Consider the following 57671-nt stretch of genomic DNA (forward strand, 5'->3'; position numbering starts at 1 on the left):
GGTGAATAATCTACTGGATATGGCACGAATTCAGTCCGGCGGCTTTAATTTGAAGAAAGAGTGGTTAACGCTGGAAGAAGTGGTCGGCAGCGCGCTGCAAATGCTGGAACCGGGTTTATCGTCGACCATCAATCTTTCTCTGCCAGAACCGCTGACCTTAATCCACGTTGACGGGCCACTCTTTGAACGGGTGCTGATTAATCTGCTGGAGAACGCGGTGAAATACGCGGGTGCGCAGGCCGAAATTGGTATCGATGCCCACGTTGAGGGCGAAAATCTACAACTGGATGTCTGGGATAATGGCCCCGGTCTTCCGCCAGGCCAGGAGCAGACGATATTTGATAAGTTTGCTCGCGGGAATAAAGAGTCGGCGGTGCCGGGTGTAGGGCTTGGGCTGGCAATTTGTCGGGCGATTGTGGATGTACACGGCGGCACCATTACCGCGTTCAACCGACCGGAAGGTGGTGCCTGTTTTCGTGTTACACTTCCCCAGCAAACTGCCCCTGAACTTGAAGAATTTCATGAGGATATGTGACAAACGTTCTGATTGTTGAAGATGAACAGGCTATTCGTCGCTTTCTGCGCACAGCGCTGGAGGGCGACGGGATGCGCGTCTTTGAGGCCGAAACGCTGCAACGCGGCTTGCTGGAAGCGGCAACCCGTAAGCCAGATTTGATTATTCTCGATCTCGGCCTGCCCGATGGCGATGGAATTGAGTTTATCCGCGACCTGCGCCAGTGGAGCGCAGTGCCGGTGATTGTGCTTTCCGCACGTAGCGAAGAGAGCGACAAAATCGCCGCGCTGGATGCCGGAGCGGATGATTACCTGAGTAAGCCATTTGGTATTGGCGAATTGCAGGCACGTCTGCGCGTCGCTTTACGCCGCCACTCCGCCACCACCGCGCCCGATCCGCTGGTGAAATTTTCCGATGTTACCGTCGATTTAGCGGCTCGTGTGATCCATCGCGGTGACGAAGAGGTGCATCTCACCCCGATTGAGTTTCGCCTGCTGGCGGTGCTGCTCAACAATGCCGGAAAAGTGCTCACCCAGCGCCAGCTCCTTAACCAGGTGTGGGGGCCAAACGCGGTCGAACACAGTCATTATTTGCGTATTTATATGGGGCATCTGCGACAAAAACTGGAGCAAGATCCCGCCCGGCCTCGCCATTTCATTACTGAAACCGGTATTGGGTATCGGTTTATGCTTTAGGGTCTGAATTGCCGGATGCGGCGTGAACGCCTTATTCGGCCTACAAAATCGCGTAAATTCAATATATTGCACCATCCTCGCAGGCCTGATAAGCGTAGCGCATCAGGCAGTCATAAGTAAAAAAGGGCGATCTTCCGACCGCCCCTTTTTTATTTAATGTGTTTACGCGTTTTTCAGAACTTCGCTAACAATCTCAACCGCTTCTTTCTCAATCTGCTTGCGATGTTCTTCCCCAAGGAAGCTTTCACAATAGATCTTATAGGCGTCTTCCGTGCCTGACGGACGCGCGGCGAACCAGCCGTTGTCAGTCATCACTTTCAGACCGCCGATAGAAGCACCGTTGCCAGGCGCAGCGGTCAGGCGCGCGGTGATCGGGTCACCTGCCAGGGTGCTGGCGCTCACCATTTCCGGAGACAGTTTAGACAGCGCCGCTTTTTGTGCGGAAGTCGCGGCTGCCTGCAAACGGTTGTAGCTCGGCGCACCAAAGCGTTTTGCCAGTTCGTTGTAGTGTTCCTGCGGATTCTTACCGGTGACAGCGGTGATTTCCGCCGCCAGCAGACACATGATGATGCCGTCTTTGTCGGTGGACCACGGCGTGCCGTCGAAACGCAGGAAGGAAGCCCCTGCGCTCTCTTCGCCGCCAAAGCCGAAGCTGCCGTCGAACAGACCATCAACAAACCATTTGAAACCTACCGGGACTTCTACCAGCTTACGGCCCAAGTCATTGACCACACGGTCGATCATCGCAGATGAAACCAGCGTTTTACCGACAGCAACATCTTTGCCCCACTGCGGACGATGCTGGAACAGGTAGTTGATCGCCACCGCCAGGTAGTGGTTCGGATTCATCAAACCTGCCGGAGTGACGATACCGTGACGGTCATAATCCGGGTCGTTAGCAAACGCCAGATCGAACTTATCACGCAGTGCCAGCAGGCCCGCCATCGCACACTCGGAGGAGCAGTCCATACGGATCGCACCGTCTTTATCGAGGTGCATAAAGCGGAAGGTTTGATCGACCTGATCGTTAACGATGGTCAGGTTGAGGTTGTAATACTCGCCAATGCGCTTCCAGTATTCGATACCGGAACCGCCCAGCGGATCAACGCCCAGCGTCAGGCCCGCTTTCTGAATCGCCGCCATATCAACGATATCGGCCAGACCTTCCACAAACGGCTGCACCAGATCCTGCTCTTTCACATGACCGGATGCCATCGCTTCGTCGAGGGAGATACGCTTCACACCTTTCAGGCCATCGGCCATCAGTGCGTTGGCCCTGTCTTCCACCACTTTGGTGACGTTAGTATCAGCCGGGCCACCATTTGGCGGATTGTACTTGATACCACCATCTTCCGGCGGGTTATGGGACGGTGTAATCACGATACCGTCTGCCAGCGGGCCACCTTTTTTATTGTGAACCAGGATGGCATTGGAAACGGCAGGCGTCGGAGTGAAGCCATTGTTTTCCTGCACAATAACATCTACGCCGTTCGCTGCCAGCACTTCCAGTACGGAAATGAACGCAGGCTCGGACAGGGCGTGAGTATCTTTACCCACATAGCAAGGGCCAGTGATGCCGTTTTTCGCACGTTCTTCAGCAATTGCCTGAGCGATCGCCAGAATGTGCGGCTCGTTAAAGCTGTGGCGCGCTGCACTGCCACGGTGACCGGAAGTACCGAATTTCACCGCGTGCTCCGCATTCCCTGCTTCTGGTTTCAGTACATAATATTGCGCCGTCAGTTGGGCGACGTTAATCAAATCACTCTGTTGTGCAGGTTGGCCTGCACGATTGTGGATTGCCATTGCTTTGTCCTTTGTCTGCAACGTTTTAGATAGTTCCGCAAACCTTCTCAATCAATTCCGCCGGGAATTGCATCGACTGCATGATGTGTTCGATCATGCTGCATTTACGGCCGGTGTTGGTGTTGGTGATCACCCAATACGGCGTGCCAGGCACATGTTTCGGCTTGGTCTGATTACCATTTTTCAGCAGCGTTTGTTCATCTGCCGCAAAGTAAACGCGTGTACGACCGTGCAACGATTCCGTTGCCTCGGCAAACGCCTGGGCGTCAAGAGAATATAGTGTAGACAACAGCAGCATGAAGCGATTGACCGCTCGCTTTTGCTCTGCGTATTCGTCCGAAAGCAGAAGTTCACGCATTGCGCGAACCTTGTCTTTAATCGTTTTGACCGGCTTCGCTTCGACGATAGCAGGTGACGCAACGCGAACCTCTTTCGTCACCGGAGCAGCAGGCTGTGATGCGGCGGAAAATTTCAACATACGCCGTAAAATGTCGGATGCGCTCTCGCCGATATGCTTAGTGTGGCTGGCAATATAGCTGTAGAGTTCATCATCAACTTCAATCGTTTTCATCTTAATCCAGTGCAGTGTCTTAGCTGAATACAAGTCGCCAGGAGTATATGAATAAATCCCGGCAGCGGATAGCGTCAAGCCTGGCTTGCAGAAAAACTCGGAATAAACCTTATTTGTTGCAGCCCTGTGGCACAATGGTCAACATAATACCCTAACCCGACAACGCGAAAAAAAGAACTTTGCCATGAAATTGAATATCCGCGCGCAAACTGCACAAAACCAGCACAATAATTCTCCCATCGTTCTTGTCCATGGTCTGTTTGGCAGCCTCGACAACCTTGGCGTACTGGCTCGCGATCTGGTAAACGATCACAATATCATCCAGGTTGATATGCGTAACCACGGTCTTTCACCGAGAGATCCGGTGATGAATTACCCGTCGATGGCGCAGGATCTTGTTGATACTCTGGATGCACTGCAGATCGATAAAGCAACATTTATCGGTCACTCCATGGGCGGTAAAGCGGTAATGGCACTTACTGCACTGGCCCCCGATCGCATCGATAAACTGGTGGCGATTGACATCGCGCCGGTCGACTATCACGTACGCCGTCATGATGAGATTTTCGCGGCTATCAACGCCGTCAGTGAATCAGACGCACAAACACGCCAGCAAGCAGCAGCAATAATGCGCCAGCATCTTAATGAAGAAGGGGTGATTCAGTTTCTGCTGAAATCTTTTGTTGACGGGGAGTGGCGCTTTAACGTGCCGGTATTGTGGGATCAGTATCCGCATATTGTGGGTTGGGAGAAAATCCCGGCATGGGATCACCCTGCCCTGTTTATCCCTGGCGGCAATTCTCCGTATGTTAGCGAGCAGTACCGTGATGATTTACTGGCACAATTTCCACAGGCACGGGCGCATGTGATTGCAGGCGCAGGTCACTGGGTCCATGCTGAAAAACCGGATGCGGTATTACGCGCTATCCATCGCTATCTCAATGATTAACGCAACTGATTAAAAACCCAGCGTCCGCGTCGCTTTCCGCGCGTGGGCGTTGGCGTGACTCATCGCGCTGATGTATTATGGCGCGCTATCCATCCGGGCAGAGGCCTGGCTGATTGTTTCCCCCGAAGTCACCAAGATCATGGCCAAAGAACAAACGGACCGTACGACATTAGATCTGTTCGCGCACGAGCGTCGACCGGGACGACCGAAAACTAATCCGCTTTCGCGCGATGAACAGCTGCGTATTAATAAACGCAACCAGCTAAAACGCGACAAAGTACGTGGCCTTAAGCGTGTCGAACTGAAGCTGAACGCGGAAGCTGTCGAGGCACTGAACGAGCTGGCAGAATCGCGCAATATGAGCCGTAGCGAACTGATCGAAGAGATGTTAATGCAGCAACTGGCGGCGCTGCGTAGTCAGGGCATCGTTTAAATTTCCACTTTCATGTAGCACAGTGTGCAGTCCTGCTCGTTTGCTGATTCCGCAAGACTGCCTGTTCTGCTATGATTGCCTTTATCCGTGGGCAATTTTCCACCCCCATTTCAATAAGTTTCAAGAGGTTATTTCACTCATGGCTATCACTGGCATCTTTTTCGGCAGCGACACCGGTAATACCGAAAATATCGCAAAAATGATTCAAAAACAGCTTGGTAAAGACGTTGCCGATGTCCATGACATTGCAAAAAGCAGCAAAGAAGATCTGGAAGCTTATGACATTCTGCTGCTGGGCATCCCAACCTGGTATTACGGCGAAGCGCAGTGTGACTGGGATGACTTCTTCCCGACTCTCGAAGAGATTGATTTTAATGGTAAACTGGTTGCGCTGTTTGGTTGTGGCGACCAGGAAGATTACGCTGAATACTTCTGCGATGCATTGGGCACCATCCGCGACATCATTGAACCGCGCGGTGCAACCATCGTTGGTCACTGGCCAACCGCGGGCTACCACTTCGAAGCGTCAAAAGGTCTGGCTGATGATGACCACTTTGTCGGTCTGGCTATCGACGAAGACCGTCAGCCGGAACTGACCGCTGAACGTGTAGAAAAATGGGTTAAACAGATTTCTGAAGAGTTGCATCTCGACGAAATTCTCAATGCCTGATGTGATGCGGCGTAGACTCATGTCTACGCCGTATTAATAGATAATGCCAATCAAAATAATTGCTACAAATTTGTAACTTTTGCTGTTGTACCTGTACAATGTCCCGGTGTTCAAGTGGCCTTGCCGTTGTAAATGTAAGCAGTGCCACGTTTTTATTAACAATATTTGCCAGGGACTTGTGGTTTTCATTTAGGCGTGGCAATTCTATAATGATACGCATTATCTCAAGAGCAAATTCTGTCACTTCTCCTAATGAAGTGAACCGCTTAGTAACAGGACAGATTCCGCATGACTGATAACAATACCGCCCTAAAGAAAGCTGGCCTGAAAGTAACGCTTCCTCGTTTAAAAATCCTGGAAGTTCTTCAGGAGCCGGACAACCATCACGTCAGTGCGGAAGATTTATACAAACGTCTGATCGATATGGGTGAAGAAATTGGTCTGGCTACGGTATATCGCGTACTGAACCAGTTTGACGACGCTGGTATCGTCACCCGCCACAATTTTGAAGGCGGTAAATCCGTATTTGAACTGACACAGCAACATCACCACGATCACCTGATCTGCCTCGACTGCGGCAAGGTTATCGAATTTAGTGATGATTCCATCGAAGCGCGTCAGCGTGAAATTGCCGCAAAACATGGCATTCGCCTGACTAACCACAGTCTCTATCTTTACGGTCACTGTGCCGAAGGCGATTGCCGCGAAGATGAGCACGCGCACGAAGGCAAATAAGCCAGCCGGAACGAGAAAAGCCAACCTGCGGGTTGGCTTTTTTATACACGGGAAATAAGAAAAGCGAGAGTTACAGCTCTCACTTATTTGTTATTACTGCGAATTTCCTGCCAGACCTTATCACAGTCGGCTTTTACCGCCTGATCATTTCCGGTTTGCGTTGCGCGCAGACACTGCTGATAATCCAGTACGCGGACACTTTCCTGATCGGCAAACTGCTGATGTTGTTTCTCTTTCTTCAGCACGTTTAACACGCTCTGGCAGGCTTCAATTTTTTCTGGCGAACCTTGTGCGGTGTTGATACAGGCGCTGTATGCCTCTTTCAGACGACTGTCTTCCTGTGGCGCGGTTGATTGCGCACAAGCTACCAGCCCCGATGCCATCATGGCGATGAGAATCAGTTTTTTCATAGCAAATTCCTCAAACGTGCGGCAGGCACAAAACCTGCCGCGTCGGGCATCAGAAGATGGTGAATGGTGCAATTACCATAAATTTCACGTCGCGCTCATCCTGGAAGATGTTACCGTAACCGCCGCCCCAGCTTGGGATGTCGGAGTGGTTGTCGTATTCGGTGAAGTGCAGTTTGAACATCGTGCCTTTGGCGCGGCCATCCTGAATGGTGTACACCGCATCCAGGCTGTAGGCAGACTCTTCAATAGTCCGGTTTTTGTCGTAGTACGCATCCGGATTGCTCTGCCAGGTAGCGGGTTTAGCATCCCATGCGTAAACGTAGGAAGCGCCGATGGCGAAGCCTGGAAGATTCCAGTTTTTCAGGTCATACATCGCACCGAAGAAGACCGCTTTTTCGCCGTTGGCGTTGAAGTCGGAACGGTTATCCCACCAGATATCCAGGCGACCGTTCGAGGAAGCGTAGGTTGGAGTCATACGTTGCAGGAAGTATCCCTGCTGACCGTCAGCCTTAACCCAGGTGCCTTCGAGGCGCAAATCCACTACGTCAGCCGCCCGGTAACCAAAGGTCAACGCTTGCAGCCAGGCGGTGCCGTCATAAAGATCGTTGACGCTGCGATCGTCAACTTTATCGCGCGTACCGTAGAACTGGTAGCTGGTGGTTAACGGGCTACCGGCGATATCAAATTTGTAGCTGGCTTTGGCAAAATATTGATCGATATACCCTTCTGCCTGACCAAATGCCGCTTCCAGTACAAAGTTATTTTTGAAGTCGTACTTCGCACCAATAGAATGCAGATAATCAACTTTGGTGGTTTTATCGTTCTGATAAAACTCATCCATTTCCAGATGCCACGGTGCTTTGTATTCGTTGGTCCACATGTAGGAGAAACTCAACGCACCAGCATCGCCGTAATCAAAATTCGCCCCGGCTTCCGCACCCTGATAAGTACCCGGCATAAAGCTCCAGTGCGGCGCTAACAGCGTCTGACCAGTTGGCTGAATGTAACCTGCCCTCGCCCACACCGGACCGTATTTAAATTTGGCCGCTGCTTTATACAGGCTTATACCGCTTTTATCGCCGGACCAGTCTTCGTCATAGGCTTTATTACTTTTTGAAAACGCGATTTCGTTCGGGTGAGAGCTGTCACCGTTTTCCGCCATTTCAATCGCCGTAAACGCAGCAATATCAAGGCCGAACATATCAGCAGCATAACCAGACTGAAAATCGAGGTTGGCGTTCCAGGTGGAGTGAGAAAGGTTGGTTTTGTATTTGTCGCCGTCGGTAACATCTTTACGGTCGCGTTCACGCTGCCAGTAATAGATACCGCCGGTTAAGGTTGAATCGTCGATGAATCCTTCGGCGCGAGCCTCCGGCATTGCCATAAAGCCCGACATTGCTGTAACACCGGCGATAGCCAGCGCCAGCGTACTACGTTTGCCACTAAACGTACGCATGGGTTAATCCTCTTTGACGTATAAATTGCTGCACCAAATGTGAACAGCGAAAAAAAATAAAAATTAAAAAAGTAGCGTTGAGAAAAGTCTCGCTGACTACAGGAACAGACTATTTTTCGCGACGCGAATTATCAATCTCTTTCTGTAACCAGAATGTAAGAACATGAGCAACCGCACATATTTTGATGATTTTTGTTACAAGGCTTAAGTTTGCAGTTGAAAGGCTTGCAGAAGAATAAAAGCGTGAATTTCCAGCATGATGAAAACGGTTACATTTTATTTAATTATGGTTTGTGATTTTAAATTTGTTTTATGGATAAATTGCGAAGCGGAATTAATTCGCGAAGAAAAGCAGAAAAAAACGCCGCAGAGCGCGGCGTTTTGGATTGTTTGCATGTTTCATGCCGGATGCGGCGTAAACGCCTCACCCGGCCTGGTAGAACTTAAAATTACTCGCCTACTTTCGCCCAGGTATCACGCAGCCCAACGGTGCGGTTAAATACCGGTTTTTCCGCCGTAGAATGGCGGCTGTCGAGGCAGAAATAACCTTCACGCTCAAACTGGAATGCTTTACCCGCTACCGCGTCTTTCAAAGACGGTTCAGCAAAGCCCTGTTTGATCACCAGCGATTCCGGGTTAATCACCGACAGGAAATCATCCGCAGCACCTGGGTTAGGCACGCTGAACAGACGATCGTACAGGCGGATTTCAACCGGCAGCGCATGTGCCGCGCTCACCCAGTGAATAACACCTTTGACTTTACGACCATCTGCCGGATCTTTGCTTAAGGTGTCGGCGTCATAAGTACAGAAGATGGTGGTGATATTGCCTTCGGCATCTTTCTCGACGCGTTCAGCCTTAATGACGTAAGCATTACGCAGACGCACTTCTTTACCCAGCACCAGACGTTTGTACTGCTTGTTAGCTTCTTCGCGGAAATCGGCGCGATCGATCCAAATCTCACCGCTAAATGGCACCTGGCGGCTGCCCATTTCCGGTTTGTTCGGATGGTTCGGCATAGTGACCATTTCGCCTTCGCCCTGATAGTTTTCGATAACCAGTTTCACCGGATCGATAACCGCCATTGCGCGCGGCGCATTTTCGTTGAGATCTTCACGGATGCAGGATTCCAGCGACGCCATCTCAATGGTGTTGTCCTGCTTGGTCACGCCGATGCGTTTGCAGAACTCACGAATAGAAGCCGCAGTGTAACCACGACGACGCAGACCGGAAATGGTCGGCATACGCGGGTCATCCCAGCCTTCAACGTGCTTGTCGGTCACCAGCAGGTTCAGCTTACGCTTGGACATCACGGTGTATTCCAGATTCAGGCGCGAGAATTCGTACTGGCGCGGGTGAACAGGAATGGTGATGTTGTCCAGCACCCAGTCGTACAGGCGACGGTTGTCCTGGAACTCAAGCGTACACAGAGAGTGCGTAATACCTTCCAGCGCATCGCTGATGCAATGGGTGAAGTCGTACATCGGGTAGATGCACCACTTGTTGCCAGTCTGGTGGTGTTCAGCAAATTTAATGCGGTACAGCACCGGATCGCGCATTACGATAAATGGCGACGTCATGTCGATTTTCGCACGCAGGCAGGCTTTACCTTCTTCAAAACCACCGGTACGCATTTTTTCGAACAGCGCCAGGTTCTCTTCAACGCTGCGGTCGCGGTACGGGCTGTTTTTACCCGGCTGCGTCAGGGTGCCGCGGTATTCGCGGATCTGTTCCGGTGTCAGTTCATCAACGTACGCCAGGCCTTTATTGATCAGTTCGATCGCATAGGCGTGGAGCTGATCAAAATAATCTGAGGAGTAACGGACGTTACCAGACCAGTGAAAACCTAACCACTCAACGTCGTTTTTGATCGACTCAACATACTCGATATCTTCTTTTACCGGGTTAGTGTCGTCGAAACGCAGGTTGCACTGGCCTTTATAGTCCTGGGCGATCCCGAAGTTCAGGCAGATAGATTTCGCATGGCCAATATGCAGATAGCCATTCGGCTCCGGCGGGAAACGGGTGTGTACTGTGGTGTGCTTACCACTGGCCAGATCTTCATCGATGATCTGACGAATAAAGTTAGTCGGGCGGGCTTCTGCCTCACTCATCGTGGATTCCTCAAAGCGTAAACAACGTATAACGGCGTATGATCTTATAAGCGGGACAGGCTGACAACTGTTAGTTAGTGAAAATCGAAAATCTCACTGAGATTATGGGGATGACTGATGAAAAAAAAAGCGGCAGAGAAGATCTCCACCGCTTGTCATTGCTGGATGCGACGCTCAAGCGTCGCATCAGGCATAAAGCAGATTACTTTTTGATTTCATACAGCGGTGTTTGACCCGCCACAACATGGCCCTGAGCTTTAATGATCAAGCCACTGAAATCGTCGATATTGCTGCAAACCACCGGGCTAATCATCGAACGGGCGTTAGCGTTCAGGTAATCCAGATCCATTTCCAGAATCGGTTGCCCTGCGCTTACCTGCGCGCCCTCTTCCACCAGACGTTTAAAGCCTTTACCTTCCAGCGCTACGGTGTCGATACCCATATGGACGACGATCTCCGCGCCTTTTTCGGTTTCCAGACAGAACGCGTGGTTGGTGTTGAAGATTTTCACGATTGTCCCTGCGGCTGGTGATACGACGATTTTATCTGTCGGTTTCACCGCCACACCGTCACCCACCGCTTTGCTGGCGAATGCTTCGTCAGGAACCTGATCCAGTGCCACAACATCACCGGTAATCGGCGATACCAGCTCCGCGATAGACACCGCGTTTGGTACAGCCTGCGGTTTTGCTACAGAAGCGGCAGTTGCCGGAGTTGCTTCAGCTGACGCAGCGGCTACCGGACCACGGGCAACAACTTTCTTCATTGCATCGCCAATGGATTCCGCTTTCGCGCCAACAATCACCTGAATAGTCTGTTTGTTCAGTTTCACTACCCCAGAAGCACCCAGACGTTTACACATCGCATCGTTGACGCGAGCTGAGTCAACCACGGTCAGGCGCAGACGAGTAATACAGGCGTCAATTGCTTTCAGGTTGTCAGTACCGCCCACCGCAGCAATATAGTTGGTCGCCAGTTGAGTCAGACCTTCTTCTGTGTTGCTGTTGGCTTCTTCAGTAACGATCTCGTCTTCTTTATCTTCACGGCCCGGCGTTTTCAGGTTGAACATACGGATAACCAAACTGAACACCACGAAGTAGATAGCGAAGAAGACAACACCCATAACCAGCAGCATCCAGACGTTCTGGCTGGCGGCCGGCAGGTTATACATCAACGCGTAGTCGATAGCCCCCGCAGAGAAGGAGAAGCCCGCGTGGATACCCAGCAGCGTTGCCACAAACAGGCTGATACCGGTCAGCAGTGCGTGCAGGAGGTACAGCAGCGGCGCAAGGAACATGAACAGGAATTCCAGCGGCTCAGTCACACCGGTCAGGAACGCAGTAACAGCAACAGAAAGCAGCATCCCGCCAACCATCGGACGACGCTCTTTCGGTGCTGCGAAGTACATCGCCAGCGCCGCACCCGGCAGACCGAACATCATGATCGGGAAGAAGCCGGACATGAACATCCCCGCGGTGCCGTCACCAGCGTAGAAACGGTTGATGTCGCCGTGGAAAACCGTACCCGCCGCGTTGGTGAATTCACCAATCTGGAACCAGGCGATGGTGTTCAGCACCTGATGCAGACCGGTTGGGATCAGCAGACGGTTGATGAAACCAAAGATACCGGAACCCAGCGCGCCCGCAGAAACGATCCACTCGCCGCCTGCATGGATAGCGTGCTGTACCGGCGGCCAGACGTAACCAAAAATGGCCGCCAGCACCAGGCAGAAGAAGCCGGTGGCAATCGGCACAAAGCGTTTGCCGCCGAAGAAGCTCAGGAAGTCAGGCAGTTTAATATCGGACCAACGGTTATAGGCTGCGCCACCAACCAGACCGGTAATGATACCCGCCAGTACACCCATGTTAATTTCTGGGTTGATGGTCACCATCGCTTTGGTTAACACAAAGTAACCTACCGCACCCGCCAGCGCCGCCGCACCTGCGCTGTCTTTCGACCAGCTGGATGCCACACCGATGGCGAAGATTAATGCGAGGTTATCAAAAATCGCACCGCCCGCCTGGGCAATAAACGCAACGTTAAGTAAATCTGGCTGACCGAATCGCAGCAACAGCGCCGCCACCGGCAGCACCGCGATAGGGAGCTGTAACGCCCTACCGAGTCGCTGGAAAAAACCTAAAATATTCATCTTATTCCCCCTACGAGAACCCTATTTGGCTCGTTTAAAGCCGTATTTTTATTTTGCTGCAAATTGTACTGCCGATGTTCTGTAATCAGATTGTTAGATCATCTGCTACAGAGTGTGTGAAAATTTAATTCGTATCGCAAATTAAACGCGTGTCTTTTGTGAGTTTTGTCACCAAATATCGTTATCATCACTCCCTTTTACTGGCTAAACCAGAAAACTTATTTTATCATTCAAAAAATCAGGTCGGATTGACGCCTGTCTGCGCAAATCCAGGTTACGCTTAAAGATGCCTAATCCGCCAACGGCTTACATTTTACTTATTGAGGTGAATAATGAGACTGATCCCCCTGACTACCGCTGAACAGGTCGGCAAATGGGCTGCTCGCCATATCGTCAATCGTATCAATGCGTTCAAACCGACTGCTGATCGTCCGTTTGTTCTGGGCCTGCCGACTGGCGGCACGCCGATGACCACCTATAAAGCGTTAGTCGAAATGCATAAAGCAGGCCAGGTCAGCTTTAAGCACGTTGTCACCTTCAACATGGACGAATATGTCGGTCTGCCGAAAGAGCATCCGGAAAGCTACTACAGCTTTATGCACCGTAATTTCTTCGATCACGTTGATATTCCAGCAGAAAACATCAACCTTCTCAACGGCAACGCCCCGGATATCGACGCCGAGTGCCGCCAGTATGAAGAAAAAATCCGTTCTTACGGAAAAATTCATCTGTTTATGGGCGGTGTAGGAAACGACGGTCATATTGCATTTAACGAACCGGCGTCCTCTCTGGCTTCTCGTACTCGTATCAAAACCTTGACTCATGACACTCGCGTCGCAAACTCTCGTTTCTTTGATAACGATGTCAATCAGGTGCCAAAATATGCCCTGACTGTCGGTGTTGGTACATTGCTGGATGCCGAAGAAGTGATGATTCTGGTGCTGGGTAGCCAGAAAGCACTGGCACTGCAGGCCGCAGTTGAAGGTTGCGTGAACCACATGTGGACCATCAGCTGTCTGCAACTGCATCCAAAAGCGATCATGGTGTGCGATGAACCTTCCACCATGGAGCTGAAAGTTAAGACTTTAAGATATTTCAATGAATTAGAAGCAGAAAATATCAAAGGTCTGTAATAGTTATCCCTGCCCTGACACCTTGCTCAGGGCAATATTTTTTAAAATCGGGGGTCAGAATGTATGCATTAACCCAGGGCCGGATCTTTACCGGCCACGAATTTCTTAATGACCACGCGGTTGTTATCGCTGATGGCCTGATTAAAAGCGTCTGTCCGGTAGCGGAACTGCCGCCAGAGATCGAACAACGTTCACTGAACGGGGCCATTCTCTCCCCCGGTTTTATCGATGTGCAGTTAAACGGCTGCGGCGGCGTGCAGTTTAACGATACTGCTGAAGCAGTCAGCGTAGAAACGCTGGAAATCATGCAGAAAGCCAATGAGAAATCAGGCTGTACTAACTATTTGCCGACGCTTATCACCACCAGCGACGAGCTGATGAAACAGGGCGTGCGCGTTATGCGCGAGTACCTGGCAAAACATCCGAATCAGGCGTTAGGTCTGCATCTGGAAGGCCCGTGGCTGAATCTGGTAAAAAAAGGCACCCATAATCCGAATTTTGTGCGTAAGCCTGATGCCGCGCTGGTCGATTTCCTGTGCGAAAATGCCGATGTCATTACCAAAGTGACCCTGGCACCGGAAATGGTTCCTGCAGAAGTCATCAGCAAACTGGCAAATGCCGGGATTGTGGTTTCTGCCGGTCACTCCAACGCGACGTTGAAAGAAGCGAAAGCCGGTTTCCGCGCGGGGATTACCTTTGCCACCCATCTGTACAACGCAATGCCGTATATTACCGGTCGTGAGCCGGGCCTGGCGGGCGCGATCCTCGACGAAGCTGACATTTATTGCGGTATTATCGCTGATGGCCTGCATGTTGATTACGCCAACATTCGCAACGCTAAACGTCTGAAAGGCGACAAACTGTGTCTGGTTACTGACGCCACCGCGCCAGCAGGTGCCAACATTGAACAGTTCATTTTTGCGGGTAAAACAATATACTACCGTAACGGACTTTGTGTGGATGAGAACGGTACGTTAAGCGGTTCATCCTTAACCATGATTGAAGGCGTGCGTAATCTGGTCGAACATTGCGGTATCGCACTGGATGAAGTGCTACGTATGGCGACGCTCTATCCGGCGCGTGCGATTGGCGTTGAGAAACGTCTCGGCACACTCGCCGCAGGTAAAGTAGCCAACCTGACTGCATTCACACCTGATTTTAAAATCACCAGGACCATCGTTAACGGTAACGAGGTCGTAACTCAATAAGAGAAAGTATGACACCAGGCGGACAAGCTCAGATAGGTAATGTTGATCTCGTAAAACAGCTTAACAGCGCGGCGGTTTATCGCCTGATTGACCAGTATGGGCCAATCTCGCGGATTCAGATTGCCGAGCAAAGCCAGCTTGCCCCCGCCAGCGTAACCAAAATTACGCGTCAGCTTATCGAACGCGGGCTGATCAAAGAAGTTGATCAGCAGGCCTCCACCGGGGGCCGCCGCGCTATCTCTATCGTCACCGAAACCCGCAATTTCCACGCAATCGGCGTACGGCTTGGTCGTCACGACGCCACCATCACTCTGTTTGATCTCAGTAGCAAAGTGCTGGCGGAAGAACATTACCCGCTGCCGGAACGTACCCAGCAGACGCTGGAACATGCCCTGCTGAATGCCATTGCTCAGTTTATTGATAGCTACCAGCGCAAGCTGCGCGAGCTGATCGCCATTTCCGTGATCCTGCCGGGGCTTGTTGACCCGGACAGCGGCAAAATTCATTACATGCCGCATATTCAGGTGGAAAACTGGGGGCTTGTAGAAGCACTGGAAGAGCGTTTTAAAGTGACCTGTTTTGTCGGCCACGATATCCGCAGTCTGGCGCTGGCGGAGCACTACTTCGGTGCAAGTCAGGATTGCGAAGACTCCATTTTAGTGCGTGTCCATCGCGGAACCGGGGCCGGGATTATCTCTAACGGGCGCATTTTTATTGGCCGCAACGGCAACGTCGGTGAAATTGGCCATATCCAGGTCGAACCTCTGGGTGAACGCTGCCACTGTGGCAACTTTGGCTGCCTGGAAACTATCGCCGCCAACGCTGCCATTGAACAACGGGTGTTGAATCTGTTAAAGCAGGGCTACCAGAGCCGTGTGCCACTGGACGACTGCACCATCAAAACTATCTGCAAAGCCGCGAACAAAGGCGATAGCCTGGCGTCGGAAGTGATTGAGTATGTCGGTCGTCATCTGGGCAAAACCATCGCCATTGCGATCAACTTATTTAATCCGCAAAAAATTGTTATTGCCGGTGAGATCACCGAAGCCGATAAAGTGCTGCTCCCTGCTATTGAAAGCTGCATTAATACCCAGGCGCTGAAGGCGTTTCGTACTAATCTGCCGGTGGTACGTTCTGAGCTGGATCACCGCTCGGCAATCGGCGCTTTTGCGCTGGTAAAACGCGCCATGCTCAACGGTATTTTGCTCCAGCATTTGCTGGAAAATTAATGTGCTTTTATAGTGGCGCTTATTGTTGTCAATATTCTGGGTAGTCCATGACCATTAAAAATGTAATTTGCGATATCGACGGCGTGCTGATGCACGATAACGTCGCCGTACCGGGTGCAGCGGAATTTTTGCACGGGATTATGGATAAAGGCCTGCCGCTGGTGTTGCTGACCAACTATCCTTCGCAGACCGGGCAAGATCTGGCGAACCGCTTTGCCACTGCCGGTGTCGATGTACCTGACAGCGTGTTTTATACCTCTGCGATGGCGACCGCCGATTTCCTGCGTCGCCAGGAAGGCAAGAAAGCGTATGTGGTGGGCGAAGGCGCACTGATTCATGAACTGTACAAAGCCGGTTTCACTATTACCGATGTGAACCCTGATTTTGTGATTGTTGGCGAAACGCGTTCCTACAACTGGGACATGATGCATAAAGCAGCCTATTTCGTCGCTAACGGTGCACGTTTTATCGCCACCAACCCGGACACCCACGGGCGCGGTTTTTATCCCGCGTGTGGCGCGTTGTGTGCAGGCATCGAAAAAATCTCCGGGCGTAAACCGTTCTATGTTGGTAAACCGAGTCCGTGGATCATCCGCGCGGCATTAAACAAAATGCAGGCGCATTCGGAAGAAACGGTGATTGTCGGCGATAACCTGCGTACCGATATTCTGGCGGGCTTCCAGGCGGGTCTGGAGACGATTCTGGTGCTTTCTGGTGTTTCATCGCTCGACGATATCGACAGTATGCCGTTCCGCCCAAGCTGGATTTACCCGTCGGTCGCTGAAATCGACGTTATCTGAATAGCAACCACGCCTCAGGGCGTGGTTTCTTATTTTTAGCCATCATTAAAATCATCCTATTCAATAAAACCAGCCAAAAATTATCGATCCATCAATAAATACGTCACCACACCCTCCCCTTTTTCACAAATCAGCAATCACTATTACGTTTTTTATTTTTCCACTGCCAAATAGCTTGCGCACGGTGCTGCTTTGCGGCATTTTTTTAAACAAGCAAACACAACAAGCAACAAATACCAGGTTAACGGAGAAGGTTATGTGTTCAATTTTTGGCGTATTCGATATCAAAACAGACGCAGTTGAGCTGCGCAAGAAAGCACTCGAGCTGTCACGCCTGATGCGTCATCGTGGCCCGGACTGGTCCGGTATTTATGCCAGCGATAACGCCATTCTCGCCCACGAACGTCTGTCCATTGTTGACGTTAACGCGGGGGCGCAACCTCTCTACAACCAACAAAAAACCCACGTGCTGGCAGTAAACGGTGAAATCTACAACCACCAGGCATTGCGCGCTGAATATGGCGATCGTTACCAGTTCCAGACCGGGTCTGACTGTGAAGTGATCCTCGCGCTGTATCAAGAAAAAGGGCCGGAATTTCTCGACGACTTGCAGGGCATGTTTGCTTTTGCCCTGTACGACAGCGAAAAAGATGCATACCTGATTGGCCGCGACCATCTGGGGATCATCCCACTGTATATGGGCTATGACGAACATGGTCAGCTGTATGTGGCCTCAGAAATGAAAGCCCTGGTGCCGGTATGCCGCACGATTAAAGAGTTCCCGGCGGGGAGCTATTTGTGGAGTCAGGACGGCGAAATCCGTTCTTATTATCACCGCGACTGGTTCGACTACGATGCAGTGAAAGATAACGTAACCGACAAAAACGAGCTGCGTCAGGCACTGGAAGATTCCGTTAAAAGCCATCTGATGTCTGACGTTCCTTACGGTGTGCTGCTATCTGGTGGCCTGGATTCCTCAATCATTTCCGCGATCACCAAGAAATACGCCGCCCGTCGCGTGGAAGATCAGGAACGTTCTGAAGCCTGGTGGCCGCAGTTACACTCCTTTGCTGTAGGTCTGCCGGGTTCACCGGATCTGAAAGCAGCCCAGGAAGTGGCAAACCATCTGGGCACTGTGCATCACGAAATTCACTTCACTGTACAGGAAGGTCTGGACGCCATCCGCGACGTGATTTACCACATCGAAACCTATGATGTGACCACTATTCGCGCTTCAACACCGATGTATTTAATGTCGCGTAAGATCAAGGCGATGGGCATTAAAATGGTGCTGTCCGGTGAAGGTTCTGATGAAGTGTTTGGCGGTTATCTTTACTTCCACAAAGCACCGAATGCCAAAGAACTGCATGAAGAGACGGTGCGTAAACTGCTGGCCCTGCATATGTATGACTGCGCGCGTGCCAACAAAGCGATGTCAGCCTGGGGCGTGGAAGCACGCGTTCCGTTCCTCGATAAGAAATTCCTTGATGTGGCGATGCGTATTAACCCACAGGATAAAATGTGCGGTAACGGCAAGATGGAAAAACACATCCTGCGTGAATGTTTTGAGTCATACCTGCCTGCAAGTGTTGCCTGGCGGCAGAAAGAGCAGTTCTCCGATGGCGTCGGTTACAGTTGGATCGACACCCTGAAAGAAGTGGCAGCGCTGCAGGTTACCGATCAACAACTGGAAACCGCCCGCTTCCGCTTCCCATACAACACGCCAACCTCTAAAGAAGCGTACTTGTATCGGGAGATCTTTGAAGAACTGTTCCCGCTTCCGAGCGCCGCTGAGTGCGTGCCTGGCGGTCCTTCCGTCGCGTGTTCTTCAGCTAAAGCGATTGAGTGGGATGAGGCGTTCAAAAAAATGGACGATCCATCTGGTCGTGCGGTTGGTGTTCACCAGTCGGCGTATAAGTAAGAAATGCGAAACAGCCCCGGTAAAATCCGGGGCTGTTTCAGTTATTGAGGTGCTTGTTGATTCTGATATGCAGTAAGGAAATGTTCCGGGTTTGCCACATCACTGTTTGACAATTCATCACTGTAGGCCAGTACTTCATAGATTAATTTCCCACCACTATTGTTGAATTCCGAATTTCATCCTGTATGACAAAAGAATGGCTGTAGGGTGGGGAAAAAACACAAAGTAAACAATAATTGACGAATATAGCGCCACGCTGTTCGCAACCTAACCAAACAGTCACTTTCGAGCAATTTTCCTTGAAAAAGAGGTTGACGCTGCAAGGCTCTATACGCATAATGCGCCCCGCAACGCCGATAAGGTATCGCGAAAAAAAAGATGGCTACGTAGCTCAGTTGGTTAGAGCACATCACTCATAATGATGGGGTCACAGGTTCGAATCCCGTCGTAGCCACCATCTTTTTTTGCGGGAGTGGCGAAATTGGTAGACGCACCAGATTTAGGTTCTGGCGCCGCAAGGTGTGCGAGTTCAAGTCTCGCCTCCCGCACCATTCACCAGAAAGCGTTGTACGGATGGGGTATCGCCAAGCGGTAAGGCACCGGTTTTTGATACCGGCATTCCCTGGTTCGAATCCAGGTACCCCAGCCATCTTCTTCGAGTAAGCGGTTCACCGCCCGGTTATTGGGGTATCGCCAAGCGGTAAGGCACCGGTTTTTGATACCGGCATTCCCTGGTTCGAATCCAGGTACCCCAGCCATCGAAGAAACAATCTGGCTACGTAGCTCAGTTGGTTAGAGCACATCACTCATAATGATGGGGTCACAGGTTCGAATCCCGTCGTAGCCACCAAATTCTGAATGTGTCGAATATGTTCGGCAAATTCAAAAACCAATTTGTTGGGGTATCGCCAAGCGGTAAGGCACCGGATTCTGATTCCGGCATTCCGAGGTTCGAATCCTCGTACCCCAGCCAATTTATTCAAGACGCTTACATCGTAAGTGCACCCAGTTGGGGTATCGCCAAGCGGTAAGGCACCGGATTCTGATTCCGGCATTCCGAGGTTCGAATCCTCGTACCCCAGCCACATTAAAAAAGCTCGCTTCGGCGAGCTTTTTGCTTTTCTGCGTATATTCAATGTCGAATGCGATGTTGACACGTCTTATCCTTCAAAGTCGGATGCGACGCTGACGCGTCTTATCCGACCTACAGTTGGCATGCATCCGGCAATGTTGTAAGGCTACAACCCTAACGCATATTTCAGCGCCTGACGTTTCAACACGCCAGCACGCTCCGCCGCCATCAAACCAAGATTACGCACAAAACGCAGTGGCGGGAGATTATTGCTGAATCCGGCATAAAACAGATCCATACCGCTCTGCATAATGAAGTTATCCACCATGCGCCGCATCTGGTAACGCTTGAGGATCGGATAACTGGCCCACGCTTCGCCATAGCTGCGAGCGTTGACCAGAACGTCAATCAGGGCATCGACATCACGATAACCAAGATTCACTCCCTGCCCCGCCAGCGGATGGATGGTATGCGCGGCATCGCCCACCAGAGCAAGCCCTGGTTGCACATACTGCAACGCATGGCGACGTATCAGCGGAAACGCACCAGCGGCAAGCGGTGTCACGTAACCCAGACGCGACGGGAAATGCTTCGCGATTTCTGCCTGTAGCTGCGCCATATTCATATTCTGCAACTGGCGAATGCGCGCCGGAGAGTCATACCACACCAGCGATGCCCAGTTATCAAACAACGGCAGAAACGCACGCGGTCCGTCCGGGGTAAATTGCTGCCAGGTGCTGTCGCCGGGATCGTTCTCACACTGTACGCTAATCAACATACACGACTGTGCATACTGCCAGGCATGAACGCCAATTCCCGCCATCTGCCGCACCTGCGAATTTGCGCCGTCGGCACCAATCACCAGCTTCGCGCGGATCGTTTCACCGCCCTTCAGTTCCAGCTCCTGAAGATCATTATGGCGATGCAGCGCAATCAGCGAGCCTGGCACACGTAACGTTACTTTCGGATGCGCTTCCAGCGCCTGCCACAGCGCCTGTTGCAGGACAGTGTTTTCCACCATGTAGCCAAGCAACGGTAGCTTAAGTTCAGCGGCGTCAAACACCACATGCGCCGTTTCCCACTCCCACGTTTCCAGTCTGCGGTAAGGATGGCAACGCATAGCCTGTACTGCATCCCAGACCCCTAACCCTTTAAGCAATGATACCGAAGCCGCACTAATCGCCGAGATCCGCACGTCCGGCTGGCTGTCAGCGACAAACGGTGCAGGTTGGGCATGTTCGATAACCATTACCGAAAATCCGTGCTGAGCCAGTCCCAGCGCCAGTGCGCCGCCGACCATTCCTCCGCCGACAATGGCAATTTCCGTTGGTTGATTTGTCATGGTCAATCATCCTGTTAGCAATATGCTTTAAGTTTACAGGATTTTTACCCCCAAGGGCTGATAACGCTCATACTGGTCACAACGGCAGCAAAGCATTACACTATGCGCCCTGCATTCCTGGCTACTATTTCGCAAGAGCAAGTCGATGACCAAAAAACTCCATATTAAAACCTGGGGCTGTCAGATGAACGAGTACGATTCATCAAAGATGGCCGATCTGCTGGATGCCACCCACGGCTATCAACTGACCGACGTGGCGGAAGAAGCGGATGTGCTGCTGCTGAACACCTGCTCAATCCGCGAGAAGGCTCAGGAAAAAGTCTTCCATCAGTTGGGTCGCTGGAAACTGTTAAAAGAGAAGAATCCAGACCTGATTATCGGTGTCGGCGGCTGCGTGGCATCGCAAGAAGGCGAGCACATTCGCCAGCGCGCCCACTATGTCGATATTATTTTTGGGCCGCAAACGCTGCACCGTCTGCCGGAGATGATCAACTCCGTGCGCGGCGACCGCAGCCCGGTTGTAGATATCAGCTTCCCGGAAATCGAGAAGTTTGACCGTCTGCCGGAACCGCGCGCCGAAGGGCCGACCGCGTTTGTCTCCATCATGGAAGGCTGCAATAAATATTGCACCTACTGCGTGGTGCCTTACACCCGTGGTGAAGAGGTAAGCCGTCCGTCCGACGATATTCTGTTTGAAATTGCCCAGCTTGCGGCTCAGGGCGTGCGTGAAGTCAACCTACTCGGTCAGAACGTGAACGCCTGGCGTGGTGAAAACTACGACGGCACCACCGGATCGTTTGCCGATCTGTTGCGTCTGGTTGCTGCGATCGACGGGATCGATCGTATTCGCTTTACCACCAGCCATCCGATCGAATTCACCGACGATATCATCGAAGTGTATCGCGACACCCCGGAGCTGGTGAGTTTCCTGCATCTGCCGGTACAGAGCGGTTCCGATCGCATTCTGAACCTGATGGGCCGTACCCATACGGCGCTGGAGTATAAAGCGATCATCCGTAAACTGCGTGCGGCGCGTCCGGATATTCAGATCAGTTCTGACTTCATTGTTGGCTTCCCTGGCGAAACCACCGAAGACTTCGAGAAAACGATGAAGCTGATTGCCGACGTCAATTTCGACATGAGCTACAGCTTTATCTTCTCTGCACGTCCGGGTACACCAGCCGCCGATATGGTTGATGATGTTCCGGAAGAAGAGAAGAAGCAGCGTCTGTATATTCTGCAAGAACGTATCAATCAGCAAGCGATGGCATGGAGCCGCCGGATGCTCGGCACCACCCAGCGTATTCTTGTAGAAGGTACATCGCGTAAGAGCATCATGGAGCTTTCCGGTCGCACTGAAAATAACCGCGTGGTCAACTTTGAAGGCACGCCAGATATGATCGGTAAATTCGTCGATGTAGAAATTACCGACGTCTACCCGAACTCTCTGCGCGGTAAAGTGGTGCGTACTGAAGATGAAATGGGTCTGCGCGTGGCAGAAACACCCGAATCGGTGATTGCCCGTACCCGCAAAGAAAACGACCTTGGCGTGGGTTATTATCAGCCGTAATTCTCAGGCCTGCCGTTCCGGTGGGCCTTGTTTTTTCTCTCTTTATCCCCATCTTTATCGCAATGCTTGCGCCTTTTTCCTGTGGCGTGAATAATTTCCTTATAGGCCGGTGAATGTTCAGCTTCCGGCGGCATACAGATAAGAGGAACGGTTTGAACATAGACACTCGCGAAATCACCCTGGAGCCAGCAGACAACGCGCGTCTGTTGAGCCTGTGCGGCCCGTTTGATGACAACATCAAGCAGCTCGAACGCCGTCTCGGCATCGAGATCAATCGCCGCGATAACCACTTTAAACTGACCGGCCGTCCGATTTGCGTCACCGCTGCGGCAGACATTCTGCGTAGCCTGTATGTCGATACTGCCCCGATGCGCGGTCAGATTCAGGATATTGAACCGGAACAGATCCACCTTGCGATTAAAGAAGCGCGAGTACTGGAGCAAAGCGCGGAGAGCGTGCCGGAGTACGGCAAAGCGGTCAATATCAAAACCAAACGCGGCGTAATTAAGCCGCGCACGCCAAACCAGGCGCAGTACATCGCCAATATTCTCGACCATGACATCACCTTCGGCGTTGGCCCGGCGGGTACGGGTAAAACCTACCTGGCAGTGGCTGCGGCAGTTGATGCCCTGGAGCGTCAGGAAATTCGCCGTATTCTGCTGACTCGTCCGGCGGTCGAAGCCGGTGAGAAACTGGGCTTCCTGCCTGGCGATTTAAGCCAGAAAGTAGACCCGTATCTGCGCCCACTGTACGACGCGCTGTTTGAAATGCTGGGCTTTGAGAAAGTCGAGAAACTGATTGAGCGCAACGTTATTGAAGTCGCGCCGCTGGCCTATATGCGTGGTCGTACGCTGAATGACGCCTTTATCATTCTCGATGAGAGCCAGAACACCACCATCGAACAGATGAAGATGTTCCTGACCCGTATCGGTTTTAACTCAAAAGCGGTTATCACCGGCGACGTCACACAGATCGACCTGCCGCGTAATACTAAATCAGGCTTACGTCAAGCCATCGAAGTGCTGGCCGATGTTGAAGAGATCAGCTTTAACTTCTTCCACAGCGAAGACGTGGTTCGTCACCCGGTGGTGGCGCGTATCGTTAACGCTTATGAAGCCTGGGAAGAAGCAGAACAAAAACGTAAAGCGGCGCTGGCAGCAGAACGCAAGCGCGAAGAACAGGAACAAAAATGAGTCAGGTGATCCTCGATTTACAACTGGCATGTGAAGATAATTCCGGGTTACCGGAAGAGAGCCAGTTTCAAACATGGCTGAATGCGGTGATCCCGCAGTTTCAGGAAGAGTCGGAAGTGACTATTCGCGTGGTCGATACCGCCGAAAGCCACAGTCTGAATCTGACCTATCGCGGTAAGGATAAGCCGACCAACGTGCTCTCCTTCCCGTTTGAAGTGCCGCCTGGCATGGAAATGTCGCTACTGGGCGATCTGGTTATCTGCCGTCAGGTGGTTGAGAAGGAAGCTCAGGAGCAAGGCAAACCACTGGAGGCGCACTGGGCGCATATGGTGGTGCACGGCAGTCTGCATTTGTTAGGTTACGATCACATCGAAGATGACGAAGCAGAAGAAATGGAAGCCCTCGAAACAGAGATTATGCTTGCTCTGGGCTATGAGGATCCGTACATTGCCGAGAAAGAATAATTTGCCAGGCATTTGACTGGCAGACGTCCCCGCCGTTGGTGATTAACGACGGCGTTTTGATTAACTAACATGAGAACCCATACGACGCCATGAGCGACGACAATTCACACAGTAGTGACACGATAAGCAACAAGAAGGGATTTTTCTCCCTGTTACTCAGCCAACTTTTCCACGATGAACCGAAAAACCGTGACGAACTGCTGGCGCTGATCCGTGATTCCGGGCAGAACGACCTTATCGACGAAGATACGCGCGATATGCTCGAAGGGGTGATGGACATCGCAGACCAACGCGTCCGCGACATCATGATCCCCCGCTCCCAGATGATTACCCTGAAACGCAACCAGACGCTGGACGAATGCCTTGATGTCATCATCGAGTCCGCCCACTCACGTTTCCCGGTGATTAGCGAAGACAAAGATCACATTGAAGGGATTCTGATGGCGAAAGACTTGCTGCCGTTTATGCGCAGCGATGCTGAAGCCTTCAGCATGGACAAAGTGTTACGTCAGGCAGTTGTCGTTCCTGAAAGTAAGCGCGTAGACCGGATGCTGAAAGAGTTTCGCTCTCAGCGTTACCACATGGCGATCGTCATTGACGAATTCGGTGGGGTTTCCGGTCTGGTGACCATTGAAGACATCCTGGAACTGATTGTTGGTGAGATTGAAGACGAGTATGACGAAGAAGATGATATCGACTTTCGTCAGCTGAGTCGCCATACCTGGACCGTGCGCGCACTGGCTTCCATTGAAGACTTCAACGAAGCGTTCGGCACCCACTTTAGCGATGAAGAGGTTGACACTATCGGTGGTCTGGTGATGCAGGCATTTGGGCATCTTCCGGCGCGTGGCGAAACCATCGACATCGACGGTTACCAGTTCAAAGTGGCGATGGCCGACAGTCGGCGTATTATTCAGGTTCATGTCAAAATCCCGGATGACTCACCCCAGCCGAAGCTGGATGAATAAAACCGAAACTGGATAGATAACTACATGGCTTTTGCCTCATTAATTGAACGCCAGCGCATTCGCCTGCTGCTGGCGTTATTATTCGGTGCCTGCGGAACGCTGGCCTTCTCTCCTTACGACGTCTGGCCTGCGGCGATTATTTCGCTGATGGGGCTTCAGGCGCTGACCTTTAACCGCCGTCCACTCCAGTCTGCCGCTATTGGCTTTTGCTGGGGATTTGGCCTCTTTGGCAGCGGTATTAACTGGGTCTATGTCAGCATCGCGACTTTTGGCGGAATGCCTGGCCCGGTTAACATCTTCCTGGTGGTGCTGCTGGCGGCGTATTTGTCGCTGTATACCGGACTGTTTGCTGGCGTGCTGTCGCGTCTGTGGCCGAAAACCACCTGGCTGCGCGTGGCGATTGCCGCCCCTGCTCTCTGGCAAGTGACCGAGTTTCTGCGCGGTTGGGTGCTGACCGGCTTCCCGTGGTTACAGTTCGGCTATAGCCAGATTGATGGCCCGTTAAAAGGGCTGGCACCGATAATGGGCGTGGAAGCCATTAACTTCCTGCTGATGATGGTTAGTGGCCTGCTGGCACTGGCGTTGGTCAAACGCAACTGGCGTCCGCTGGTAGTGGCCGTCGTGCTGTTTGCCCTTCCCTTCCCGCTGCGTTACATCCAGTGGTTTACCCCGCAACCGGAGAAAACCATTCAGGTTTCGATGGTTCAGGGCGATATTCCGCAATCACTGAAATGGGACGAAGGCCAGCTTCTTAATACGCTGAAGATTTACTACAACGCAACGGCACCGCTGATGGGCAAATCATCGTTGATTATCTGGCCGGAGTCGGCGATAACCGATCTGGAAATTAATCAGCAACCGTTCCTCAAAGCACTGGACGGTGAGTTGCGTGATAAAGGGAGCTCGCTGGTAACCGGGATTGTTGACGCGCGTCTCAATAAGCAGAACCGCTACGATACTTACAACACCATCATCACGCTGGGGAAAGGTGCGCCGTACAGCTACGAATCAGCCGATCGCTATAACAAAAACCATCTGGTGCCGTTTGGCGAGTTTGTCCCGCTGGAGTCGATTCTGCGTCCGTTAGCGCCGTTCTTTGATCTGCCGATGTCGTCGTTCAGCCGTGGGCCATATATCCAGCCACCGCTGTCGGTAAACGGTATTGAGCTTACTGCGGCTATTTGCTACGAGATCATTCTCGGCGAGCAAGTGCGTGATAACTTCCGCCCGGATACCGATTATCTGCTGACTATCTCCAACGATGCATGGTTTGGTAAGTCTATTGGTCCATGGCAGCACTTCCAGATGGCGCGAATGCGTGCGCTGGAGTTGGCGCGCCCGCTACTGCGTAGCACCAACAACGGCATTACGGCGGTGATTGGTCCGCAGGGTGAGATTCAGGCGATGATCCCGCAATTCACCCGCGAGGTGTTAACCACTAACGTGACGCCGACTACCGGACTTACACCGTACGCACGTACCGGCAACTGGCCTCTGTGGGTGCTGACGGCACTGTTTGGTTTTGCTGCTGTGCTGATGAGTCTGCGTCAGCGACGTAAACGTTGAGGTGAATGATGCGCTGGCCTGCAAAATTGCATCATTTTTGCAGGCCAGATAAACCGTTAACACCGCATCCGGTATCAACAAAACATACTTTCTCATTAAGCGGTGGGGCGTGATTATCATGCCCCTTTTTTCTTACGGTTCAGGGATACAAGCCACATTGCCATATTGGGGATGACGAATAATTGCCTGCGGATCAAGCGAGCGCGTCCTGTCCAGTTGGATTAACCCGTTCTTCGCCATAACAAATATTTTTCTACCATCCGCTGAAAAACGAAGGTGATTTACGTAGCTGGCAGGATAAACGCCAATAATCTGCCCGGCATTAATATTGAGCTGGATGACATAACCTTGCAGGCCATATGACACCAACGCTAAATATTGACCGTCCGGGCTAATACCCTCAACGGAATAAACGCTCCTGCTACACCATTGCGTCATAATACTGGCTTGTTGATCCTCAGCTCTTATACGTGAAATCCCCTGGCTATCGGCAAAAATAATCTCGCCATTTTTTGGTCGGAATCCCATCGCAGAAACGACACCACGCGCAACACCTGCGGGAAAGTCTTCTTTCTGATGCGTGATGGTATTGATGCGTACAATGTCACCTCTGACCATACCGGGTATCAACAATGTTTTTTCATCCGGGGAAAGTGCCATAACCCAGGCACCAGGTTTATTACTCGTCCCCGTCCCGTCGTATTTCTCCAGCGGGATATCCGCCACATGCTGATAAGTCACCAGATCAATGGCTGACACACTATTACTGGTGCGATTCATCACCCAAGCTTTTGTGCCATCACGCGAGAGGATAAGACTGTCAGGATGTGCACCGGTGGTAATCGACTGAATAATCTCCCCCGTCGCCACGTTAATGACCAATAACGCATTCGCTTCAAATGAAGTCGCATAAAGCAACGTTTCATCCGGGCTTAGCGCCAGCGATCTGACGCCCTGATCTTTACAGCCACCACAATGTTTGACTGACTTTTCTTTCGCTATGGGGGCTGTAAAGGTATGCAGGATGTTCTTTTGTCCGAGGTCGAAAACAACAATGCTGTTCGTGTTTTCAATTGCGGTATACAACGTATTACCATCCCGACTGATCGCCATATCATGGATATCGGCAATCTCAGCGAGCAAATCACCACTGGCCTGTTCACGACTTACCGGAGCGGATAATGTTTCCCTGAGGGCGTTGCGTTCCTCCGCTAACTGTTGTTTTTTTTGTCGTCGCTCTTGTTCAATCTCCTGCGGAAAAAACGCTTCACGCAGGCTTTGCCTGACTTGTAAAACTGACTCATCCATCTGCTGCTGCGCAAGCCAGATAGCCCCGGTCAGAAGAAGACTACCCGCAACAATAATCCCGCCTTCCGTAACAAGCCGGTTTTGCCCATATAAACGCGCACTCAGCCCCCCCATCGCGCCACCCGCAATCAGGCCGCCAATATGACAAGCATTATCTATTCCTGTTTGCCGGGCACCATACAACAGTGTCAGCGCCACCATACCCAACAGAGAAAATACTCGCCGCTGGTTTTTATGGTATGTGCCCGCACCTGAAGCAAGCTGTGTTGCTATCGCAGCGCCAGCTATTCCCATAATTGCTTCGGATGCCCCAACGCTGATGACTATCTGCTCACTTTCGCGTAACGCATAACAGGCGCTGGTGAGTCCACCAAAGACGCCGGAGAATAACCAGATAATCAGAAGTCGCCATTTCCCCAGTATCCGCTCCGCCACTGCCCCCACCACCAGAAGTGCAAACATATTCATCAGCAAATGGGGGAAACTACTGTGCAGAAAGACACTGCTCAATAAGCGCCAGGATTCGCCCGACAACGTGAGAGAAGTAACGTTAGCACCGAGATGGATGAGTGCGGATTGATCGACTTCTTCATAACTCATCCATTGTGCGAGATAACAAAATATCCCAACACAGAGCGCAAAAAGGATAAAGGTTATTGCGGGTAATTGAACATTTAACGGCTTAACCGAAGATGCAGACATAAGGTGTTTCTTCCTTGAAAAGACAGGTAAAAAGCATTTTTCCCGTGTGCAGTTATCATCCCGGCAAACGTCCCATGCCGAAAAGATAACTCTGTCCGAAATATGACTTTTTCAGCCTAAAATTACAATCGTAATTAATTCACCCCTAACTATTTTTTGGCATGTAAGTTGCTTTATTTACTGTGTAAGCAATGAAATCAGCCGCGACGCAACCGGGTTGCACCACCACAAATCAGCGGTAGCACCAAAAAGGTGCAGTTTAAGAATTTTGCTTCGGAATGGTGCGGCGCATCTCGCAAAAACAAACAATAAAACAGCAATATCTTTACATTTAACCAAACTAAATGTTACCTAACAGGCACAACACTGCACAATAAAGTTGCAGACGATAACAACACAAACACTCACAACGGGTATCCATGCGTTCTTAACGCAGAAGATAAAGGAGTTGGATATGCAATTACGTAAACCTGCCACAGCAATCCTCGCCCTGGCGCTTTCCGCAGGACTGGCACAGGCAGATGACGCCGTCCCGGCAGCAGGCAGTACGCTGGACAAAATCGCCAAAAACGGCGTGATTGTCGTCGGTCACCGTGAATCTTCAGTACCTTTCTCTTATTACGACAATCAGCAAAAAGTGGTGGGTTACTCGCAGGATTACTCCAACGCCATTGTTGAAGCAGTGAAAAAGAAACTCAACAAACCGGACTTGCAGGTGAAACTGATTCCGATCACCTCACAAAACCGTATTCCACTGCTGCAAAACGGCACTTTCGATTTTGAATGTGGTTCTACCACCAACAACGTCGAACGCCAAAAACAGGCGGCTTTCTCTGACACTATTTTCGTGGTCGGTACGCGCCTGTTGACCAAAAAGGGTGGCGATATCAAAGATTTCGCCGATCTGAAAGGCAAAGCCGTAGTCGTCACTTCCGGCACTACCTCTGAAGTTTTGCTCAACAAACTGAATGAAGAGCAAAAAATGAATATGCGAATTATCAGCGCCAAAGATCACGGTGACTCTTTCCGCACCCTGGAAAGCGGTCGTGCCGTTGCCTTTATGATGGATGATGCTCTGCTGGCTGGTGAACGTGCGAAAGCGAAGAAACCAGACAACTGGGAAATCGTCGGCAAGCCGCAGTCTCAGGAAGCCTACGGTTGTATGTTGCGTAAAGACGATCCGCAGTTCAAAAAGCTGATGGATGACACTATCGCTCAGGTGCAGACCTCCGGTGAAGCGGAAAAATGGTTTGATAAATGGTTCAAAAACCCAATTCCGCCGAAAAACCTGAACATGAATTTCGAACTGTCAGACGAAATGAAAGCACTGTTCAAAGAACCGAATGACAAGGCACTGAACTAATTACAAGAACCAGGGGCGGAAATTCCAGCCCTCTCGATTGTTACGTAGTACGGACAGACTATACGCCTGATGGTCGTTCCCCATCGGGCCTGAAAACCGCAATACGCTGGGTAACAATCTTCGAGGGTAGCAGTTAACGCTGCTACCCTCTTTTTTCTGGAGTAGATTTATGTCTATAGACTGGAACTGGGGTATTTTTTTACAACAAGCCCCGTTCGGCAACACCACCTATCTTGGTTGGATCTGGAGTGGTTTTCAGGTGACGATCGCTTTGTCGATCTGCGCCTGGATTATCGCTTTCCTCGTCGGTTCATTTTTCGGCATTTTACGTACCGTTCCAAACCGTTTTCTCTCCGGTCTGGGTACGTTGTATGTCGAACTGTTCCGCAACGTGCCGTTGATTGTGCAATTCTTTACCTGGTATCTGGTGATCCCGGAGCTGCTGCCGGAGAAAATCGGCATGTGGTTTAAGGCCGAGCTGGATCCCAATATTCAGTTTTTCCTTTCATCCATGCTCTGCCTGGGGCTGTTTACCGCCGCCCGTGTTTGCGAACAGGTACGCGCCGCGATCCAGTCGCTGCCGCGAGGGCAAAAAAATGCCGCGCTGGCGATGGGCCTGACGCTACCACAGGCTTATCGATACGTACTGTTGCCTAACGCTTATCGCGTTATCGTCCCGCCGATGACCTCCGAGATGATGAACCTGGTGAAAAACTCTGCCATCGCCTCGACTATTGGTCTGGTGGATATGGCGGCGCAGGCGGGTAAATTGCTTGATTACTCAGCCCACGCCTGGGAGTCGTTTACCGCCATCACGCTGGCGTATGTATTGATTAACGCTTTTATCATGCTGGTGATGACGCTGGTTGAACGTAAAGTTCGCCTGCCTGGCAACATGGGGGGCAAATAATGTACGAGTTTGACTGGAGTTCCATTGTCCCTTCCCTGCCATATCTGCTCGACGGGCTGGTGATCACGCTGAAAATCACCGTCACAGCAGTCGTGATTGGTATTTTGTGGGGCACCATGCTGGCGGTGATGCGCTTATCCAGCTTCGCGCCTGTTGCGTGGTTTGCCAAAGCCTACGTTAACGTGTTCCGCTCGATTCCTTTAGTTATGGTTTTGCTGTGGTTTTACCTGATTGTGCCGGGTTTTCTGCAAAACGTGCTGGGATTATCGCCAAAAAATGATATCCGTTTAATTTCGGCAATGGTGGCGTTTTCGATGTTTGAAGCGGCCTACTATTCAGAGATTATCCGTGCCGGTATTCAAAGTATTTCCCGTGGTCAGTCTAGCGCCGCGCTGGCGTTGGGGATGACTCACTGGCAGTCGATGAAACTGATTATTCTGCCGCAGGCTTTCCGCGCGATGGTGCCGCTGCTGCTCACTCAGGGCATCGTACTGTTCCAGGATACCTCACTGGTGTATGTGTTATCTCTGGCCGATTTCTTCCGTACCGCTTCAACCATTGGTGAGCGTGATGGTACGCAGGTCGAGATGATCCTGTTTGCCGGATTTGTTTATTTCGTTATTAGCCTTAGCGCGTCGTTGTTGGTCAGCTACTTGAAAAGAAGGACAGCTTAATGATTACCCTGAAAAATGTTTCAAAATGGTATGGTCACTTTCAGGTGCTGACCGACTGCTCAACCGAAGTGAAAAAAGGCGAAGTGGTGGTGGTTTGCGGCCCGTCTGGTTCCGGCAAATCAACGCTGATTAAAACCGTCAACGGCCTCGAACCGGTGCAGCAAGGTGAAATTACCGTCGATGGCATCGTGGTTAACGATAAGAAAACCGATCTGGCAAAGCTGCGTTCCCGCGTCGGGATGGTGTTCCAGCATTTCGAGTTGTTCCCCCATTTGTCGATTATTGAAAACCTGACCCTGGCGCAGGTGAAAGTGCTTAAACGCGATAAAGCACCCGCTCGTGAAAAAGCATTGAAATTGCTGGAGCGCGTCGGGCTTTCCGCTCATGCCAATAAGTTTCCGGCGCAGCTTTCCGGCGGTCAGCAGCAGCGTGTGGCGATCGCTCGCGCATTGTGCATGGATCCTATTGCCATGCTGTTCGACGAACCGACATCGGCGCTGGATCCGGAGATGATCAACGAAGTGCTGGACGTAATGGTCGAACTGGCGAATGAAGGAATGACCATGATGGTGGTGACCCACGAAATGGGCTTTGCCCGTAAAGTGGCGAATCGGGTGATCTTTATGGACGAGGGTAAAATTGTCGAAGACTCGCCGAAAGACGCTTTCTTCGATGATCCGAAATCGGACCGCGCAAAAGACTTCCTCGCGAAAATCCTGCATTAATCACTCTGGCGCGCATACCCAAGTGCGCGCCATCTCACGCTTTATCGTTTCGCTCCTCGTATCTGTTACATCCTGGCGGTACCCTTGTCGCAAAGAAGCACACAACAAGGAGCAACAATGGCACTGCCAATTCTGTTAGATTGCGACCCAGGTCATGACGACGCTATCGCAATAGTTCTTGCCCTCGCCTCACCAGAGCTTGATGTCAAAGCAATTACGTCTTCCGCCGGAAACCAGACACCAGAAAAAACCTTACGCAATGTTCTGCGTATGCTGACCTTGCTTAATCGCACCGATATTCCGGTAGCAGGCGGTGCGGTAAAACCGTTAATGCGTGAGTTGATTATCGCGGACAATGTGCACGGCGAAAGCGGTCTCGACGGCCCGGCATTACCGGAACCGACGTTCGCACCGCAAAACTGTACGGCGGTGGAGCTGATGGCGAAAACGCTGCGCGAAAGTGCGGAACCTGTCACAATTGTTTCTACCGGACCGCAAACTAACGTTGCCTTGCTGCTCAATAGCCATCCGGAACTGCATAGCAAAATCGCCCGTATCGTGATTATGGGCGGCGCAATGGGACTTGGTAACTGGACGCCAGCCGCCGAGTTTAATATTTATGTTGACCCGGAAGCGGCAGAAATTGTTTTCCAGTCAGGGATCCCGGTGGTGATGGCCGGTCTGGATGTTACTCATAAAGCGCAAATCCACGTTGAAGACACCGAGCGTTTCCGCGCGATTGGCAACCCTGTTTCAACCATTGTTGCCGAACTGCTGGATTTCTTCCTCGAATATCATAAAGACGAAAAATGGGGTTTTGTCGGCGCACCGCTGCATGACCCATGCACCATCGCCTGGCTGTTGAAACCGGAGTTGTTTACCACTGTTGAGCGCTGGGTTGGCGTGGAAACACAAGGGAAATATACCCAGGGTATGACGGTTGTTGATTATTATTATCTGACTGGCAATAAACCGAATGCCACTGTAATGGTCGATGTTGATCGTCAGGGCTTTGTTGATTTACTGGCTGATCGTCTGAAATTTTACGCTTAATCACTCGCCGGATGACATCACGCCATCCGGCACCACTCATTTCATTACGGCTCGAACGGGCGTCTCTGGAACTGGTCATGACCACATTTCGGGCATAGCGTCAGCACTTCCGGTGTATAGATCGGGAGATGGAAATGACATTTCTCGCAGACCAGATTACCCAGCCCTACCACTTCTCCGCTGTGATAAACCCCGTGATGATTGAGGTCCTGGAAAACTTCGCGCCATTCAAGCTGCGTTTTATCGGTGATGTCTGCCAGTTCCTGCCACAAGCTTTCTTTAATCACCCGCATAAAGACGCTGTCAGACTCTTCTTTCAGGCTCTCTTCATAGCTCATGGCGAACTCTTCCAGGTCACGTCTGACAGCTCGCGTCAGCTCATCGACTTCGGTTCGCGTTAACTCCCCTGTTTTTATTACGCGCTCGCGCGCCTGTTCCACCAGTGCGTCGATATCACGTTCGCCATTGCGCAGGCGTTCGCTCAGTGACGCGACCAGTTCACGGTAATATTGAGCAACCTTGTTCATCGTTTCATCTCCCGGGTCGTTAACTGACTATAATAATAGACGTTCTTTGTTCCTTGCTTTGCTAATACGCCCACAAACTCTGTAAATTAATGTATGAATAATCCGGGCATCATTTCAACGTCGAATGCGCGAAAGGCTGTTTTGACGCGGACGTTTGGGCTATGCTATGCGGATCTGAAAAACCACCTCAACGCTACATTTGTAGCCGTATTGAAAACAGGACCACTGGCTGCCATGCAAGAGCAATACCGCCCGGAAGAGATAGAATCCAAAGTACAGCTTCATTGGGATGAGAAGCGCACATTTGAAGTAACCGAAGACGAGAGCAAAGAGAAGTATTACTGCCTGTCTATGCTTCCCTATCCTTCTGGTCGACTACACATGGGCCACGTACGTAACTACACCATTGGTGACGTGATCGCCCGCTACCAGCGTATGCTGGGCAAAAACGTCCTGCAGCCGATCGGCTGGGACGCGTTTGGTCTGCCTGCGGAAGGCGCGGCGGTGAAAAACAACACCGCACCGGCACCGTGGACGTACGACAACATCGCGTACATGAAAAACCAGCTCAAAATGCTGGGCTTTGGTTATGACTGGAGCCGCGAGCTGGCAACCTGTACACCGGAATACTACCGTTGGGAACAGAAATTCTTCACCGAGCTGTATAAAAAAGGCCTGGTATATAAGAAGACTTCTGCAGTCAACTGGTGCCCGAACGACCAGACCGTACTGGCGAACGAACAAGTTATCGACGGCTGCTGCTGGCGCTGCGATACCAAAGTTGAGCGTAAAGAGATCCCGCAATGGTTTATCAAAATCACCGCTTACGCTGACGAGCTGCTCAACGATCTGGATAAACTGGATCACTGGCCAGACACCGTTAAAACCATGCAGCGTAACTGGATCGGTCGTTCCGAAGGCGTGGAAATCACCTTCAACGTTAACGACTATGACAACACGCTGACCGTTTACACTACCCGCCCGGACACCTTTATGGGTTGTACCTACCTGGCGGTAGCGGCAGGTCATCCGCTGGCGCAGAAAGCGGCGGAAAATAATCCTGAACTGGCGGCCTTTATTGACGAATGCCGTAACACCAAAGTTGCCGAAGCTGAAATGGCGACGATGGAGAAAAAAGGCGTCGATACTGGCTTTAAAGCGGTTCACCCATTAACGGGCGAAGAAATTCCCGTTTGGGCAGCAAACTTCGTATTGATGGAATACGGCACGGGCGCAGTTATGGCGGTTCCGGGTCACGACCAGCGCGACTACGAGTTTGCCTCTAAATACGGCCTGAATATCAAACCGGTTATCCTGGCAGCTGACGGCTCTGAGCCAGATCTTTCTCAGCAAGCCCTGACTGAAAAAGGCGTGCTGTTCAACTCTGGCGAGTTCAACGGTCTTGACCATGAAGCGGCCTTCAACGCTATCGCCGATAAACTGACTGCGATGGGCGTTGGCGAGCGTAAAGTGAACTACCGCCTGCGCGACTGGGGTGTTTCCCGTCAACGTTACTGGGGCGCGCCGATTCCGATGGTGACGCTGGAAGACGGTACCGTAATGCCGACCCCGGACGACCAGCTGCCGGTGATCCTGCCGGAAGATGTGGTGATGGACGGCATTACCAGCCCGATTAAAGCAGATCCGGAGTGGGCAAAAACTACCGTTAACGGTATGCCAGCGCTGCGTGAAACCGACACTTTCGACACCTTTATGGAGTCCTCCTGGTACTATGCGCGCTACACTTGCCCGGAGTACAAAGAAGGTATGCTGGATTCCAAAGCGGCTAACTACTGGCTGCCGGTGGATATCTACATTGGTGGTATCGAACACGCCATTATGCACCTGCTCTACTTCCGCTTCTTCCACAAACTGATGCGTGATGCAGGCATGGTGAACTCTGACGAACCAGCGAAACAGTTGCTGTGTCAGGGTATGGTGCTGGCAGATGCCTTCTACTATGTTGGCGAAAACGGCGAACGTAACTGGGTTTCCCCGGTTGATGCTATCGTTGAACGTGACGAGAAAGGCCGTATCGTGAAAGCGAAAGACGCGGCAGGTCATGAACTGGTTTATACCGGCATGAGCAAAATGTCCAAGTCGAAGAACAACGGTATCGACCCGCAGGTGATGGTTGAACGTTACGGCGCGGACACCGTTCGTCTGTTTATGATGTTTGCTTCTCCGGCTGATATGACTCTCGAATGGCAGGAATCCGGCGTGGAAGGGGCTAACCGCTTCCTGAAACGTGTCTGGAAACTGGTGTACGAGCACACAGCGAAAGGTGATGTTGCGGCACTGAACGTTGATGCGCTGACTGAAGATCAGAAAGCGCTGCGTCGCGATGTGCATAAAACGATCGCTAAAGTGACCGATGATATCGGCCGTCGTCAGACCTTCAACACCGCAATTGCAGCGATTATGGAGCTGATGAACAAACTGGCGAAAGCACCGACCGATGGCGAGCAGGACCGCGCCCTGATGCAGGAAGCGCTGCTGGCGGTAGTCCGTATGCTTAACCCGTTCACCCCGCACATCTGCTTCACGTTGTGGCAGGAACTGAAAGGCGAAGGCGATATCGACAACGCACCGTGGCCGGTTGCTGACGAAAAAGCGATGGTGGAAGACTCCACGCTGGTCGTGGTGCAGGTTAACGGTAAAGTCCGTGCAAAAATCACCGTTCCGGTGGACGCAACGGAAGAACAGGTTCGCGAACGTGCTGGCCAGGAACATCTGGTAGCAAAATATCTTGATGGCGTTACTGTACGTAAAGTGATTTACGTACCAGGTAAACTCCTCAATCTGGTCGTTGGCTAAGCGCGGGAGGAAGCGTGCGATATCTGGCAACATTGTTGTTATCTCTGGCGGTGTTAATCACCGCCGGGTGTGGCTGGCATCTGCGTGATACCACGCAGGTTCCTTCCACTATGAAGGTCATGATCCTGGACTCAGGCGATCCGAACGGGCCATTAAGCCGTGCGGTGCGTAACCAGTTACGTCTGAATGGTGTCGAGTTGCTTGATAAAGAAACCACGCGTAAGGACGTTCCATCCCTGCGTTTGGGTAAAGTGAGCATCGCGAAAGATACCGCATCGGTATTCCGTAACGGTCAAACAGCAGAGTATCAGATGATCATGACGGTCAATGCGACCGTGTTGATCCCCGGCCGTGACATCTACCCGATTAGCGCCAAAGTCTTCCGTTCGTTCTTCGATAACCCGCAAATGGCGTTAGCGAAAGATAACGAACAAGACATGATCGTAAAAGAGATGTACGACCGTGCTGCCGAACAGCTGATTCGTAAGCTGCCAAGCATCCGTGCTGCGGATATTCGTTCCGACGAAGAACAGACGTCGACCACAACGGATACTCCGGCAACGCCTGCACGCGTCTCTACCACGCTGGGTAACTGATGATTCGGTTGTACCCGGAACAACTCCGCGCGCAGCTCAATGAAGGGCTGCGCGCGGCGTATCTTTTACTTGGTAACGATCCTCTGTTATTGCAGGAAAGCCAGGACGCTATTCGTCAGGTAGCTGCGGTACAAGGATTCGAAGAACACCACACTTTTTCCATTGATCCCAACACTGACTGGAATGCGATTTTTTCGTTATGCCAGGCCATGAGCCTGTTTGCCAGTCGACAAACGCTATTGCTGTTGTTACCCGAAAACGGACCGAATGCGGCGATCAATGAACAACTTCTCACACTCACCGGACTTCTGCATGACGACCTGCTGTTGATCGTCCGCGGTAATAAATTAAGCAAAGCGCAAGAAAATGCCGCCTGGTTTACTGCTCTTGCGAATCGCAGCGTGCAGGTGACCTGTCAGACACCGGAGCAGGCTCAGCTTCCCCGCTGGGTTGCTGCGCGCGCAAAACAGCTCAACTTAGAACTGGATGACGCGGCGAATCAGGTGCTCTGCTACTGTTATGAAGGTAACCTGCTGGCGCTGGCTCAGGCACTGGAGCGTTTATCGCTACTCTGGCCAGACGGCAAACTGACATTACCTCGCGTTGAACAGGCGGTGAATGATGCCGCGCATTTCACCCCTTTTCATTGGGTTGATGCTTTGTTGATGGGAAAAAGTAAGCGCGCGTTGCATATTCTTCAGCAACTGCGTCTGGAAGGCAGCGAACCGGTTATTTTGTTGCGCACATTACAACGTGAACTGTTGTTACTGGTTAACCTGAAACGCCAGTCTGCCCATACGCCACTGCGTGCGTTGTTTGATAAGCATCGGGTATGGCAGAACCGCCGGGGCATGATGGGCGAGGCGTTAAATCGCTTAAGCCAGCCGCAGTTACGTCAGGCCGTGCAACTCCTGACACGAACGGAACTCACCCTCAAACAAGATTACGGTCAGTCAGTGTGGGCAGAGCTGGAAGGGTTATCTCTTCTGTTGTGCCATAAACCCCTGGCGGACGTATTTATCGACGGTTGATATGAAATCTTTACAGGCTCTGTTTGGTGGCACCTTTGATCCGGTGCACTATGGTCATCTTAAACCCGTGGAAACGCTGGCGAATTTGATTGGTCTGACGCGGGTCACAATCATCCCTAATAATGTTCCTCCGCATCGTCCCCAGCCGGAAGCGAACAGCGTGCAGCGTAAACACATGCTTGAACTGGCGATTGCCGACAAGCCATTATTTACTCTTGATGAACGTGAGCTAAAGCGCAATGCCCCCTCTTACACTGCGCAAACACTGAAAGAGTGGCGGCAGGAACAAGGACCGGACGTGCCGCTGGCGTTTATTATTGGTCAGGATTCATTGCTGACCTTTCCGACCTGGTACGAATACGAAACGATACTCGACAATGCACATTTGATCGTCTGTCGGCGTCCAGGTTACCCACTTGAAATGGCGCAAACGCAATACCAGCAATGGCTGGAAGATCATTTGACACATAACCCGGAAGATCTTCACCTTCAGCCTGCCGGTAAAATTTATCTGGCTGAAACGCCGTGGTTTAACATCTCGGCGACCATCATCCGCGAACGTTTGCAAAACGGTGAATCGTGTGAGGATTTATTGCCGGAACCGGTACTGACTTACATTAACCAACAAGGCTTGTATCGCTGATACCTGTCGTTACGGAGGGCATGATGCGACTGTGGTTAATTCGTCATGGCGAAACGCAAGCGAATGTCGATGGTCTGTACAGCGGTCATGCGCCCACTCCCCTGACCGCGCGCGGTATTGAGCAAGCGCAGAATCTGCATACGCTGCTACATGGTGTTTCCTTTGACCTGGTTTTATGCAGTGAACTGGAACGGGCACAGCATACCGCGCGACGGGTTCTCAGTGATCGCCAGCTCCCCGTGCAAATCATCCCTGAACTCAACGAAATGTTTTTTGGCGACTGGGAGATGCGACATCATCGCGACCTCATGCAAGAAGATGCCGAAAACTATAGCGCGTGGTGCAATGACTGGCAGCATGCTATCCCCACGAACGGTGAAGGATTTCAGGCATTTTCACAACGTGTGGAACGGTTTATCGCAAGGCTTAGTGAATTTCAGCACTATCAGAATATTTTAGTCGTCAGCCATCAGGGTGTACTGAGTCTGTTAATCGCCCGTTTAATTGGTATGCCTGCCGAAGCTATGTGGCATTTTCGCGTTGACCAGGGGTGTTGGAGCGCCATTGATATCAACCAAAAATTCGCGACGCTACGCGTCCTCAATAGCCGTGCCATCGGGGTCGAGAATGCATGACTTTTCTGTTTTTTTACGGGTAAGCCGCAACGACCATTGACAGCCCCGGGCAGGCTGATATTCTCCGCAGCCAGACTTTTTTCGCCAGACACGACTTTGTAGAAATTGTTTTACAAAAATGGCGATGCAATCTGCGGCGCGGGGTGGGATGATAGCCCACTTTCGAAAGCCGATTCGGCGACAATTGTCCCGAAATCGCCTCTGGTTCAGGTATACTGACAGACCATTTTTATCTATTTGATTCACCCAGGGGGAAAACTTGCAGGGTAAAGCACTCCAGGATTTTGTTATCGACAAAATTGATGACCTCAAAGGTCAGGACATCATCGCCTTAGACGTTCAGGGCAAATCCAGCATCACCGACTGCATGATCATCTGTACGGGTACGTCCAGCCGTCATGTTATGTCCATTGCTGACCACGTTGTGCAGGAGTCTCGCGCAGCGGGCCTGTTACCGCTCGGCGTAGAAGGTGAAAACAGCGCCGACTGGATTGTCGTGGATTTGGGCGATGTGATTGTCCATGTCATGCAGGAAGAGAGCCGTCGCCTGTATGAACTGGAAAAACTCTGGAGTTAATGCGTGAAGCTGCAACTTGTCGCCGTGGGAACGAAAATGCCGGACTGGGTACAAACCGGTTTTACCGAGTACCTGCGTCGTTTTCCGAAAGATATGCCCTTCGAGCTGATTGAAATTCCGGCCGGAAAACGCGGCAAGAATGCGGACATCAAGCGCATACTCGACAAAGAGGGTGAGCAGATGTTGGCGGCCGCAGGCAAAAACCGCATTGTCACCCTCGATATTCCAGGCAAGCCCTGGGATACGCCGCAGTTAGCCGCTGAGCTGGAACGCTGGAAGCTGGATGGTCGCGACGTCAGTCTACTGATTGGCGGGCCTGAAGGGTTGTCGCCTGCCTGTAAAGCGGCGGCGGAGCAGAGCTGGTCGCTGTCGGCGCTTACCCTCCCCCATCCGTTGGTTCGCGTGCTGGTCGCAGAGAGTCTGTACCGGGCGTGGAGCATCACCACCAACCATCCTTATCACCGTGAGTGATAAGGGAGCTTTGAGTAGAAAACGCAGCGGATGAAACTACAGAACTCTTTTCGCGACTATACGGCAGAGTCCGCGCTGTTTGTGCGCCGGGCGCTGGTCGCCTTTTTGGGGATTTTGCTGCTGACCGGCGTGCTTATCGCCAACCTGTATAATCTGCAAATTGTTCGCTTTACCGATTACCAGACCCGCTCTAATGAAAACCGCATTAAGCTGGTGCCTATCGCGCCCAGCCGCGGCATTATCTACGACCGTAACGGTATCCCTCTGGCACTTAACCGCACTATCTACCAGATAGAGATGATGCCGGAGAAAGTCGATAACGTGCAGCAAACGCTGGACGCTTTGCGCAGCGTGGTTGATCTGACCGATGACGATATTGCTGCATTCCGAAAAGAGCGCGCACGTTCACACCGTTTCACCTCCATTCCGGTGAAAACTAACCTGACCGAAGTACAAGTAGCTCGCTTTGCCGTCAATCAGTACCGTTTTCCGGGTGTTGAAGTTAAAGGCTATAAACGTCGTTACTATCCTTACGGTTCGGCGTTGACCCACGTCATCGGCTATGTGTCGAAAATCAACGATAAAGACGTCGAACGCCTGAATAATGACGGCAAACTGGCCAACTATGCGGCAACGCATGATATCGGTAAGCTGGGCATTGAGCGTTACTATGAAGATGTGCTGCACGGTCAGACTGGTTATGAAGAGGTTGAAGTTAACAACCGTGGGCGTGTTATCCGCCAGTTAAAAGAAGTGCCACCGCAAGCCGGACACGATATTTACCTGACGCTGGATCTCAAACTCCAGCAATATATTGAAACGCTGCTGGCGGGTAGCCGCGCAGCTGTGGTAGTCACCGATCCGCGTACAGGTGGGGTGCTGGCGCTGGTTTCCACGCCTAGTTATGACCCAAACCTGTTTGTTGACGGTATCTCCAGCAAAGATTATTCCGCCTTGCTGAACGACCCGAATACACCGCTGGTGAACCGCGCCACACAGGGGGTTTATCCTCCCGCGTCTACAGTTAAACCCTATGTGGCGGTTTCGGCATTGAGCGCCGGAGTGATCACGCGCAATACGACGCTGTTTGACCCAGGCTGGTGGCAACTGCCAGGTTCGGAAAAACGTTATCGTGACTGGAAAAAATGGGGCCACGGGCGTCTGAATGTCACAAGATCGCTGGAAGAATCTGCGGATACCTTCTTCTATCAGGTGGCCTACGATATGGGAATCGATCGCCTCTCCGAATGGATGGGTAAATTCGGTTATGGTCATTACACCGGTATCGACCTGGCGGAAGAACGTTCCGGCAACATGCCTACCCGCGAATGGAAACAGAAACGCTTTAAAAAACCGTGGTATCAGGGTGACACCATTCCGGTTGGTATCGGTCAGGGTTACTGGACAGCGACCCCAATCCAGATGAGTAAGGCACTGATGATCCTGATTAATGACGGTATCGTGAAGGTTCCGCATTTGCTGATGAGCACCGCCGAAGACGGCAAACAGGTGCCATGGGTACAACCGCATGAACCGCCCGTCGGCGATATTCATTCCGGTTACTGGGAGCTGGCAAAAGACGGTATGTACGGTGTTGCTAACCGCCCTAACGGTACGGCGCATAAATACTTTGCCAGCGCACCGTACAAAATTGCGGCGAAATCTGGTACAGCTCAGGTCTTCGGTCTGAAAGCGAACGAAACCTATAATGCGCACAAAATTGCCGAGCGTTTACGTGACCACAAACTGATGACCGCCTTTGCGCCATACAACAATCCGCAAGTGGCTGTCGCCATGATTCTGGAGAACGGCGGCGCGGGTCCGGCGGTTGGTACGCTGATGCGCCAGATCCTCGACCACATTATGCTGGGTGATAACAACACCGATCTGCCTGCGGAAAATCCAGCGGTTGCCGCAGCGGAGGACCATTAATCATGACGGATAATCCGAATAAAAAAACATTCTGGGATAAAGTCCATCTCGATCCCACAATGCTGCTGATCTTACTGGCATTGCTGGTTTACAGCGCCCTGGTTATCTGGAGCGCCAGCGGTCAGGATATTGGCATGATGGAGCGTAAAATAGGCCAAATCGCGATGGGCCTGGTCATCATGGTGGTGATGGCGCAAATTCCTCCACGCGTTTATGAAGGCTGGGCCCCCTATCTCTATATCATCTGTATTATTTTGCTGGTGGCGGTAGATGCTTTTGGTGCCATCTCTAAAGGCGCTCAACGCTGGCTGGACCTCGGTATTGTTCGTTTTCAGCCGTCGGAAATTGCCAAAATAGCCGTGCCACTGATGGTTGCGCGCTTTATCAACCGCGACGTTTGCCCGCCATCGTTGAAGAACACTGGCATCGCGCTGGTGCTGATATTTATGCCCACGCTGCTGGTGGCTGCACAGCCTGACCTGGGAACATCAATCCTCGTTGCGCTTTCCGGTCTGTTTGTACTGTTCCTCTCTGGCCTTAGCTGGCGTCTGATTGGCGTCGCAGTAGTGCTGGTGGCGGCGTTCATTCCTATTCTGTGGTTCTTCCTGATGCATGATTACCAGCGCCAGCGCGTAATGATGCTCCTGGACCCGGAATCAGACCCACTCGGCGCGGGCTATCATATTATTCAGTCTAAAATTGCTATTGGCTCCGGCGGATTACGCGGCAAAGGCTGGCTGCACGGTACTCAGTCACAGCTTGAATTTCTCCCCGAACGCCATACCGACTTTATCTTCGCGGTACTGGCGGAAGAGCTGGGATTAGTGGGCATTTTGATTCTGCTCGCTCTTTACATTCTGCTAATCATGCGCGGGCTGTGGATAGCCGCCAGAGCGCAAACCACCTTTGGTCGCGTCATGGCTGGCGGCTTAATGCTGATATTATTCGTTTATGTCTTCGTAAATATTGGTATGGTAAGCGGTATTCTGCCGGTTGTAGGGGTTCCGCTCCCACTGGTCAGTTATGGAGGATCGGCGCTAATTGTGCTGATGGCTGGGTTCGGGATTGTAATGTCAATCCACACCCACAGGAAAATGTTGTCGAAAAGCGTGTAAGAGGTGCGCAATGCGTAAGCAGTGGCTCGGGATCTGCATCGCGGCAGGAATGCTCGCGGCATGTACAAGCGATGATGGTCAGCAACAGACGGTAAGTGTACCGCAGCCTGCGGTATGTAACGGCCCCATAGTTGAAATTAGCGGGGCGGACCCGCGTTTCGAACCACTGAACGCGACGGCAAATCAGGATTACCAGCGCGACGGTAAAAGCTACAAAATCGTGCAGGATCCGTCTCGATTTAGCCAGGCGGGACTGGCGGCAATCTATGATGCCGAACCCGGCAGTAACCTGACGGCCTCTGGCGAAGCTTTCGATCCGACACAGTTGACGGCGGCCCATCCAACGCTTCCGATCCCCAGCTACGCCAGAATCACTAACCTGGCTAACGGGCGAATGATCGTGGTGCGCATTAATGATCGCGGTCCTTACGGCAACGACCGCGTTATTTCGCTTTCTCGCGCGGCAGCTGACCGTCTTAACACGTCAAACAACACCAAAGTTCGTATCGATCCGATTATTGTCGCCCAGGATGGTTCGCTTTCTGGTCCTGGTATGGCTTGTACCACAGTCGCCAAACAGACTTACGCCCTGCCTGCACCTCCCGATTTAAGTGGTGGCGCGGGAACAAGTTCAGTGTCTGGCCCGCAGGGTGACATTCTTCCGGTCAGTAATTCGACGCTAAAAAGCGAAGATCCGACTGGCGCGCCGGTAACCAGCAGCGGTTTCCTCGGCGCACCAACGACCTTAGCGCCTGGTGTTCTGGAAGGCAGCGAACCAACGCCTGCACCACAGCCCGTTGTTACAGCTCCGTCGACAACGCCTGCAACCTCGCCTGCAATGGTGACACCGCAAGCCGCCTCGCAAAGCGCCAGCGGCAACTTTATGGTGCAAGTCGGGGCCGTTAGCGATCAGGCTCGTGCGCAACAGTACCAACAGCAACTGGGACAGAAGTTCGGCGTCCCCGGTCGCGTAACTCAAAATGGCGCGGTCTGGCGGATCCAGCTTGGCCCATTCGCCAGCAAAGCCGAAGCCAGTACCTTGCAGCAACGTTTGCAAACCGAAGCCCAATTACAGTCATTTATTACCACCGCGCAGTAGCGTAAAGCAGGCATCTGATGTGTCAATTTCTGTAAATGACGTTAACAAAGTCACGCGGAAAGTCAGATGCCTGCCGGTAGTGCATTTGCTATAGTAGGGCACTTTTTTTAATTCCATCACGGATGTCGTAGTTCAGACCATGAATACCATTTTTTCCGCTCGTATCATGAAGCGCCTGGCGCTCACCACGGCTCTTTGCACAGCCTTTATCTCTGCTGCACATGCCGATGACCTGAATATCAAAACAATGATCCCGGGTGTACCGCAGATCGATGCGGAGTCCTACATCCTGATTGACTATAACTCCGGCAAAGTGCTCGCCGAACAGAACGCAGATGTCCGCCGCGATCCTGCCAGCCTGACCAAAATGATGACCAGTTACGTTATCGGCCAGGCAATGAAAGCCGGTAAATTTAAAGAAACTGATTTAGTCACTATCGGCAACGACGCATGGGCCACCGGTAACCCGGTGTTTAAAGGTTCTTCACTGATGTTTCTCAAACCGGGCATGCAGGTTCCGGTTTCTCAGCTGATCCGCGGTATTAACCTGCAATCGGGTAACGATGCTTGTGTCGCCATGGCCGATTTTGCCGCTGGTAGCCAGGACGCTTTTGTTGGCTTGATGAACAGCTACGTTAACGCCCTGGGCCTGAAAAATACCCACTTCCAGACGGTACATGGTCTGGATGCTGATGGTCAGTACAGCTCCGCGCGAGATATGGCGCTGATCGGCCAGGCGTTGATCCGTGACGTACCGAATGAATACTCGATCTATAAAGAAAAAGAATTTACGTTTAACGGTATTCGCCAGCTGAACCGTAACGGTCTGTTATGGGATAACAGCCTGAATGTCGACGGCATCAAAACCGGACACACTGACAAAGCAGGTTACAACCTTGTTGCTTCTGCGACTGAAGGCCAGATGCGCTTGATCTCTGCGGTGATGGGCGGACGTACTTTTAAAGGCCGTGAAGCCGAAAGTAAAAAACTGCTGACCTGGGGCTTCCGTTTCTTCGAAACCGTTAACCCACTGAAAGTAGGTAAAGAGTTCGCCTCTGAACCGGTTTGGTTTGGTGATTCTGATCGCGCTTCGTTAGGTGTTGATAAAGACGTGTATCTGACCATTCCGCGTGGCCGCATGAAAGATCTGAAAGCCAGCTATGTGCTGAACAGCAGTGAATTGCATGCGCCGCTGCAAAAGAATCAGGTCGTCGGTACTATCAACTTCCAGCTTGATGGCAAAACGATCGAACAACGCCCGCTGGTTGTGCTGCAAGAAATCCCGGAAGGCAACTTCTTCGGCAAAATCATTGATTACATTAAATTAATGTTCCATCACTGGTTTGGTTAAAAATCGAACACTTGAAAGTGTAATTTCCGTCCCCATATACTAAGCATCAGTAAAAAACTCCCGCCTTCTGGCGGGAGTTGCTATTTAATTACGTTACGCCGGAGCTGACATGAAAACCAAACTTAACGAACTGCTTGAATTCCCTACTCCTTTTACTTACAAAGTTATGGGGCAGGCGTTACCTGAGCTGGTTGATCAGGTGGTTGAAGTGGTACAGCGCCATGCGCCAGGTGACTACACCCCAACGGTAAAACCAAGCAGCAAAGGCAACTACCACTCGGTATCTATCACTATCAACGCTACTCATATCGAGCAGGTTGAAACACTGTATGAAGAACTGGGCAAAATCGATATTGTCCGCATGGTTCTGTAACTCGCTTCTCCGTTACCCGGCTCCTGGTCGGGTAACTCCCCTCTCCTCGCTGTGATATACTTTTCCCCCACTTTTACTCATTCTCCACGGAGATGCCGTTTTGTATCAGGATAAAATTCTTGTCCGCCAGCTCGGTCTTCAGCCTTACGAGCCAATCTCCCAGGCTATGCATGAATTCACCGATACCCGCGATGATAGTACCCTTGATGAAATCTGGCTGGTCGAGCACTATCCGGTATTCACCCAAGGGCAGGCAGGAAAGGCGGAGCACATTTTAATGCCGGGTGATATTCCGGTGATTCAGAGCGATCGCGGTGGGCAGGTGACTTATCACGGGCCGGGGCAACAGGTGATGTATGTGTTGCTTAACCTGAAACGCCGTAAACTCGGTGTGCGTGAACTGGTGACCTTGCTTGAGCAAACAGTGGTGAATACCCTGGCTGAACTGGGTATAGAAGCGCATCCTCGGGCTGACGCGCCTGGTGTCTATGTCGGGGAAAAGAAAATTTGCTCACTGGGTTTACGTATTCGACGCGGTTGTTCATTCCACGGTCTGGCATTAAACGTCAATATGGATCTTTCACCATTTTTACGTATTAATCCTTGTGGGTATGCCGGAATGGAAATGGCTAAAATATCACAATGGAAACCCGAAGCGACGACTAATAATATTGCACCACGTTTACTGGAAAATATTTTAGCGCTACTAAACAATCCTGACTTCGAATATATTACCGCTTAATTCCATACATCAATGGCCCAATTTACACTGGGTCATTACTCATAATACCTGCTAATGCTTTACATCTCCTTCGCGTTTGTATATTTTCTTTATCACTTGCAGAAATGCGATGCTACGCCTTGCTCCGTAACTCACCCCATTGATTAACTTATTGAAATAGTTGATTATGGTGAGCAAAAGCGTTCCGTTCCAATTAGACATAAGATTATTGTAATTTTTTTAAATATTATTTTTCCATGAATAAAATTGGAGTAAGTGCGTGGATAGTAATAATCAAATTGAAACCTGTTTAAGCAGAAAGTCGTCAGAAGGTAAACCACAAATATTTACAACCTTACGAAATATTGATCTTAACCTTCTGACTATTTTTGAAGCTGTATATGTACATAAAGGGATCGTTAATGCAGCGAAAGTGCTTAATCTGACACCCTCGGCAATCAGTCAGTCTATTCAGAAACTGCGCGTTATATTCCCTGACCCATTGTTTATTCGCAAAGGCCAGGGTGTCACTCCTACCGCATTTGCGATGCATCTACATGAGTATATCAGTCAGGGCCTTGAGTCCATTCTTGGCGCGCTGGATATCGAAGGAAGCTATGATAAGCAACGAACGATAACTATTGCGACCACCCCCTCGGTCGGAGCCCTGGTCCTTCCTGTCATCTATCGGGCGATTAAATCTCACTATCCGCAGCTTTTACTGCGCAACCCCCCCATCAGCGACGCGGAAAACCAACTCAGTCAGTTTCAAACCGATCTCATCATCGATAACATGTTTTGCACCAATCGTACGGTGCAACATCATGTTCTGTTCACCGACAATATGGTGTTAATTTGCCGCGAGGGAAATCCACTACTCTCTTTAGAAGATGACAGGGAGACTATCGACAACGCTGCGCATATACTCCTGTTACCGGAAGGGCAAAATTTCAGCGGTCTGCGGCAGAGAGTTCAAGAGATGTTTCCGGACCGGCAAATCAGTTTCACCAGCTACAACATTTTGACAATCGCTGCACTGGTTGCCAACAGTGACATGTTAGCGATTATTCCCAGCCGTTTTTATAACCTGTTTAGCCGTTGCTGGCCGCTGGAAAAACTGCCTTTTCCGTCCTTAAATGAGGAGCAAATAGATTTCTCTATCCACTACAACAAATTCAGCCTGCGTGATCCCATCCTGCACGGGGTAATAGATGTTATCCGTAATGCATTTTGAAAAAGTATTGTTACAGCCAGATCACAGCGAAGAACGAAAAAATGGCACAATCCAACAACAATTTTACATTTTCGCGACCGCTTTGGCTGCTTTCAGGTCCGTTTCAATGATATACTGCCAGTCGTTAATTCAAAAATAGTTGATAATTACAACAATCTATTGAATTGAAACGCTTTCCTTCGTAATTCGCAACTGGAACACGCACGCTATGAGTAAACCCATTGTGATGGAACGCGGTGTTAAATACCGCGATGCCGATAAGATGGCCCTTATCCCGGTTAAAAACGTGGCAACAGAGCGCGAAGCCCTGCTGCGCAAGCCGGAATGGATGAAAATCAAGCTTCCAGCGGACTCTACACGTATCCAGGGCATCAAAGCCGCAATGCGCAAAAATGGCCTGCATTCTGTCTGCGAGGAAGCCTCCTGCCCTAACCTGGCGGAATGCTTCAACCACGGCACAGCAACGTTTATGATCCTCGGCGCTATTTGTACCCGCCGTTGTCCGTTCTGTGACGTTGCCCACGGTCGCCCGGTAGCTCCGGATGCCAATGAACCAGTGAAACTGGCGCAGACCATTGCCGATATGGCGCTGCGTTATGTGGTTATCACCTCCGTTGACCGTGATGACCTACGCGATGGCGGTGCCCAACACTTTGCGGATTGCATTACTGCCATTCGGGAAAAAAGCCCGCAAATCAAAATTGAAACTCTGGTGCCGGATTTCCGCGGTCGTATGGATCGTGCTCTGGATATTCTGACCGCCACACCACCAGATGTGTTCAACCATAACCTGGAAAACGTACCGCGTATTTACCGTCAGGTACGGCCTGGTGCAGATTACAACTGGTCGCTGAAGCTGCTGGAACGCTTTAAAGAAGCGCATCCGGAAATCCCGACCAAGTCTGGTCTGATGGTGGGTCTGGGTGAAACCAATGAAGAAATTATTGAGGTAATGCGCGACCTGCGCCGTCATGGTGTGACGATGCTAACGCTGGGGCAATATTTGCAGCCAAGCCGCCATCACCTGCCGGTTCAACGTTACGTTAGCCCGGATGAGTTCGACGAAATGAAAGCCGAAGCGCTGGCGATGGGCTTTACCCATGCTGCATGCGGTCCGTTTGTCCGCTCGTCTTACCACGCCGATTTGCAGGCGAAAGGGATGGAAGTTAAGTAATCCTGTAATAATTACTTACATCTGTCTGATAAAAAACCCGCTTTTTGAAGCGGGTTTTTTGTATCGAACAAGATATTGAGGGAGCGTCCTGCTCGCCACGTCACTCTTTATGAGAGAGCTTTTCAGCCTGAAGATCAACGTCTGCGCCTTTTTTCGCCGCAGCATCGTCATCATTCATCGCCTTCTTGAACCCTTTAATGGCCGCTCCAAGGTCTCCGCCCAGCGTACGTAACTTCTTAGTCCCAAACAGCAGAACGACCAGCGCCGCAACTACCAGCAGTTTGGTAATACTAATCTCACCCATAGATACCTTCTTGACATATAACCGGCAACAGAACGCGCCTTAAAAACCAGAGAATATTAACGGTCATTCGACGCGCGCACACAATAGCAATCTGTAACAAGGTGAATCAAGCGCCGAGTAAAAAAACATCATAATAATTGCGGCGGCGCAAAGCGACGGTTGTTTAAGACGGGCAGTTGCGCGCGCACCTGACGCACACGTTCGGGCGTCACTTCCGCCATAATGAGTGCAGGCATTTCTGACGCTGCCGCAATGGTGACGCCAAAGGGATCTATAATCCGGCTTTGCCCGATATTTTTGTTCCCGCACTCCCCCGCCGCCACCATATAACAGGTGGTATCCAGCGCACGAGCGGCAAGCAACGTTGACCAGTGATGCTCTTTGAGCGGCCCACGAACCCAGGCAGCAGGAAGTACCAGGATTTCAGCTCCCTGTAATGCCTGTGCCAGCGCCAGCTCTGGAAAGCGTAAGTCATAACAGGTCATCAGACCGACCTTCATCCCTTCCACCTCCAGTAACGGAGCTATTTCATTACCAGCATCAACATGGCGTGATTCCTGAATGGCAAATGCATCATAGAGATGCAGTTTGGCATAACGGGCGACGATGTTTCCTGCCTGTAGCGCCACCAGCATATTCCATGCGCGCCCCGGCGTTGAAGGAACATGAATCGTCAGAATTGTCGTCATCATGTTACGTTTACTTTCTCGCCGTAAACGTCCGAGGAATTCGCCTTCCAGCAGCTGTGCTGATTTAACCGATAGATCTGCATCATGATCATCACGCGCCAGCAATGCTTCCGGCAGGACAAACAGCGATACGTCGTTTTCCGCCGCCTGCGCCATCAACGAGGCACAAATCTCAGCGTTCTTTTCCCACACAGATGTAACAGCAAACTGTCCTGCGGCAACCAGCATTGCCACCTCCTCCTGTCAGAGTCGTAAAATTCGCCAACGGCGATTATTCGGCGTTACACTTATCACTCATACAAATCAAATAGCAGGATTTTGCAGTGTTACAACTTCTTTTAGCAGTTTTTATTGGCGGTGGTACGGGAAGCGTGGCGAGATGGCTGTTAAGTATGCGATTTAACCCGCTGCATCAAGCGATTCCGTTGGGGACGCTGGCTGCAAACCTGATTGGGGCATTCATCATAGGAATGGGATTCGCCTGGTTTAGCAGGATGACGAACATTGATCCAGTGTGGAAAGTATTAATCACCACCGGATTTTGTGGCGGTCTAACAACCTTCTCAACATTTTCGGCAGAAGTGGTGTTTTTGTTACAAGAGGGCCGCTTTGGCTGGGCGTTACTGAACGTTTTCGTCAACCTTTTGGGGTCTTTTGCCATGACCGCACTGGCTTTCTGGCTGTTTTCCGCCTCAACCGCACACTAAAGACCAAAAAAAACCCGCTGATTAAGCGGGTTTTGAATTCTTGCTGACGTATCTTACAGAGCGATTACGTTTGCAGCAGAAGGGCCTTTGGCACCGTTAGTGATTTCGAACTCTACGCGCTGACCTTCAGCAAGAGTTTTAAAACCATTAGTCTGGATTGCAGAGAAGTGTACGAACACGTCTTTGCTGCCGTCTTCCGGAGTAATGAAACCGAATCCTTTGGACTCATTAAACCACTTAACGTTACCTTTAATCTTAGACATCAAAATTACCTTTACATGAAAAATAGACACAAATGCTGTGTCGGTTACCAGTACACCAATTGTGGTACGCTTTGTCCAGTGCAACTTTACTAAAAAGTGATAAAAGTCGCGTTATTTTTGATGTTAATTATTTTACCCATTGATTTTAAAGAGTTTACTAAAATTTCATTTGTCTCAAAACTGAAAGCGCATCCAGGCAAAGTACACATTGCCATTGTTATAGGTACCCGGAATGTAGGTCATCTGAAAAGTCACTGGGCCATAACCCACAGAGGCCAATGGCAGTAGAACCGGGAGAGGGATGTAATTCCAGTTATCGCGTGCCGTTACGCCAGCGGTGAATCCCAGTCCTAAATGAAAATTTTCATCCGCCAGCGGTCGCCAGGTACTTTCCCATCCGTATCCGGCAATCGGTTCCCATTTGTTCCACGAGTCCTTAAATGCCATGGCATACAGGCCATGCCAGTTTCCTTTTTCATCCCATCGCGACTGACCAAAACCGCCACCCCACGGTCGCTCGTTATAGCGATCGGTTTTTTCTTTGTCGTAAGCGAAACGTGCATGCCAGGTGATGGCAGGAATATATAAATCATAATGTTCAGGCTGTTGCCAGGTTTGTGCAATATTTTCTCTAAACGTTGTCATCCACTCATCTGCGTTAGCAAAAACTTTACCAACGCTGATTAACTGAATAAAAACAAAGGAAAAGATAGCGACATATTTACTCACGTTCATTTGTGACCATAAAACATTTATCAAAAATCTACTACTAGCATAGCAAAGCTACAATTAACATAACCTTAATAGCCCCAACATAAAGAACAATCTGAATAGCTGCTCTATTTATTTCCGCTTGTTTAAGTTAAATATTTCCGCGCATCGATTAAAGATGATGTATCGTTTTCTGCGATGGGAATAGTCATAAAAAAACCAAGTCTTTTTTGATGACAAAATACAACCAAGAAAAAATTACTTTATTTTTTAATAGGATACAAAAAATCTCTTAACGAAGAATATATTATATATCGTCAACCTATGCTCATGTTAGATTATTTTTTGAGCGCACAGCCGCAGCTAACACCATTGCAATTAACAAATTTGCATCAATCCACCATCAATTTACACACATTATTATGTGATAATTGCCAACCGCTAAATATGCGTTTTGTTATCTATGTATAAAAACAGCAAATTCAATGTCTTAATGGCAGTTTTTCTTGATTTTAATCAGCATTCACCGCCAATTTATTGGGCATATTTTTTCCTTAAGCTTTAGGAATTTTTTATTATTTACTTTGGGGCCTGGAGACAGGAAAAATTATGCTGACATTCATTGAACTCCTTATTGGGGTTGTGGTTATTGTGGGTGTAGCTCGCTACATCATTAAAGGGTATTCCGCCACTGGCGTGTTATTTGTCGGTGGCCTGTTATTGCTGATTATCAGTGCCATTATGGGGCACAAAGTGTTACCGTCCAGCCAGGCTTCAACAGGCTACAGCGCCACGGATATCGTTGAATACGTTAAAATATTGCTAATGAGCCGCGGCGGCGACCTCGGCATGATGATTATGATGCTGTGTGGCTTTGCCGCTTACATGACCCATATCGGCGCGAATGATATGGTGGTCAAGCTGGCGTCAAAACCATTGCAGTATATTAACTCCCCTTACCTGCTGATGATTGCCGCCTATTTTGTCGCCTGTCTGATGTCTCTGGCCGTCTCTTCCGCGACCGGTCTGGGTGTTTTGCTGATGGCAACCCTGTTTCCGGTGATGGTAAACGTTGGTATCAGCCGTGGTGCAGCTGCTGCTATTTGTGCCTCCCCGGCGGCGATTATTCTCGCACCGACTTCAGGGGATGTGGTGCTGGCGGCGCAGGCTTCCGAAATGTCGCTGATTGACTTCGCCTTCAAAACGACGCTGCCTATCTCAATTGCTGCAATTATCGGCATGGCGATCGCCCACTTCTTCTGGCAACGTTATCTGGATAAAAAAGAGCACATCTCTCATGAAATGTTAGATGTCAGTGAAATCACCACCACTGCTCCTGCGTTTTATGCCATTTTGCCGTTCACGCCGATCATCGGAGTGCTGATTTTTGACGGCAAATGGGGTCCGCAATTACACATCATCACTATTCTGGTGATTTGTATGCTGATTGCCTCCATTCTGGAGTTCATCCGCAGCTTTAATACCCAGAAAGTTTTCTCTGGTCTGGAAGTGGCTTATCGCGGGATGGCAGATGCGTTTGCTAACGTGGTGATGCTGCTGGTTGCCGCTGGGGTATTCGCTCAGGGGCTTAGCACCATCGGCTTTATTCAAAGTCTGATTTCTATCGCCACCTCGTTTGGTTCGGCGAGTATCATCCTGATGCTGGTATTAGTGATCCTGACAATGCTGGCGGCAGTCACGACCGGTTCAGGCAATGCGCCGTTTTATGCGTTTGTTGAGATGATCCCGAAACTGGCGCACTCTTCCGGCATTAACCCGGCGTATTTGACTATCCCAATGCTGCAGGCGTCAAACCTCGGTCGTACCCTGTCACCCGTTTCTGGCGTAGTCGTTGCGGTTGCCGGGATGGCGAAAATCTCACCATTTGAAGTCGTAAAACGCACCTCGGTGCCGGTGCTTGTTGGGCTGGTGATTGTTATCGTTGCTACAGAGCTGATGGTGCCAGGAACGGCAGCCGCGGTCACAGGCAAGTAAATAGTCATGCCGGAGGCAAGTTTCCTCCGGCTTTATCATGTCACCCACTGTGGTATATGCGTTGCGGTCTGCCAACTTTGCCGTGAACAATTTCAGCAATAATCAGATGGCGGCTGGCGCAATATTCAAGATAACGCCTGGCAGTGGTGCGGCTGATGGTCAATGCCTGCGCCACCGTTTCTGCCGTATGTTGCACACCAGGCTCTTTGAACAGTTTTCGCACTGCGTTTAGCGTCAAGGGGTCAATGCCGGTCGGCAGTTCGTCTTTGGGTTCACCGCGAGCATAGGCATTAAACATCTCATCAATTTGCTTCTGGCTGGCGCTATCAATACTTTCCAGCATATGTTTACGCTGGCGGAAACGGGTTAGCGTTTGCCCCAGCCGTTCATAGGCAATTGGCTTAATGAGATAATCAAATACACCACAACGTACGGCTTCAGACACCGTTTCCATATCACTGGCTGCAGTGGTAAACACCACGTCGCCGGGATAATGCGCCTGCACCAGTTCATGCAGTAAATTAATCCCTCTACCGTCAGGAAGATAGTTATCGAGCAAGATTAGCCCCGGCTTAAAACGCTCGATCATCATTCGGGCCTGCACCAGGTTTCCCGCCAGTAATATCTGACTGAATCCGGGAATGTGACGAATATATTCCGCATGCATCTCTGCCAGCGGCGTTTCGTCCTCAACGATCAATAGGGTTAATGGAGCTGTCATTAGGTTTCACTTTCGGAATATAGATTGAAAATAAGGTACCGCAGGGATCATTATCTTCGAGAGTGATAACACCACCGCAGCGCGTTACGTAGCTGGCAATCAAGTACAACCCAATGCCATGTTCGCCGGGCTCGTCAGCACGCGTACTGACACCCTGCTCAAATATTTTGTCTCGTAGAGACTCTGGAACGCCGCAGCCCTGATCGGCGACTTCAATCACCACATCATCGCCTTCATCGCTGAGGAATAATTCAACGATCTTGTTTCCTTCATCGCTACGTAGGCTGGCTTCGAAGGCGTTATCAAGTAAATTGCCCACAATGGCTGCAAACTCGGTGCTGTCCAGTCCTGGCGGCAGTTGCGAAAGCTGACTTCCGGGGACGATGACCATTTTTAGCCCCAGTTCGCGGGCGCGCTGCACTTTACCAAAAAGCAGCCCCGCCACCTGGCGATCGGCAAACGCCTCGCGCAGGCTATCAATAAGCTGTTGCTGGGCCTGAGACTCCCCCTGCACCATCGCCAACACGCGATCATACTCTTTCATCTGCAGCAGACCATTGAGCGTCGACATCCAATTGAGATGCTCGTGTCGCAATGTGCGCAGGCTCTCGACGTATTGTTTAATTTGCGTCAGTTGCGCATTGAGGGTGGATATTTCGTCTTTACTACGAAAGCTGATAATGGCCCCCAGCAAATCATCACCAGAACGAATAGCTTCCCGGTTGGCAATAACGCTCAGACCGTTAAAGTTCGCCACCACATCCTGTCGTTTTTCATCAATCTGTTCGGTAAAGAAATCGGCGGGCCTGACCACTTCAGCAATGGGTTTACCCAACCATTGCCGTCCGGGGGAACTCAGCCCCAGCATCTTTCTTGCGTTACGATTGATGGCGGTAATGTAACCGTGCGGATCCACCGCAATGAGCCCTTCATAAACCGAACTAAACAGCGCCTCTTGCTGACGGACCACGCGTGCGATTTGCTTTGGCTCCATGCCCATCATCTGCCGACGGATATGCGCGGCCAGGAACCACGACAGCAACATCAGAATCCCTAACAGCACGACAAACACGCCAGCCATCGGTAATAAAAACTCAGCCCGCCAGCTATCGATTTTACTCACCAGGTAGCCAATCGACACCACGCCGATGACTTTTCCATCGTCATCAAAGATTGGCGTTTTGGCACGCATCGCCATGCCAATTGACCCTTTCCCGGTGATGAAGTAGCTCTCCCCTTTCTCCAGCGCGCCCGGTTTGGTGAACTGCATAGGATAACCAATTTTCTCCGGATTAGGATGGTAAAGACGAATCGAGTGGCGATCGCCAATCACCACATAATCGAAATCAGTATCTCTTTGTAATTTATCAGCGATGGTCGCCAGCCTCTTGTAGTCACGCGTTTTCACTGCGCTGATGATACTGTCATTAGAAGCAATAATTTTTGCCTGATTCATTGCCATGTCGCGCACATGAAGCGTTAAATAGTCCTCAAAACTGGCCGTAAAATATTGCGCCAGGGCTGCAATGACAAATATTGAGAACACCAGAATCAGCAAAAAGATACGCAGCGGAAATGCCAGTCTTTGGAAAAATGCAAACTGTTTATTCTCGTTAAGCTGCAACATTGTTTTCCTTGCGGGTTGTCCCGAGCCTCTTTGACGGATGTAATTAAAATGTTGAATCAAAATACATAGATATTAAATATAATCGTGGCAAATTTTATTCATTAAATCAATTAAATCACTTAAACCTGCGGGTCATTTCGTAATTACATTAATTAAAAAACTTAAAACCATTAAATAAATAAAAAACCACTAACTCTATGTGAAATAAATCAAAATTTCACGCTGCAATACTCCTTAGGATGTATAGCGAAAGGAGAAAAAGATATACCTCGATCGCCCCCCTTTCTCCCAAGTGAAAATAAAAGGTTATCAGTTTGCAACATCGAACAACATTCGTTGCAAATCGATAACAACATGCACCTTCAGGATACTATTTATTATGTTCGGCAATGATATTTTCACCCGTGTAAAACGTTCAGAAAATAAAAAAATGGCGGAAATCGCCCAATTCCTGCATGAAAATGATTTGAGCGTTGACACCACAGTCGAAGTATTTATTACCGTAACCCGCGATGAAAAGCTTATCGCGTGCGGTGGAATTGCCGGAAATATTATTAAATGCGTTGCTATCAGTGAATCCGTTCGCGGTGAAGGACTGGCGCTGACATTAGCCACCGAGCTAATTAACCTCGCCTATGAGCGGCACAGCACGCATCTG

At 50.8% G+C, this 57671-nt stretch carries 55 protein-coding genes and 7 tRNA genes (2 of these 62 running past the window's edge); 47 read left to right on the forward strand and 15 right to left on the reverse strand.

The annotated features are described in order from the left end of the window. Both kdpD and kdpE read left to right on the forward strand, forming a co-directional pair. A protein-coding gene (gene kdpD, locus ACK8NJ_RS16465; protein WP_411961802.1) for a two-component system sensor histidine kinase KdpD crosses the window boundary here: on the forward strand, nucleotides 1–535 show its end. The gene continues 2150 nt to the left of window position 1, outside the view; the window shows 535 of its 2685 coding nt (coding positions 2151–2685); the start codon falls outside the window, past its left edge; its stop codon occupies nucleotides 533–535. Then, nucleotides 532–1209: a two-component system response regulator KdpE gene (kdpE, locus tag ACK8NJ_RS16470; protein WP_000186073.1), complete on the forward strand. Its 678-nt coding sequence runs from the start codon at nucleotides 532–534 to the stop codon at nucleotides 1207–1209. Before kdpD ends, kdpE begins: the two co-directional genes overlap by 4 nt. 162 nt (nucleotides 1210–1371) lie before the next feature. Here kdpE and pgm read toward each other — a convergent pair whose 3' ends face one another. Both pgm and seqA read right to left on the reverse strand, forming a co-directional pair. Beyond that, nucleotides 1372–3012 carry a phosphoglucomutase (alpha-D-glucose-1,6-bisphosphate-dependent) gene (gene pgm, locus ACK8NJ_RS16475; protein ID WP_001295675.1) on the reverse strand — a complete coding sequence of 547 codons (1641 nt, stop codon included), beginning with the start codon at nucleotides 3010–3012 and terminating at the stop codon, nucleotides 1372–1374. Between the two features lie 25 nt (nucleotides 3013–3037). Then, nucleotides 3038–3583, reverse strand: a complete 546-nt coding sequence (gene seqA, locus ACK8NJ_RS16480; protein WP_000848387.1) for a replication initiation negative regulator SeqA — start codon at nucleotides 3581–3583, stop codon at nucleotides 3038–3040. Nucleotides 3584–3767: 184 nt separating this feature from the next. Here seqA and ybfF point away from each other — a divergent pair, with 184 nt between their 5' ends. From ybfF to fur, 5 genes are all read left to right on the forward strand, one after another. Further along, nucleotides 3768–4532: an esterase gene (ybfF, locus tag ACK8NJ_RS16485; RefSeq protein WP_000773291.1), complete on the forward strand. Its 765-nt coding sequence runs from the start codon at nucleotides 3768–3770 to the stop codon at nucleotides 4530–4532. A 139-nt stretch (nucleotides 4533–4671) separates the two neighbouring features. Continuing rightward, entirely contained in the window at nucleotides 4672–4965 is a 294-nt protein-coding gene (gene ybfE / locus ACK8NJ_RS16490; RefSeq protein WP_001300829.1) for a LexA regulated protein, read from the forward strand. Between the two features lie 139 nt (nucleotides 4966–5104). Continuing rightward, nucleotides 5105–5635 carry a flavodoxin FldA gene (gene fldA / locus ACK8NJ_RS16495; protein WP_001018618.1) on the forward strand — a complete coding sequence of 177 codons (531 nt, stop codon included), beginning with the start codon at nucleotides 5105–5107 and terminating at the stop codon, nucleotides 5633–5635. Nucleotides 5636–5844: 209 nt separating this feature from the next. Next, complete coding sequence (uof, locus tag ACK8NJ_RS16500; RefSeq protein WP_001695552.1) at nucleotides 5845–5931, forward strand: fur leader peptide; 87 nt, start codon at nucleotides 5845–5847, stop codon at nucleotides 5929–5931. After that, a complete protein-coding gene (fur, locus tag ACK8NJ_RS16505) occupies nucleotides 5924–6370 on the forward strand; it encodes a ferric iron uptake transcriptional regulator (protein ID WP_000131702.1) in 447 nt (148 codons plus the stop codon). Before uof ends, fur begins: the two co-directional genes overlap by 8 nt. 83 nt (nucleotides 6371–6453) lie before the next feature. Here fur and chiQ read toward each other — a convergent pair whose 3' ends face one another. The 4 genes from chiQ to nagE form a co-directional block, all read right to left on the reverse strand. After that, complete coding sequence (gene chiQ, locus ACK8NJ_RS16510) at nucleotides 6454–6780, reverse strand: ChiQ/YbfN family lipoprotein (protein WP_000733592.1); 327 nt, start codon at nucleotides 6778–6780, stop codon at nucleotides 6454–6456. Nucleotides 6781–6829: 49 nt separating this feature from the next. Then, nucleotides 6830–8236 (reverse strand): chitoporin ChiP, encoded by a 1407-nt coding sequence (gene chiP / locus ACK8NJ_RS16515; RefSeq protein ID WP_001258828.1) that lies wholly within the window; start codon nucleotides 8234–8236, stop codon nucleotides 6830–6832. Nucleotides 8237–8685: 449 nt separating this feature from the next. Next, nucleotides 8686–10350, reverse strand: a complete 1665-nt coding sequence (glnS, locus tag ACK8NJ_RS16520; protein ID WP_411961803.1) for a glutamine--tRNA ligase — start codon at nucleotides 10348–10350, stop codon at nucleotides 8686–8688. Between the two features lie 202 nt (nucleotides 10351–10552). After that, nucleotides 10553–12499, reverse strand: a complete 1947-nt coding sequence (nagE, locus tag ACK8NJ_RS16525; RefSeq protein WP_001023127.1) for a PTS N-acetyl glucosamine transporter subunit IIABC — start codon at nucleotides 12497–12499, stop codon at nucleotides 10553–10555. A 332-nt stretch (nucleotides 12500–12831) separates the two neighbouring features. Here nagE and nagB point away from each other — a divergent pair, with 332 nt between their 5' ends. From nagB to ACK8NJ_RS16585, 12 genes are all read left to right on the forward strand, one after another. Then, on the forward strand, nucleotides 12832–13632 hold the full coding sequence (gene nagB, locus ACK8NJ_RS16530) for a glucosamine-6-phosphate deaminase (RefSeq protein ID WP_001237072.1): 801 nt from the start codon (nucleotides 12832–12834) through the stop codon (nucleotides 13630–13632). 59 nt (nucleotides 13633–13691) lie between these two features. Beyond that, nucleotides 13692–14840: an N-acetylglucosamine-6-phosphate deacetylase gene (nagA, locus tag ACK8NJ_RS16535; RefSeq protein WP_411961804.1), complete on the forward strand. Its 1149-nt coding sequence runs from the start codon at nucleotides 13692–13694 to the stop codon at nucleotides 14838–14840. 8 nt (nucleotides 14841–14848) lie between these two features. Further along, a complete protein-coding gene (gene nagC / locus ACK8NJ_RS16540) occupies nucleotides 14849–16069 on the forward strand; it encodes a DNA-binding transcriptional regulator NagC (RefSeq protein WP_000187594.1) in 1221 nt (406 codons plus the stop codon). 47 nt (nucleotides 16070–16116) lie between these two features. Continuing rightward, entirely contained in the window at nucleotides 16117–16869 is a 753-nt protein-coding gene (nagD, locus tag ACK8NJ_RS16545; RefSeq protein ID WP_000153129.1) for a ribonucleotide monophosphatase NagD, read from the forward strand. A gap of 256 nt (nucleotides 16870–17125) precedes the next feature. Continuing rightward, the gene (gene asnB, locus ACK8NJ_RS16550) at nucleotides 17126–18790 is read left to right on the forward strand and encodes an asparagine synthase B (protein WP_000337079.1); all 1665 of its coding nucleotides are present in this window, start codon (nucleotides 17126–17128) and stop codon (nucleotides 18788–18790) included. A gap of 380 nt (nucleotides 18791–19170) precedes the next feature. Then, a tRNA-Met gene (locus tag ACK8NJ_RS16555) sits at nucleotides 19171–19247 on the forward strand. Between the two features lie 9 nt (nucleotides 19248–19256). Further along, nucleotides 19257–19341, forward strand: a tRNA-Leu gene (locus ACK8NJ_RS16560). Between the two features lie 23 nt (nucleotides 19342–19364). Then, nucleotides 19365–19439 (forward strand) — tRNA-Gln (locus tag ACK8NJ_RS16565). A 34-nt stretch (nucleotides 19440–19473) separates the two neighbouring features. Continuing rightward, nucleotides 19474–19548: transfer RNA gene (locus ACK8NJ_RS16570), tRNA-Gln, on the forward strand. 15 nt (nucleotides 19549–19563) lie between these two features. Continuing rightward, nucleotides 19564–19640: transfer RNA gene (locus ACK8NJ_RS16575), tRNA-Met, on the forward strand. A gap of 48 nt (nucleotides 19641–19688) precedes the next feature. After that, a tRNA-Gln gene (locus tag ACK8NJ_RS16580) sits at nucleotides 19689–19763 on the forward strand. Nucleotides 19764–19800: 37 nt separating this feature from the next. Next, nucleotides 19801–19875, forward strand: a tRNA-Gln gene (locus ACK8NJ_RS16585). 153 nt (nucleotides 19876–20028) lie between these two features. On the opposite strand, the gene ubiF is transcribed toward ACK8NJ_RS16585, so the two are convergent. After that, entirely contained in the window at nucleotides 20029–21204 is a 1176-nt protein-coding gene (gene ubiF / locus ACK8NJ_RS16590; RefSeq protein ID WP_000184556.1) for a 3-demethoxyubiquinol 3-hydroxylase, read from the reverse strand. Nucleotides 21205–21349: 145 nt separating this feature from the next. Here ubiF and miaB point away from each other — a divergent pair, with 145 nt between their 5' ends. The 5 genes from miaB (at nucleotide 21350) to lnt (ending at nucleotide 26965) form a co-directional block, all read left to right on the forward strand. Further along, a complete protein-coding gene (gene miaB / locus ACK8NJ_RS16595; RefSeq protein WP_000162740.1) occupies nucleotides 21350–22774 on the forward strand; it encodes a tRNA (N6-isopentenyl adenosine(37)-C2)-methylthiotransferase MiaB in 1425 nt (474 codons plus the stop codon). A gap of 152 nt (nucleotides 22775–22926) precedes the next feature. Continuing rightward, complete coding sequence (locus tag ACK8NJ_RS16600) at nucleotides 22927–23967, forward strand: PhoH family protein (RefSeq protein WP_411961805.1); 1041 nt, start codon at nucleotides 22927–22929, stop codon at nucleotides 23965–23967. Next, the gene (gene ybeY, locus ACK8NJ_RS16605; RefSeq protein ID WP_000084469.1) at nucleotides 23964–24431 is read left to right on the forward strand and encodes an rRNA maturation RNase YbeY; all 468 of its coding nucleotides are present in this window, start codon (nucleotides 23964–23966) and stop codon (nucleotides 24429–24431) included. Before ACK8NJ_RS16600 ends, ybeY begins: the two co-directional genes overlap by 4 nt. A gap of 89 nt (nucleotides 24432–24520) precedes the next feature. Further along, nucleotides 24521–25399 carry a CNNM family magnesium/cobalt transport protein CorC gene (gene corC, locus ACK8NJ_RS16610; protein ID WP_411961806.1) on the forward strand — a complete coding sequence of 293 codons (879 nt, stop codon included), beginning with the start codon at nucleotides 24521–24523 and terminating at the stop codon, nucleotides 25397–25399. A gap of 24 nt (nucleotides 25400–25423) precedes the next feature. Beyond that, a complete protein-coding gene (gene lnt / locus ACK8NJ_RS16615; RefSeq protein WP_001601884.1) occupies nucleotides 25424–26965 on the forward strand; it encodes an apolipoprotein N-acyltransferase in 1542 nt (513 codons plus the stop codon). 132 nt (nucleotides 26966–27097) lie between these two features. On the opposite strand, the gene ACK8NJ_RS16620 is transcribed toward lnt, so the two are convergent. After that, entirely contained in the window at nucleotides 27098–28975 is a 1878-nt protein-coding gene (locus ACK8NJ_RS16620) for a rhomboid family intramembrane serine protease (protein WP_411961807.1), read from the reverse strand. Nucleotides 28976–29429: 454 nt separating this feature from the next. On the opposite strand from ACK8NJ_RS16620, the gene gltI reads away from it, so the two are divergent. The 5 genes from gltI to rihA all read left to right on the forward strand — a co-directional run bounded on the left by gltI (nucleotide 29430) and on the right by rihA (nucleotide 33700). Further along, complete coding sequence (gltI, locus tag ACK8NJ_RS16625; protein WP_025210296.1) at nucleotides 29430–30338, forward strand: glutamate/aspartate ABC transporter substrate-binding protein GltI; 909 nt, start codon at nucleotides 29430–29432, stop codon at nucleotides 30336–30338. A gap of 169 nt (nucleotides 30339–30507) precedes the next feature. Next, complete coding sequence (gltJ, locus tag ACK8NJ_RS16630) at nucleotides 30508–31248, forward strand: glutamate/aspartate ABC transporter permease GltJ (protein WP_000020941.1); 741 nt, start codon at nucleotides 30508–30510, stop codon at nucleotides 31246–31248. Continuing rightward, nucleotides 31248–31922 (forward strand): glutamate/aspartate ABC transporter permease GltK, encoded by a 675-nt coding sequence (gene gltK, locus ACK8NJ_RS16635; RefSeq protein WP_000272824.1) that lies wholly within the window; start codon nucleotides 31248–31250, stop codon nucleotides 31920–31922. The genes gltJ and gltK overlap by 1 nt, the downstream gene beginning before the upstream one ends. Then, a complete protein-coding gene (gene gltL / locus ACK8NJ_RS16640; protein WP_000631384.1) occupies nucleotides 31922–32647 on the forward strand; it encodes a glutamate/aspartate ABC transporter ATP-binding protein GltL in 726 nt (241 codons plus the stop codon). The genes gltK and gltL overlap by 1 nt, the downstream gene beginning before the upstream one ends. Nucleotides 32648–32764: 117 nt before the next feature. Continuing rightward, on the forward strand, nucleotides 32765–33700 hold the full coding sequence (gene rihA, locus ACK8NJ_RS16645; RefSeq protein ID WP_001207527.1) for a pyrimidine-specific ribonucleoside hydrolase RihA: 936 nt from the start codon (nucleotides 32765–32767) through the stop codon (nucleotides 33698–33700). 44 nt (nucleotides 33701–33744) lie between these two features. On the opposite strand, the gene ACK8NJ_RS16650 is transcribed toward rihA, so the two are convergent. Continuing rightward, nucleotides 33745–34227 (reverse strand): zinc ribbon-containing protein, encoded by a 483-nt coding sequence (locus ACK8NJ_RS16650; protein ID WP_001044880.1) that lies wholly within the window; start codon nucleotides 34225–34227, stop codon nucleotides 33745–33747. Nucleotides 34228–34461: 234 nt separating this feature from the next. Here ACK8NJ_RS16650 and leuS point away from each other — a divergent pair, with 234 nt between their 5' ends. The 15 genes from leuS (at nucleotide 34462) to lipA (ending at nucleotide 49996) form a co-directional block, all read left to right on the forward strand. Continuing rightward, a complete protein-coding gene (leuS, locus tag ACK8NJ_RS16655) occupies nucleotides 34462–37044 on the forward strand; it encodes a leucine--tRNA ligase (protein ID WP_001157896.1) in 2583 nt (860 codons plus the stop codon). Between the two features lie 14 nt (nucleotides 37045–37058). After that, nucleotides 37059–37640 (forward strand): LPS assembly lipoprotein LptE, encoded by a 582-nt coding sequence (gene lptE, locus ACK8NJ_RS16660; protein ID WP_001269673.1) that lies wholly within the window; start codon nucleotides 37059–37061, stop codon nucleotides 37638–37640. Then, nucleotides 37640–38671: a DNA polymerase III subunit delta gene (holA, locus tag ACK8NJ_RS16665; RefSeq protein WP_000620511.1), complete on the forward strand. Its 1032-nt coding sequence runs from the start codon at nucleotides 37640–37642 to the stop codon at nucleotides 38669–38671. Before lptE ends, holA begins: the two co-directional genes overlap by 1 nt. A 1-nt stretch (nucleotide 38672) precedes the next feature. Continuing rightward, nucleotides 38673–39314 carry a nicotinate-nucleotide adenylyltransferase gene (gene nadD / locus ACK8NJ_RS16670; protein WP_065226365.1) on the forward strand — a complete coding sequence of 214 codons (642 nt, stop codon included), beginning with the start codon at nucleotides 38673–38675 and terminating at the stop codon, nucleotides 39312–39314. Between the two features lie 23 nt (nucleotides 39315–39337). After that, nucleotides 39338–39949 (forward strand): adenosylcobalamin/alpha-ribazole phosphatase, encoded by a 612-nt coding sequence (locus tag ACK8NJ_RS16675; RefSeq protein WP_001241901.1) that lies wholly within the window; start codon nucleotides 39338–39340, stop codon nucleotides 39947–39949. Nucleotides 39950–40208: 259 nt separating this feature from the next. Beyond that, a complete protein-coding gene (rsfS, locus tag ACK8NJ_RS16680) occupies nucleotides 40209–40526 on the forward strand; it encodes a ribosome silencing factor (RefSeq protein ID WP_001161664.1) in 318 nt (105 codons plus the stop codon). A gap of 3 nt (nucleotides 40527–40529) precedes the next feature. Continuing rightward, the gene (gene rlmH, locus ACK8NJ_RS16685) at nucleotides 40530–40997 is read left to right on the forward strand and encodes a 23S rRNA (pseudouridine(1915)-N(3))-methyltransferase RlmH (protein ID WP_000776104.1); all 468 of its coding nucleotides are present in this window, start codon (nucleotides 40530–40532) and stop codon (nucleotides 40995–40997) included. Between the two features lie 30 nt (nucleotides 40998–41027). Then, nucleotides 41028–42929: a peptidoglycan DD-transpeptidase MrdA gene (gene mrdA / locus ACK8NJ_RS16690; protein WP_000776191.1), complete on the forward strand. Its 1902-nt coding sequence runs from the start codon at nucleotides 41028–41030 to the stop codon at nucleotides 42927–42929. 2 nt (nucleotides 42930–42931) lie between these two features. Then, nucleotides 42932–44044: a peptidoglycan glycosyltransferase MrdB gene (gene mrdB, locus ACK8NJ_RS16695; protein WP_000131719.1), complete on the forward strand. Its 1113-nt coding sequence runs from the start codon at nucleotides 42932–42934 to the stop codon at nucleotides 44042–44044. Nucleotides 44045–44054: 10 nt separating this feature from the next. Next, the gene (gene rlpA / locus ACK8NJ_RS16700; RefSeq protein ID WP_001231428.1) at nucleotides 44055–45143 is read left to right on the forward strand and encodes an endolytic peptidoglycan transglycosylase RlpA; all 1089 of its coding nucleotides are present in this window, start codon (nucleotides 44055–44057) and stop codon (nucleotides 45141–45143) included. A 139-nt stretch (nucleotides 45144–45282) separates the two neighbouring features. Continuing rightward, complete coding sequence (gene dacA / locus ACK8NJ_RS16705; protein WP_001092082.1) at nucleotides 45283–46494, forward strand: D-alanyl-D-alanine carboxypeptidase DacA; 1212 nt, start codon at nucleotides 45283–45285, stop codon at nucleotides 46492–46494. A 109-nt stretch (nucleotides 46495–46603) separates the two neighbouring features. Further along, nucleotides 46604–46867, forward strand: coding sequence for a DUF493 family protein YbeD (ybeD, locus tag ACK8NJ_RS16710; protein ID WP_000850550.1), 264 nt, complete (start codon nucleotides 46604–46606; stop codon nucleotides 46865–46867). A 100-nt stretch (nucleotides 46868–46967) separates the two neighbouring features. Further along, on the forward strand, nucleotides 46968–47609 hold the full coding sequence (gene lipB / locus ACK8NJ_RS16715; RefSeq protein WP_000284027.1) for a lipoyl(octanoyl) transferase LipB: 642 nt from the start codon (nucleotides 46968–46970) through the stop codon (nucleotides 47607–47609). Between the two features lie 259 nt (nucleotides 47610–47868). Then, nucleotides 47869–48822, forward strand: a complete 954-nt coding sequence (locus ACK8NJ_RS16720) for a YbeF family transcriptional regulator (protein WP_000378058.1) — start codon at nucleotides 47869–47871, stop codon at nucleotides 48820–48822. Nucleotides 48823–49030: 208 nt separating this feature from the next. Then, entirely contained in the window at nucleotides 49031–49996 is a 966-nt protein-coding gene (gene lipA, locus ACK8NJ_RS16725) for a lipoyl synthase (RefSeq protein WP_000042632.1), read from the forward strand. A 100-nt stretch (nucleotides 49997–50096) separates the two neighbouring features. Here the strand turns inward: lipA and tatE are convergent, their stop codons facing one another. Together tatE and ACK8NJ_RS16735 are read right to left on the reverse strand one after the other, a co-directional pair. Further along, on the reverse strand, nucleotides 50097–50300 hold the full coding sequence (tatE, locus tag ACK8NJ_RS16730; protein WP_000503931.1) for a twin-arginine translocase subunit TatE: 204 nt from the start codon (nucleotides 50298–50300) through the stop codon (nucleotides 50097–50099). Between the two features lie 128 nt (nucleotides 50301–50428). Next, entirely contained in the window at nucleotides 50429–51217 is a 789-nt protein-coding gene (locus tag ACK8NJ_RS16735; protein WP_001305561.1) for a deaminated glutathione amidase, read from the reverse strand. 95 nt (nucleotides 51218–51312) lie between these two features. Between ACK8NJ_RS16735 and crcB the strand changes: the two genes are divergently transcribed. Beyond that, entirely contained in the window at nucleotides 51313–51696 is a 384-nt protein-coding gene (gene crcB / locus ACK8NJ_RS16740; protein ID WP_000939738.1) for a fluoride efflux transporter CrcB, read from the forward strand. 53 nt (nucleotides 51697–51749) lie between these two features. Here the strand turns inward: crcB and cspE are convergent, their stop codons facing one another. Beyond that, a complete protein-coding gene (gene cspE / locus ACK8NJ_RS16745; RefSeq protein ID WP_000034825.1) occupies nucleotides 51750–51959 on the reverse strand; it encodes a transcription antiterminator/RNA stability regulator CspE in 210 nt (69 codons plus the stop codon). A gap of 174 nt (nucleotides 51960–52133) precedes the next feature. Continuing rightward, entirely contained in the window at nucleotides 52134–52694 is a 561-nt protein-coding gene (pagP, locus tag ACK8NJ_RS16750) for a lipid IV(A) palmitoyltransferase PagP (protein WP_001314557.1), read from the reverse strand. A 585-nt stretch (nucleotides 52695–53279) separates the two neighbouring features. On the opposite strand from pagP, the gene dcuC reads away from it, so the two are divergent. Continuing rightward, complete coding sequence (gene dcuC / locus ACK8NJ_RS16755) at nucleotides 53280–54665, forward strand: anaerobic C4-dicarboxylate transporter DcuC (RefSeq protein WP_000955057.1); 1386 nt, start codon at nucleotides 53280–53282, stop codon at nucleotides 54663–54665. Between the two features lie 40 nt (nucleotides 54666–54705). Here dcuC and dpiA read toward each other — a convergent pair whose 3' ends face one another. Both dpiA and dpiB read right to left on the reverse strand, forming a co-directional pair. Continuing rightward, nucleotides 54706–55386: a two-component response regulator DpiA gene (gene dpiA / locus ACK8NJ_RS16760; RefSeq protein ID WP_000126511.1), complete on the reverse strand. Its 681-nt coding sequence runs from the start codon at nucleotides 55384–55386 to the stop codon at nucleotides 54706–54708. Further along, nucleotides 55355–57013: a sensor histidine kinase DpiB gene (gene dpiB, locus ACK8NJ_RS16765; RefSeq protein WP_001305557.1), complete on the reverse strand. Its 1659-nt coding sequence runs from the start codon at nucleotides 57011–57013 to the stop codon at nucleotides 55355–55357. The genes dpiA and dpiB overlap by 32 nt, the downstream gene beginning before the upstream one ends. Nucleotides 57014–57392: 379 nt before the next feature. Here dpiB and citC point away from each other — a divergent pair, with 379 nt between their 5' ends. After that, nucleotides 57393–57671, forward strand: the 5' portion of a protein-coding gene (gene citC / locus ACK8NJ_RS16770; protein WP_000467702.1) for a [citrate (pro-3S)-lyase] ligase. It continues 780 nt past the right edge of the window; 279 of the gene's 1059 nt are visible here — the first part of the coding sequence; its start codon is at nucleotides 57393–57395; the stop codon falls past the right edge of the window.

The organism is Escherichia sp. F1 (assembly GCF_046764225.1).
In the GTDB taxonomy this organism is placed as follows: Bacteria; Pseudomonadota; Gammaproteobacteria; order Enterobacterales; family Enterobacteriaceae; genus Escherichia; species Escherichia coli.

Excerpts from the sequence above, each read along its gene's own strand:
- pgm (WP_001295675.1), bottom strand. The coding sequence starts at position 3,012 with ATGGCAATCCACAATCGTGCAGGCCAACCTGCACAACAGAGTGATTTG.
- seqA (WP_000848387.1), bottom strand. The coding sequence starts at position 3,583 with ATGAAAACGATTGAAGTTGATGATGAACTCTACAGCTATATTGCCAGC.
- ybfF (WP_000773291.1), top strand. The coding sequence starts at position 3,768 with ATGAAATTGAATATCCGCGCGCAAACTGCACAAAACCAGCACAATAAT.
- ybfE (WP_001300829.1), top strand. The coding sequence starts at position 4,672 with ATGGCCAAAGAACAAACGGACCGTACGACATTAGATCTGTTCGCGCAC.
- fldA (WP_001018618.1), top strand. The coding sequence starts at position 5,105 with ATGGCTATCACTGGCATCTTTTTCGGCAGCGACACCGGTAATACCGAA.
- uof (WP_001695552.1), top strand. The coding sequence starts at position 5,845 with ATGATACGCATTATCTCAAGAGCAAATTCTGTCACTTCTCCTAATGAA.
- fur (WP_000131702.1), top strand. The coding sequence starts at position 5,924 with ATGACTGATAACAATACCGCCCTAAAGAAAGCTGGCCTGAAAGTAACG.
- chiQ (WP_000733592.1), bottom strand. The coding sequence starts at position 6,780 with ATGAAAAAACTGATTCTCATCGCCATGATGGCATCGGGGCTGGTAGCT.
- chiP (WP_001258828.1), bottom strand. The coding sequence starts at position 8,236 with ATGCGTACGTTTAGTGGCAAACGTAGTACGCTGGCGCTGGCTATCGCC.
- glnS (WP_411961803.1), bottom strand. The coding sequence starts at position 10,350 with ATGAGTGAGGCAGAAGCCCGCCCGACTAACTTTATTCGTCAGATCATC.
- nagE (WP_001023127.1), bottom strand. The coding sequence starts at position 12,499 with ATGAATATTTTAGGTTTTTTCCAGCGACTCGGTAGGGCGTTACAGCTC.
- nagB (WP_001237072.1), top strand. The coding sequence starts at position 12,832 with ATGAGACTGATCCCCCTGACTACCGCTGAACAGGTCGGCAAATGGGCT.
- nagA (WP_411961804.1), top strand. The coding sequence starts at position 13,692 with ATGTATGCATTAACCCAGGGCCGGATCTTTACCGGCCACGAATTTCTT.
- nagC (WP_000187594.1), top strand. The coding sequence starts at position 14,849 with ATGACACCAGGCGGACAAGCTCAGATAGGTAATGTTGATCTCGTAAAA.
- nagD (WP_000153129.1), top strand. The coding sequence starts at position 16,117 with ATGACCATTAAAAATGTAATTTGCGATATCGACGGCGTGCTGATGCAC.
- asnB (WP_000337079.1), top strand. The coding sequence starts at position 17,126 with ATGTGTTCAATTTTTGGCGTATTCGATATCAAAACAGACGCAGTTGAG.
- ubiF (WP_000184556.1), bottom strand. The coding sequence starts at position 21,204 with ATGACAAATCAACCAACGGAAATTGCCATTGTCGGCGGAGGAATGGTC.
- miaB (WP_000162740.1), top strand. The coding sequence starts at position 21,350 with ATGACCAAAAAACTCCATATTAAAACCTGGGGCTGTCAGATGAACGAG.
- ybeY (WP_000084469.1), top strand. The coding sequence starts at position 23,964 with ATGAGTCAGGTGATCCTCGATTTACAACTGGCATGTGAAGATAATTCC.
- corC (WP_411961806.1), top strand. The coding sequence starts at position 24,521 with ATGAGCGACGACAATTCACACAGTAGTGACACGATAAGCAACAAGAAG.
- lnt (WP_001601884.1), top strand. The coding sequence starts at position 25,424 with ATGGCTTTTGCCTCATTAATTGAACGCCAGCGCATTCGCCTGCTGCTG.
- ACK8NJ_RS16620 (WP_411961807.1), bottom strand. The coding sequence starts at position 28,975 with ATGTCTGCATCTTCGGTTAAGCCGTTAAATGTTCAATTACCCGCAATA.
- gltI (WP_025210296.1), top strand. The coding sequence starts at position 29,430 with ATGCAATTACGTAAACCTGCCACAGCAATCCTCGCCCTGGCGCTTTCC.
- gltJ (WP_000020941.1), top strand. The coding sequence starts at position 30,508 with ATGTCTATAGACTGGAACTGGGGTATTTTTTTACAACAAGCCCCGTTC.
- gltK (WP_000272824.1), top strand. The coding sequence starts at position 31,248 with ATGTACGAGTTTGACTGGAGTTCCATTGTCCCTTCCCTGCCATATCTG.
- gltL (WP_000631384.1), top strand. The coding sequence starts at position 31,922 with ATGATTACCCTGAAAAATGTTTCAAAATGGTATGGTCACTTTCAGGTG.
- rihA (WP_001207527.1), top strand. The coding sequence starts at position 32,765 with ATGGCACTGCCAATTCTGTTAGATTGCGACCCAGGTCATGACGACGCT.
- ACK8NJ_RS16650 (WP_001044880.1), bottom strand. The coding sequence starts at position 34,227 with ATGAACAAGGTTGCTCAATATTACCGTGAACTGGTCGCGTCACTGAGC.
- leuS (WP_001157896.1), top strand. The coding sequence starts at position 34,462 with ATGCAAGAGCAATACCGCCCGGAAGAGATAGAATCCAAAGTACAGCTT.
- holA (WP_000620511.1), top strand. The coding sequence starts at position 37,640 with ATGATTCGGTTGTACCCGGAACAACTCCGCGCGCAGCTCAATGAAGGG.
- nadD (WP_065226365.1), top strand. The coding sequence starts at position 38,673 with ATGAAATCTTTACAGGCTCTGTTTGGTGGCACCTTTGATCCGGTGCAC.
- ACK8NJ_RS16675 (WP_001241901.1), top strand. The coding sequence starts at position 39,338 with ATGCGACTGTGGTTAATTCGTCATGGCGAAACGCAAGCGAATGTCGAT.
- mrdA (WP_000776191.1), top strand. The coding sequence starts at position 41,028 with ATGAAACTACAGAACTCTTTTCGCGACTATACGGCAGAGTCCGCGCTG.
- mrdB (WP_000131719.1), top strand. The coding sequence starts at position 42,932 with ATGACGGATAATCCGAATAAAAAAACATTCTGGGATAAAGTCCATCTC.
- rlpA (WP_001231428.1), top strand. The coding sequence starts at position 44,055 with ATGCGTAAGCAGTGGCTCGGGATCTGCATCGCGGCAGGAATGCTCGCG.
- dacA (WP_001092082.1), top strand. The coding sequence starts at position 45,283 with ATGAATACCATTTTTTCCGCTCGTATCATGAAGCGCCTGGCGCTCACC.
- ybeD (WP_000850550.1), top strand. The coding sequence starts at position 46,604 with ATGAAAACCAAACTTAACGAACTGCTTGAATTCCCTACTCCTTTTACT.
- lipA (WP_000042632.1), top strand. The coding sequence starts at position 49,031 with ATGAGTAAACCCATTGTGATGGAACGCGGTGTTAAATACCGCGATGCC.
- tatE (WP_000503931.1), bottom strand. The coding sequence starts at position 50,300 with ATGGGTGAGATTAGTATTACCAAACTGCTGGTAGTTGCGGCGCTGGTC.
- ACK8NJ_RS16735 (WP_001305561.1), bottom strand. The coding sequence starts at position 51,217 with ATGCTGGTTGCCGCAGGACAGTTTGCTGTTACATCTGTGTGGGAAAAG.
- cspE (WP_000034825.1), bottom strand. The coding sequence starts at position 51,959 with ATGTCTAAGATTAAAGGTAACGTTAAGTGGTTTAATGAGTCCAAAGGA.
- pagP (WP_001314557.1), bottom strand. The coding sequence starts at position 52,694 with ATGAACGTGAGTAAATATGTCGCTATCTTTTCCTTTGTTTTTATTCAG.
- dcuC (WP_000955057.1), top strand. The coding sequence starts at position 53,280 with ATGCTGACATTCATTGAACTCCTTATTGGGGTTGTGGTTATTGTGGGT.
- dpiA (WP_000126511.1), bottom strand. The coding sequence starts at position 55,386 with ATGACAGCTCCATTAACCCTATTGATCGTTGAGGACGAAACGCCGCTG.
- dpiB (WP_001305557.1), bottom strand. The coding sequence starts at position 57,013 with ATGTTGCAGCTTAACGAGAATAAACAGTTTGCATTTTTCCAAAGACTG.